Consider the following 57,671-nt stretch of genomic DNA (forward strand, 5'->3'; position numbering starts at 1 on the left):
GGAGACTAGGAACTAAGCTGTTACGCATTAAAAAGTCATATTGTAGGGTGCGTCAGATTTAGATATTTTCCTTTCTATATCAGGCTTTACCGTCTGACGCACCCTACTCGTTAATAAGTGATTTAAATGCGTAACAGCTTATGATTACTGTGTTTTGTCACTTCTAGATAAATATGTTCTAAGGTGATTGGTTGGCGGGAAATTGAGGCTAGGGAAATGTTATCGAAAGTGGCAATGATTTCTTTTAGTTCTAAAGTTTTGGGTAGCCAAAATGCTAGTTTATTACCATAGCGTCGATGAGTAAAACCTAACTCTGTGGCGCGAGCGATCGCTTTTTCCTCTTCTTCGGTTTCTATCGTAACTATCTCCTTTGCCGGAATCAAATTTTGCAATTCTGACAAAGTTCCTTCTGCCAAAATTCGCCCATTTTTTAGAATGCCGATTTTTTGACAAAGGCGTTCAGCTTCGTCGAGTAAATGGGTAGTTAATAAAATAGTAATTCCCTGATTTTTCAAATTGTGAATTAATTCCCAAATATGATAACGCGCCTCAATATCTAATCCTGTTGTCGGTTCATCTAATATTAGTAACTTTGGCTGATGTACTAACGCTACTGCAATATTTAAGCGTCGTTTCATCCCGCCGCTGAGAGTTTCTACCGGGCTGTTTGCGCGATCGCTCAAATTGACATCTGCTAAACATTTTTCAACCTGTAACTGGCGAAGTTTTCCCCCTAACCCATAAATTTGAGCAAAAAAATTCAAATTTTCTTTACAACTTAGCCCTTGATAAAGTAAATTTTCTTGAGGTGCTACACCAATGATTGCTTTACTTTTTTCCGAAACAGGTTGATTGTTGATTTGAATTGTCCCGCTATCTGCTTTCAGCAAATTACATATAATATTGATTGTCGTTGTTTTACCTGCTCCATTTGGCCCCAGTAAACCATAAATTTCTCCAAAATTAATTTGTAAGTTTAAATTTTGCAGAACTTGACGCTTTCCGTAAGACTTATTGATCTTTTCAATTAACAACATTACTTTCCCTGATAAAGTTAGCTTTTTCCAGATTACCGACTTCTTGAAGAAGTCGGAGATCTACAGATTTATAACCTACGTTCTACACGCAACATCCGCCCATAAGATAACCAACCTGCACCAATCATCAAAATAGCAAACGCCAACAAAAACCAAAAATGCGAGGCAATTTCTGTTAATCCATTGCCATTAGCAGACACACCGAGTAGTGCTTCAGTCATGTGATAAATGGGATTAAATTTAGCCAAGTCTAGCAGAAATTTCGGAAAGACAAAACTGGGAATAAATGCCCCTCCTAAAATTAATAAAGGTACACCAAAAGTTGCTACTAAAGCATTAATATCATCAGCACGACGAGCTAATTGTGTACCGAGAATAAATCCCACACCAACATAGGAGATAATACTGAGTAAAATAATCATTGCTCCCAAAAGGAGAGAGCCGTGAAATTTAGCTTCCCAGAAAGAGGCGATCGCATACACCAACAAACTCTGACCAACACCTATGCAACAATGAGCAACGAAAATGCCGAGAAAATAAGCAGTTCCACTCAAAGGAGAAATAAACAACCGCTTGAGCGTTTGCTGCTCTCGTTCCGCTACCACCGTAGTCACAGTACCACCCAAGCAGCTAAAAAACAGCGCCGCCCCTACCAAAGTAGTTGGTGCAGCATTTTCAAAAGCCAAAGTAGTCGGTTTAGCATTTTCCAAACCAAAAACCATTGACTGTTGAGCGCGTTCTGCAAAAATAAATCCGTTGAGCAAAAGCAGCGCAATGGGAAAAACACTCCAAAAAATCAGGCTACGTCGCCGTCGGAATAACTCAATTAAAATTCGCTGAGCCACAGCCAGCGTTTCCCGCCCATATTTCATCATCATGTGAGGAGTTAGTAAAGTAGTTCATGAATCAATTATCAAGATACGCCCAATTACCGACAATTTCACGACGTACTTTTATAAAAATGTTCGGTGTCGGTGCAGTTGGTGGTGTAGTGGGGTATTCCCGTTTTTCTAAACCACAACCAACAATTTTTCAACAGGATACCCTCAATTTACCCCGTTGGACAAATAAACCAATTAGTGTCACCGTAGTTGGTGGAGGTTTAGCTGGATTAGCTTGTGCTTATGAATTAAGCCAACGAGGTTTTCAAGTTACGCTATTAGAAAAATCGCCGCAATTAGGAGGAAAAATTGCCAGTTGGCCTATACAAGTAGGCGAAGAAACTTTTATGATGGAACATGGGTTTCACGGCTTTTTCCCTCAGTATTATAACTTAAAAAGTTTAGTCAAAGAACTGGAAATTACTGATAATTTTCTGGATTTGAAATTTTACTCAGTTGTCTATCGAGATGCTAAATATCAACCCGAAGTATTTCGCCCCAGTCATTCTGCTTTCCCCTGGAATATTGTAGATTTAGCCTTTTCTTCTCATAACCGTTTACGCTGGGGAATTAACTTGACAAAATGGGAACATTGGCAAGTTTTCCGGGCTATTACCGGATTTCAAACTGAGAAAACTTTTCAACGGCTTGATAATATTTCAGTTGCGGAATGGGTAGAAAAAGAATTTCCGCGAGGATTATATGATTTATACTTCCTTCCCTTTGCTAAATCGAGTTTAAATGCTCCTGACGAAATGAGTGTTGGCGAGTTAATGCAATTCTTCCATTTCTACTTTTTTGGCAACCCGGAAGGTTTAGCTTTTAATGGTACTAAACAGGACATGGGAACTAGTTTAGTGCAACCGATCGCGCAAGCAATTCAAAGTAAAGGTGGAACAATTGTTACTGAGGCAACCGTTAAAGAAATTAATGCCTCTCAAGGCAAAATTGATACTTTAACTTATTATCAAGGTAACAATAGTAATGATGTGCCTTTTTGGGTAAGTCGCAATGAATACATCGCTGATAAGCAAGTAGAATATTTTGGTGCTGGGGATGAAGTTTTTGCAGTAAAAGCTAATAGTAATGAAGCGATTTCTTTAACTTGCACTCACCAAGGTTGTACTGTACAAAAACAGGCAAATGGTGAATTTCACTGTCCTTGTCACGGTGCCGCCTTTAATAAAGATGGTAAAGTTATTAAAGGGCCTGCTCAAAGGGATTTGGCGAAGTATAAAGTGATCGATCGCCAATCCGATCGACTCCAACTAATCGCCACCACAAACAACCCCAACTCAACTAAATCAACCAACACCATTCAAACAGATTACTACGTTTTCGCCACTGATGTTCCCGGAGTGCGCCAACTATTTACCCGCATCAATGGCGATGTTAACGAGAAAGTAAAAACCCAAATTGCAAAACTACCAGTAGCAGATCCCTTTGCAGTTTGTCGTTTTTGGTTCGATCGCGATTTTCAGTGGGAACAAAGTTGGTTTACCTCCCTATCCGGCTATCGCCTAACTGATAGTATCACCCTCTATCATCGCATCCAAGATCAATTCATTGAATGGGCAAAGAAAACCGGAGGAAGCGTAGTCGAACTACACGCATATTGCTACAAAGAAAAAGAGTTTCCCACCCAAGAAACACTACTCACAACCTTTGAACAAGAACTATATGAAATAGTCCCCGAACTGCAACAAGCAAACATCCTGCATCGAGAACTAGTCAATCAAAAAAACTTCTCCGGTTATCCGCCGAATAGTTATGCAGAACGCCCCCAAACAACCAGCGAAATACCCAACCTTTTATTCGCTGGAGATTGGGTAAAAATGCCCTTCCCTTGTGGTTTAATGGAAAGAGCAATTAGTAGCGGTTTCCTAGCAGCAAACGAAATTTTGCACCGCCAAGGATTGCAAAGACGCACCTTATTTACAGTCAACCCCGAAGGACTACTAAAAATTTAAACTCATCCCCAAGATGAACGCAATAAACCCAAAACCTATCTGCGTTCATCTGCGTTCATCTGCGGTTAAAAATTTAGCTTTAAATCAGGTTTTCTTGTCATGAATGCTCTCTCTTCAATCAACAACTCTCGCGACATTCGGAAGTTAGGAATTAATCTAAATCATTGGTATGTCGCCGCCCAAATTAGCGAATTAAAAAACCAACCTTTAGGCGTTACCTTATGGAATCAACCAATAGTAATTTACCGAGACAACACAGGTAAAATATACGCCTTAGAAGACAGATGTCCCCATCGCCAAGTTAAACTAAGTCACGGAAAACTTATCAATAATCAACTAGAATGTGCTTATCACGGTTGGCGGTTTAACGCTGCTGGCGAATGCGCCGAAGTCCCCTATTTAGCAGCCAATCAAAAATTACCCAACTGTAAAATTCGCAACTATCCCGTAATTGAAAAAGACGGATTTATCTGGGTATTTCCCGGTGATGAAACCTTATCAAATTTAGTTTCACCTTTGCCATTACCAGAATGGGATCATCTGAATTATATTGTCAGTTATACAGGTTTTGATTGTCCATCTCACTATTCATTTTTAATCGAAAACCTGATGGATATGTATCACGGACATTTGCATCAAGACTTACAAGCTTGGGCAAATCCTATATTACAACATATTGATGAAGATGATAACAAAGTTCATGCTCATTATCAAGCCCAAAGCTATTACCGAATTAACAGAGAATGGGCAGTTTTACAGTTATTTATTCCCGCTTTACGAAAGTTGCATCCTGAACCGTTAGATGTGAGTTATATTTATCCTCATTGGGTAGCAACATTAGGTGAGGATTTTAAAATTTGTTGTTTATTTTGTCCGGTAAGTGAAACAAAAACTCGCGCTTATTTAATTCATTTCACTTCTTTAAATGCCTTTGACAAATTACATATATTACCTGTGTGGTTTCGCCGCTTCGTCAAAAACGCTTCCTTTAATGCAGCCAAAGGTTTACTTAATAACTTAGTGCGTCAAGATTTAGTGATGATTGAAGAAGAACAACAAGCTTATTTGCAACATCCAGAAAGGAAAAATTATGAATTAAACAAAGCCTTAGTAAGCGTACAAAAACTAATAAAAACCCAATTCCAAAAATCAATATAACTGTAGGGTGCGTTACGCTGCGCTAACGCACCATTCCTGATTTATTTTGGACAAGTAGGATCTATGATTATTCTTCTACTCTGTGGTGGGGATAAAAGCACTCAAGTTCAAGACATTAACACAGCTAAAGAATACTGGGCAGAATATAGGAGTTAAGACAATGCTTAAAATCAAAAGTGTTAGTTACCATGAAGATTTGATTCAATTTCTCAAAGATTCTGAACACGCTGCTGGTTATATTGAAGCTATTTTAGAAGAAGAAGATCCTGAACCGGAACTTCTCCGAAATGCGCTGAGGAAAGTTATTGAAGCTTGGGCAAAAAGCGATCATCGCCTTTCCGAATCAACAAAACAATTGCATGAAAAGCTCGATCGAATACTAACCGAAACTAATGCTACTGAAATATACACTTTTATTGAACTAATCAATTCACTAGGATTTCAAGTGACTATTTCAGCGAAAGAAACTGAATGAGTTCCCGATTTTGATATTATGCGATTTATCGTGAAATCAGATAATTCTGGAACTACAATAAAATTATGGAAGTACAACCAAAGCAAATTCGACGTTACATTACTCAAGATGGTAGAGTTCCTTTTGCTGAGTGGTTGGATTCTCTTAGAGATACAAAAGCCAAAAACCGGATTCAGTTAAGACTTGACCGAATTGAAGAGGGAAATTTAGGGGATTGCTGTTCAGTTGGAGAAGGAGTTTTTGAGCTTAGAATTGATTATGGCCCCGGTTATCGAGTTTATTTTGGACAAATAGGATCTATTATTATTATTCTCCTCTGTGGCGGAGATAAAAGCACTCAAAATCGAGATATTCGCAAAGCTAAGGAGTATTGGGCTAATTATGAAAAATCTGAAAACGCCAACGAGTGATAGCTATCATGACTACTTAATTGAGTCTCTGAAAAACCGCGAAGAAGCTGCTGGTTATATTGAGGTAGTTTTGGAAGAAGGCGGCGATCAACCAGTATTATTACGAAAGGCAATTAGAAATGTGGTTGAAGCTTGGGAAAAGAGCGATCGCCTTTCCGAATCAACAAAACAATTGCATGAAAAGCTCGATCGCATACTAACCGAAAGTAATGCTACTGAAATATACACTTTTATTGAACTAATCAATTCACTAGGATTTCAAGTGACTATTTCAGCGAAAGAAACTGAATGAGTTCCCGATTTTGATATGATGCGATTTATGGTGAAATCAGATAATTCTGGAACTACAATAAAATCATGGAAGCCCAACCAAGGGAAATTCAAAACTATTTGACACCCGATGGAAAGAGTCCTTTTGAAGAATGGTATTATTCGCTTCAGGATATGAAAGCTACAGCCAGAATCCAAAAGCGACTTAGGCGAGTTGAACTAGGCAATTTGGGAGATTATCGATCGGTTGGAGAAGGAGTTTGTGAACTTAGAATTAATTATGGTCCGGGCTATCGAGTTTACTTTGGACAAATAGGAATGACAATTGTACTTCTCCTCTGCGGTGGGGATAAAAGTACACAAGAAAAAGATATTCGCCAAGCTATTAAATACTGGAGAGATTATGAAAGACGTGAAAATTCCCACAAGTAGAAGTTACCGTGAGTTTCTAATTGAATCTCTCAAAAACCCGGAAAGATCTGCTGCTTATATTGAAGCTGTTTTAGAATTGTCAGAAGAAAGCCCAGATCCAGAATTACTGCGAGCAGTTCTGAAAGATGTTATTGAGGCGCAGATTAATACTAACAATCTCTCCGAATCAACAAAACAATTGCATGAAAAGCTCGATAAAATGCTAACCGAAAGCAATGCTTCAGAAATTTACACTTTCATCCAATTACTAAATGAACTGGGTTTCCAACTGACAATTACAACCAAAGAAACCCAATCCTCACCAGCAGATAACTGCTAAAAATTATCGTTTAATCAAAAGTGGGCGCATAAACAAATAGCCAGCACCAAAAGCGGTGACTACAATTAAAACGATCGCCAAAGTCAACCACCAACCATTAATCTCAGAATTGCGATCTAATTGACTATTCCGGCGATAACGTCCTTGCACTTGTTCTGTTACCAACTTCTCTTGAAAAATCGGTATCAATGGCTCATTATCTTCAAAAGCTTCTACTCCCAAAGTGGGCGGATTAATCGGAGAATTTTGCCCCGGATGCTTATTTAATTGTCGTAGATAAGATATATCTATTGATTCCGATCGCATTTCTGGATGAATAAAATCACGCTGGCGAATTCCCGGATTGGAAGCATCAGCCACCTGCTTTAGATATATAGCCGAATGAACCACCTTTTCAATTTCCCGGCGCAATTGTTGATTTTGTTCGTACAACTGCTGATTTTGGTTATTTAGTGATTCCAGCATTACCCTTGTCGCTTGCAACTCAGCTGCTAGTTCCCGATAAATCGAAATTGGTACTGAACGAGCATTATTTCCAGCCGATGTGGGGATATTCTGACCACCATTTCCCGCATTTTGGTGGGGTTGCTTGGGATTGAAATTTGGCATCATAAGTTTTGCTCTAACTTAAAGCTAGGTCAGCCAGAGGCAACCTGTTTAACACTTCTCTCAACTAAGCTTAATTGCTTAGATTTCAACTATGCCTAAGATATAGTCCCAATCAGGATAACACAACCGCGATCGATTCCATAAAATTGTCCGTAATTGGTTAGTAATCTGTTTTAGATTGCTCGGTTATTGTGGGCAATTAGGGGAAAGAAATGTCCTACTGGCCCTTGACCTTTACCGATACTGAGGCCGTAGTTTAAAGCAGTGGTAACATAATCTTTAGCTTTTTGCACGGCGGTTAATAAATCTTTTCCTTGGGCTAAATTCGCTGCGATCGCGGCTGCCAAAGTACAACCAGTCCCATGAGTATTAGTTGTTTCCACCACTGATGTAGTTAAGCTTAAAAGCTGCTCGCCATCAAACCACACATCCACGCCCCGTAAATCTCCCGACATTCCGCCACCCTTCACCAAAACCGCTGGTGTTCCCAGTTTGTGAATTCGTTGAGCCGCTGCTTGCATATCTGCTAAACTTTCAATTTGGCAACCGCTGAGGATTTGTGCCTCGTAACGATTGGGAGTGACAATAGTCGCTTGGGGAATTAGTCGATCGCGCAAACAGACGATCGCGCCATCATCAATTAACTGCGCCCCAGTGCGCGATACCATTACTGGATCGACTACCAAATTTGTAATTTTTAACTCTGTTACCTGTTGAGCTACAGCCAGAATAATCTCCTGATTGAGCAACATTCCAGTTTTTGTAGCTTGCACCCCGATATCGGTGACAACTGCCTGTATTTGGGCGACTACAGCCGCCACAGGCAGGGGATCGACCCGGTTTACACCTAAAGTATTTTGCGCTGTCACACAGGTAATGGCGCTAGTACCGTGAACGCAGTGAAAGGCAAAAGTCCTTAAATCTGCTTGTATTCCGGCTCCGCCGCCACTATCTGAACCTGCGATCGTCAAAGCTACTGGTACACTCAATGCAGTTTCCTTTGTTATACCGAAGGAAGTTTTCCGTGGTTGGGGCAGGTCGAGAAACCCAATTCCTTTATGTTTTTCTGTAACTCTTAGGGAAACTTTTCCCCTCAGAAATTACCACCGAAAAGTCAAACAAGGCGGTTTCTCGATACTTTTAATTTTGCCATTACACCCAGAAGCATAGTTAAGTTCTTGATGCTTACCCTACCAGAAAAGGGAATTAACAGGCAAAACCAAACCTTACCAACGCAACAATTAACCGTTTAGATCGATTCTCCGCAATCCGGCTACACTTCCTCTGCATCACCGCTTCAGTAATTTGTCGCCAAAACTGAGAGAGAAAAGAGATTAGTTGTCTCTCTTCGGACGATTTCTTTGGAGAAACTCTGGAATATCTAATCCAGGTGGTTGTAACGGTGGTTGTCTTTCTGGTTCAGTTCTGACATTAACGTTTGTCACAGGTTTAACTGCTGGCTGATTGTGTTGCTTCGCAGCTGGGCGTGATTGCTGCCCTTGTGGTTGAGCTTCCCCACTAAACCCTGTGGCAATTACGGTAATCCTAACTTCGCCTTGCATTTTGTCATCAATCACCGCGCCAAAGATGATGTTGGCGTTGGGATCGACAACATCGTAGATGATTTCTGCGGCTGCATTCACTTCATGCAAGGTGAGGTCGCTACCACCCGTAATGTTGAACACTACGCCTCTAGCGCCTTTCACCGAGGATTCTAGTAAAGGTGAAGAAATAGCAGTAGTAGCTGCTTCCGTAGCCCGTGATTTACCAGATCCTTCACCGATACCCATCAAGGCCGATCCAGCATCTGCCATCACTGCCCGGACATCGGCAAAGTCTACGTTGACTAGTCCGGGGATAGTAATGATATCGGAGATCCCTTGGACACCTTGACGGAGGATGTCATCGGCTTGACGAAAAGCGTCTTGCAGGGGGGTGTTTTCGGGAACTACGGAGAGGATGCGATCGTTCGGGATAATAATCAACGTATCCACCCGACTTTGTAAGGCAGCGATTCCTTCTTCAGCTTTGTTAATCCGTTGTCGTCCTTCAAAAAAGAACGGACGAGTCACCACACCTACTGTTAAGGCACCTGCTTCTTTAGCGACATCAGCTACGACTGCGGCTGCACCCGTACCTGTACCACCACCCATGCCAGCGGTGATAAACACTAAATCTGAGTTACCAACAGCAGCAGTTATTTCATCGCGAGATTCTTCTGCTGCCTTTTGACCTACGGCTGGATTACCACCAGCACCTAAACCACGAGTTAATTTTTGTCCGATTTGCAAGCGTTTTGTGGCAGATGATAAAGCCAAGGCTTGAGCATCGGTGTTAATTGACCAAAATTCTACTCCTGAGAGGTCGCTGGCGATCATGCGGTTGACAGCATTGCTGCCCCCACCACCAACACCAATCACTTTAATTTTGGCTACCCGACTCGGTACGATGTCGCCGCTGTGTGCTTCTTCAGCCATATCTTTGGGTTCGCGAACTTGACCAAACTGAAATCCAGCAATCATATAAGGATTATTGGCATCCATCCCTGGTGCCACACCCTGTTGTCCCTCTGCTTGGGAAAGTTTATTTGCGAGCCCCTGTTTATTATTAAGAGTCATTGGAATCAAAAAATAGTCCCTAAACAACTTTTCAATTCTAGGTAGCTCAAGTCAACTATAGGGTAAGGTGGTTGAAAAACCAATAAATAGTGACAAGCTGATTGATTATATAGCAACTTTTGCTGAGAATAGCTTATCGCTCTCTGTTAGAGTTTGGTGTTCTTTGTGAGCGTATCTTTAGATTTTGAAGATTTTTAGCAGACTCAGACTGAAGTTGATTTGTTGGATATTGTAATTGAACAGCGGGTGAGTTTGGGTCTGTTAAGTCAATGTAAGCAATTGGGTGTCCATTAACTTCCTTTGACAATTGGCGCATTTGGTCTAAAACTGCCAGTTGGTCGGCAAACTGAGATCCATAGATTCCTAAATGTACTGTGCCGATGTCCGTTTTTAAGATTACATTAGCGGGGTTTTGCCAGTCTATTTCCGAGACTTTTATCGGAGAGCGACGCAATATTTGATACATTTGTGACCAATGCGGTAAATATTGTTGCCGATCGCCAATAATTCGCAGTGGGGGCAAAGGAAGCGGTTGTCCGGCAGAATTATAGTTTTCGATTGGTATCCACGTACCTTGGGCATCGATTAATCCTACTGGGACTGTGGGAGGCGGCGGGGGGGCGATTGCTTCGGGTCGATCGGTGGGATTTGCTTGGTTGGTTGGGGGTGTGGTTAATTGGGGTGTGGCAGAGGTGCTGGGATTGACTGAGACGGCTGTAACTACTGGTTCTCGTTCTTCGACTTTGACTGTTAAGCTGGGTGGAAATAGTTGGCGGCTGACTGATGCTTTGGCGATTAATGTTTGCTTTGTTTCTAGCTGTTGAGCGACGGTTTTTGGCTCTATTCGCAGTAGTGACTGGGGATAGGACAAGGATAACAAAGAGCGAACTCCTCGATCGGAAAGAATTTGATTACCTTCGATGTTAATTTGTTCGGGTTGTTTAATTACCCAGACTGGTTGGGTGGCTACCCAGCTTAATCCACCTGCCAAACTGCTAATGGCGACAATGCGCCAAATTCCACAAACTAGTTGTCGTCTTCTTTGACGACGTAGTGTTTTTCGCCTGTGGGACAATTCTGCGGAACTAACCGATAAGATGCTGGTCATACTGATACCTCAAATACCTAAAGTAAAGCGGCTAATTGATTTGTTGTGGGTGAGTTTTGGCTAGTAAATGCTCTGAAGATGCTGGATCTTTTGTGTCTGTGACAGGTCTGTGAAAGGTCTGTGACAGGCATGATGCCTGTCTTACAGGAGCGTTTCGCCAGTGAATTAGGTTTACCGATCGCTTGCTCTCTTGGTTTGGGTGATTTGGAAAAGCGATCGCTTCCTATTAAAGCTTTCCCTAAAAAGTTTACCGAATGATAGAGTTTTGAGTTTTAATTTTTGAGTTTTAAATTAATTAATTTCCTCTGCTCTCCTGCTCCCCTGCTCCCCTGCCCCCGTCTTCAGCTAAAATCACTTTGATTGTGAGTGACTCTCTGGGAGACTAAGACCAAAATGCTCGATTTGTTGCTGATGACTGCTTTGGGTTTCTTGGGAAGTTTTGGTCATTGTATCGGGATGTGTGGCCCTTTGAGTGTGGCTTTTTCCCTTTCCCAGAAGCCAAAGCTGGGTGCGAGTTGGCGACAACAGTTATTTTTTCATAGTTTGCTGAATTTCGGGCGAATTCTCAGTTATGCGTTGGTGGGGGCGATTATTGGCGCTTTTGGTTCGGTATTGATTGCTAGCGGACAGATGGCGGGGATCGATAGTGTGTTGCGGCGATCGATCGCGGTGTTGACGGGGATCATGTTGATTTGGTTTGGTTTGGCGCAGGTGAAGCCGGATTTTTTGCCACCGATCCCGATTTTTCACCCTTTGACTCAGGGGAAGTTGCACGATCGCTTAAGTAAAATGATGCTGAATCTTTCTTTGCAAAATCGTTGGTGGACTCCGGCGATTTTGGGAATAATTTGGGGTTTCATTCCCTGTGGTTTTCTCTATGCGGCTCAAATTAAGGCGGCGGAAACTGGTAATCTTTGGGTTGGTGCGGTGACGATGTTGGCTTTTGGGTTGGGAACTTTACCGATGATGTTGGGGGTGGGAGTTTCGACTTCTTTTGTCAGTGCGAATCGTCGGAGTCAGTTGTTTCGTATGGGTGGCTGGATTACGATCGCGATCGGTGTTTTAACTTTATTACGTACTGGTGATACGATGATAGACTTCACCAGTCATGGAGCTTTACTATTTTTAATGTTGGCGTTAATTGCTCGTCCAATTAGCAAAATTTCACCTAATCTTTTGCGATATCGGAGGGCTTTGGGTGTGGGTGCTTTTGTCTTAGCTTTAGCTCATGTTGCTCATATTTTAGACCATACTTTGAGTTGGAATTTTAACGCGGTTTCGTTTATGTTGCCTTTACATCAATTGGGTATGGTGACGGGAATTGTAGCGTTAATATTAATGATTCCGGCAACGGTGACGAGTTTCGATCGCTTTCAGAAAAGTTTAGGCAATCGTTGGCGACAAATTCATTTGTTAGCTGTGCCAGCTTTTCTGTTATGTGCGATTCATGCTGTAGTGATTGGTTCTCATTATTTAGGTGGGTTGCAATGGACTTGGGAAAATAAGTTAAGGACGGGGATTTTAATAGTAGTTAGTTTTGGGGTTTTTTTGGTGCGATCGCGTCAATTTTGGTCAATCTTATCTTTAGAAAAATTCTATGCTACACCGCTTAAGCCTGAATAAAAGTTTGGCGACATTGCTATTTCTGGGATTAGCAATTACTCCCGTTTCCGCCCATTCTGTAAAAATTGCCGAAGATGTAGGTGGAACTTTACACATTGAACCAAATGATAATCCCAAATCAGGGGAATCTTCGGAAACTTGGGTAGCACTAACTCGCAAAGGTGGAAAACTAATTCCATTAAAAGATTGTAATTGCCAAATGGTAGTTTACACTAAACCTCGTATTAAAGAATCTGCTCCGCTGTTAAAGGCTGCTTTAAAACCGATTTCAACTTCTCAATATCAAGGCATTCCGGGAGCAGATATTGTATTTCCGAAACCGGGAAATTACGAAATAGAAATCAGTGGCACTCCTAAAGCGAATGCTAATTTTAAAGCGTTTAAATTAACCTTTCCGGTTACTGTTGCGGCTGGTAGAACTGTAGCAGCACCAACACCTAACCCAAAAGCGGTGAATTCCCCTAGTCAAAACCTACCAAAAAATACCTCACAAACAAATAAGAATGCTGAATTAAATTCCGAGAAAAACCCAAGAATTAATCCAGCATTGCCTTTGCTTATTACTGGCGCAAGTCTCGCCGGAGTGGGAGTACTTGGGGTAGTTTTACAAAAGAGAAAGTAGTGAGAAAGGAGTTGGAAACTTTTATCACTTCTGCCTTTCCCAACTCCCACCCAGTCCTTCAATTAGCACATTTTATTAACGGCGCTACTGAGGAAGCTGGTTTGGTGTTCAAAGTCCAATTGTTTGGCTTGATTTAAGACTTTTTGAGCTTCTGAGGAGAGTTTGTAGTTGTTGGGCATGGGAACAATTGTTTGATTTTCCATGCCTTGTGCCAGGATGTACCAAACGCCTAATTTGGCGCGAGGATTTAAGGCACTATATTGTTGGGTAATGTCGTTGTGTGTGCCTGTTACAATGTCGCGTTGTGCTTGCAGTTGTTCGTCGCGAGACATTTGCTGAATGCGATCGACAATTGCTTGAGAAATTTCCAATCCTGCTTTAGGATCTGGGGTAATACTGCCTTTCATTTCTTCGTAAACAAACCACAAGATTGCTAGTTGATCGTCTGCATTTAAGCGGCGCAAAGCATCAACAGCTTGTTCTACATTAGCCTGAGTAAATGTCATATATTTCTCCAAAAATCAACAAGTTTGTAGTAACGACTTCAGTCGTACTTTCTGATATAAAAGGACTGAAGTCCTTACAACGAACCAGGTTTTAAAAATTGCTCGTTACTAAATTTGAGAACCGCCCGCTGGTTCTGTTCCCATTGGTAAAACTGCCCCACGCAGGAAATCAATTTGTTCTTGAAAACTTAAGCCTTCAATTTTGGCTAATAAGTCTTTTCCTGCTTGAGGAAGTTGATAGTCAGGAGGCATGGGAATAATGGTATTTTTTTCCATGCCTTGAGCTAAGTAATACCAAAAAGCTAACTTTGTTTCGGGACTAAAAGAACCGTATTCCCGGCTAAGTTGAGTGTTAGCTTTTGTGGCGATGTCGCGCATTACTTGCAATTGATCTTGATGGGAAAGTGCTTTAACTTGGTTGAATAAACCTTGAGCAATTTCCGATCCAGAAGCGCCTGGTGCGGCTGGTGTAATTGATTTTCCTAACTTGGTGTAAACGACCCAAAGTAAGCCGAGTTGGTCGTCTACATTCAAGTTTTTCAGTGCTTGTTTACCTTGGTCGTAAGCACTTAAATTACTAACTGTCATGTGTGTTTCGCTGAATTGTTAACGAACGTTTACATTTTGCAACAAACAGTGAAACTAACACCCCTACAAAAGGACAGAGACTTTGTAGGGGATCAAAGAAAAGCAAACCTTTCTGAAGACAGATGAAGCTATTAAACGGCGATTTTTTGCAGTTCGTTGGTGATTTCTGTAGTTTCTAAATCTCGCCCAATGAGGACTAATTTGGTTTGTCTTGGTTCAGTTTTTTGCCAAGGTCGGTCGTAAAAGTATTCTAAGCGATCGCCAACTCCCTGCAATACTAAACGCATGGGTTTGTTTGGCACGGAAACAAATCCTTTAATCCGGTAAATCTCTAATTTTTGCACTAGGTTTTGTAATTTCTCGACTAGTGTTTGGGGTTGGAAGTTTCCTTCTAAAACAAATTGCACTGAGTTAATTCTATCGTCGTGTTCGTGTTCTTCTTCTGTGTCGTGATGACTGGGGCGAGTTTCTAAATTATCTTCAACTGCGGCATTAAAACCGAGGAGTAATTCTGGATTAATTTCGCCTTTTTGACAAGGAACTAGTTTAACGGAAGAAGGTAATTGTTGTTTTAACCATTTCTCAATTTGAATTTGAGTTTGGCTGTCTATTTGGTCAACTTTACTGAGCAATACTAAGTCAGCACAAGCTAATTGGTCTTCAAATAGTTCTTCGATCGGAGTTTCATGATCTAAGTTAGGATCGGCTTGTCTTTGAGCATTTAAAGCGTCGAGATCGCTAACTAAATTTCCTGAAGCTAAGGCTTCGCAGTCTACTACTGTAATTACACCATCGACGGTAGCGCCTGTGCGAATTTCGGGCCAACGGAATGCTTGAATTAAGGGTTTAGGTAAAGCTAATCCTGATGTTTCAATTAAGATACAATCTAAGTCTTCTCGACGTTTTAATAACTCTTGCATTGTGGGCAAAAATTCTTCTTGAACGGTGCAACAAAGACAACCATTTGTAAGTTCAACAATGTTGTTATTTACTTCTTCTTGTTGTTCTTCTTCACAAACTTGGCAGTCACGGAGTAATTCTCCATCGATTCCTAATTCGCCAAATTCATTGACGAGAACGGCAACTTTTCGACCTTGGTTGTTTTGTAATAAGTGGCGAATTAAAGTGGTTTTGCCACTGCCGAGAAATCCGGTGATAACTGTAACGGGGATTTTGTGCATTTTTTGATTATTGGTGATTAGTGATTGGTTCTTGATGAAGAACCACTCATTGATATTACACCATTAATAAATGATTAGTAATTTAATGATGATTAAAGGTTTTTGAATCATCAATGCACTCAGTTTCACCAGTAACTAGATGCTTCGATCGAGATACACGATCATTTGTTGCACCTTAATTTCTAAAGGTTGCCAATTAGGATTTGAGGAAGAGAAAGTTCTGTCTCCCATCACTGCTTGATATTGGCGAGGATGTTTTTCGGCTGCATCAGGTGTAGGCGCTACTTGCAAGATTAATTTGCCTTGATAATCCGATAATTTAGTGTTTTCTAGTACTATTGTGCCGCTATAATCCCAGGCTAATCCATATAGTTTAAATTCACCTATTTTTTTTGTTAATTCTTCTAGGGAAGTACCGACACCAATACCTTCGGGTGTTTTCCAAGCTGAACCAAAATCGCGAATTGTTGCAGGTTTGATGCGTTTTTCATCCGCCCAAACTATTGTAAAAGAACGTTCTTTTCCCAAGTTAACGCGAGTAGCGGGGAATTGACCTATTCCTTCGGGGCCAAAAATCTTTTTGTCTTGTAAACGTGATGCACCAAAAAGTTTAGTTAATTCTTGGCGAGTGGTGTTTTTTGTAATTGGGCCTACTCTTTCTCCGGGAATTACTAAGGTATCTTTTAGTTGGTTAGTTTGGGCAATTGTTAATCGATCGATCGGGGTTTTAGCTGCTACTAAATAATTGGTCGAGTAACCGACTAGTAAGGTTAAGCTAAAGATCAGGAGGGGTTTCATCGTTGGATTTAATGACAAGAAATAAAGGGATTTTTGTGCATACTGATTCCTCATGATACGTTAATTTAAATCAGAAAGTAAATGTTGTCCGAATTGTTCCTACTAAAATTGGGTCGTTATTAGCATTATGTTCGGGGTGCAAGATTAGAAACATACCGGGAGTGACGAAAATGTTATCTGTAACTCGAATGCGATACATTGCTTCAATATGCCAGCTGGTATCGCGATCGCGAAAAATCCCTGTGTCAGAATTACTTTTGATATCACTACTAATGACTTTGGGAGGATTGCCAATTAATAAGGATGCCAGGTTTCCTTTACCACCCAAATCGGGGAAAGTTAGACTAAATGCCCAATAAATTATCTCAGCATTACTACCAGCAGAAATGCCTGAAGCTAAATTAGCGGTTTGGGCATTAGCAATAGTATAACCGAACCAACCAGAAAGATTTAATTTAGGATTTAATCGGTAGGTTGCTGCAATTCCAAAAAGATCGCCAGATGTGGCAACTCGATTACCAAAAGGTTGATTTGCGAGTACACTTCCTGTTGCACCAGAAAGCATTACTTGACCAGATGGATAATAGGAATGAGTGTAGGTTAATCCAATTCCTAATTTGGGATTGGGTTGGTAGGCGAGTTGGGCGATCGCTGCATAATTTCCATTAAACAATCCTTTTTTATCATCGGGATTTTCTGCATTTCTGGCAACATAGCCTAAACTTAAAATTAAGGGATTTGCTAATCGAATATTTGTGACAATTCCCTTTCCTCCTTCACCTTGTCGATAGATCGGACTGTAACGACCAAAACGGGAAATTGAACCCGTAAAGTTGGGAAGTAAAAATGGATTAAAACTCGGAATATGTTCTGGTTCTTCAATGCCTCCAGCTTCTAAAGTTACGTTCACTGCTTTGCCGATTGGAAAACGATAGTAGAGTCGCTGAATCTGCAAATTGTTGTTATTATTGCCATCAAATCCCAGGCGAGTCATGTTAGTTCCGGTGACGCTAACATTTAATGGCGTTCCGTTGAATGCCCCAAATCGGATTCGCAGTAAATCTTTGCCTGTAAAACTGGTACTAAAGTTGAGACGTACAACGTTAGAAAAGATTGTTTTAGTTTCGTCTCGATCGCCAAAGGTATCGGAAATCGCAAATACGGCATCGCCGGAAAATTTGACAGTCCGGGAAAATTGCTGTTTTTCTAAGCTGCTAATTCTGGTTCCTAATGAATCAATTCTCCCCCTTAATTCGGCTAGTTCATTGGCAAATTCTGTTTGCAATTTTTCTAGGATTACTAAGTCTTCTTTGCTGACTAGATTGGTGGTGTTAGGGTTAATTAATTCTAAAATGCGATCGAGACAAGCATTTAAACCTGATGCAAATTCATAACGAGTTAGGGCGCGATTTCCCCGATAAGTTCTGTCTGGATATCCAGCGATGCAACCATAGCGTTCGACTAAGGATTGTAATGCTTGAAATGCCCAATCCGAAGGATTCACATCGGCAAGTTGAGAAACACTAGTAACTCGATCCATTGAATCATTTTGTTCTAAACTTAGTTCTGTTTCCAAGGTTTCTAAACTTTTAGTAGTTGCTACTGCTTTGGAAAAATCGAAACCAAGAAAAGGCAAAATAGTAGATGTAATGCCCAGCAGAAATTGGGCGAATTTTCGCCTCATAACATCACTCCTTATAGATTTTTTTAGTGCGATCGCTCAAGCTTTATCCAATCTGCCAAATTTTCGCGTCGCCTATATTATCAGCACTTATCAAAGTCCCATTAAAGGCGACTATCTCTACTTTGGTAACATGAATAACAGTTTATTACTCTTTACGATTACCAAAACTTTTCAGGATAATAAAGTCTTTTATCTGTTTATACAATACCCCTCCCTGGCATAGACAACTATATAGAAAACACCTATCATACAGATGCTTGATAGCACAAACTAAGCTAGGTTTGGTTTTTCTATTTGAGTTAGATTACTAAAAAAGAGGTAATCAAAATCATTCTCATTTAGCTATGTTAGAGTCAACAGAAAATAAGGGGTTGGCTTTTCTCAGGGTGAAATTAATTAAAGCTTTTCTGCCAGAAGTTCTCAGTATTTTGTGTATTTTGGGTTTTTGGCAGTTTGGTGCAAACCTTTATCCCAAGGCGATTTTGCCCTCTCCCGGAGAAACGCTGACTGCATTAATGCAAGTTTTGTTTAGCCGTTCTTTGCCAGAGGCGATCGCGTCTACCATGCTGCATAGTTTGGGCGGTTTTAGTATTGCGGCTGTAGCTGGGATTAGTCTTGGTTTAATAGCAGAAATGCAGGGTTTTATCAGGCGAATGTTGATGCCGATCGCTACTGCTTTACAGGGAATTCCACCAATTGCTTGGATTGTCCTTTCAGTTTTGTGGTTTGGCATGGGTGATGCTAATTCAATCTTTACCGTTGCCTTAGCAATATTTCCGTTAATATTTATTGCTACTATTGAAGGATTGCAGACAACAGATCCCAGGTTATTGGAAATGGCAAAAACTTATAAACTGCAAGGATTGATGTTAGTAAGAGAGGTTTATTTACCCCAGTTAATTTCGATTTTGTTTCCGGCGATCGCTTCTAGTTTAGGATTAGCTTGGCGAGTGGGAATTATGTCGGAAGTGTTGTCTGGTACTACGGGAATTGGGGCAGAACTTAACAAAGCAAGAGGTAATTTTGATACTGCCACAGTTATGGCATGGATTGTAATAATAGCAGTGCTGATTCTCACTTGGGATTACTTAATTTTGCGGCGGGTGCGAAATTATTTAATGCCTTGGCGTAACCAAACTTCTCTGCGCGAAAAAGGTGGTTTTAGCTAATGTTAAAATTACATAAGATTTATCAGCAATTTGGTGGAAATTGTATAATCAAAGATATCAGTTTTAATTTGTCTGAGGGAGAGATACTTTGTTTACTTGGCCCTTCAGGTTGTGGCAAAACAACGCTACTACAAATTGCCGCAGGTTTAATAATTCCTACTTCGGGAAAAGTAGAAAACTCCAGCAGACAAACTGCGTATGTTTTTCAAGAACACCGTTTACTTCCCTGGCGTACCACGTTAGAAAATCTAACAATTGGGTTAACAGCTAAAGGAATTTCCCCTAAACAAAAATTGCGAGTAGCACAAAAATTAGCGGCACAATTGGGATTAGAAAATGCCTTGCATCTCTATCCCGATCGGTTAAGCGGTGGGATGCAGCAACGAGTTGCATTAGGAAGGGCTTTGGCGATCGATCCTAATTTATTGCTATTAGATGAACCCTTTAGTGCTTTAGATGTCGGGTTACGCAGACAGTTACAAAGATTAGTTTTGGATTTAATTACAACTAGGAATTTGGCGGCAATTTTAGTGTCTCATGATTTAGGAGAAGCAGTATTAATGAGCGATCGCCTTTTGGTGTTGTCTCCTAGCCCTTCTCGCATTGTTTATGATTGGCAAATTGAGCGATCGAAAAGTCAAAGAGATGAAGCTTATATTTACAAATCTGTTTGTCAGTTACAGCAAATTCCCGAAGTTGCTTTGAGCTTTAATTTGCCAAGTTTGAGTTTAGAGTTTGAGAGTTTTTAAGAGGAATTATGAATCTGCGATCGCGTCGAAAATTTTTGTCTCTCATGGCAGCTAGTACCGGGCTAAGTTTGACAACTTATCTGGCTAGTTGTCGCCAAGAATCGGAAATTTCAACTAACAATACCTCACCCAATTCTAGTCCAAAACTCAATTCATTGGGACTAGGTGGTTCAATGATTATGATAATGTTGCCACTCGCTTACTTACTAGAAAAAAGTCAGTTGCGAGAAGCGGTTACAGAGATTAAATTCTCAACCTTCAAAAATCACGATCAGCTAAAAGGATTGATCGCTTCTCAACAGGTGCAAATATCAGGAACTCCTACCGAACTTTCCGCCAGTCTCTATCAGCGAAACATTCCCGTACAACTTCTAAATGTGATGATTTGGGGCGTTTTTTATGTGCTTTCACCGCAACAAAATATCAACTCATGGCAAGATTTGCGGGGAAAAAAGGTGCTGATTCCGTTTAAAAATAGTATGTTAGAAAATATCTTTCGCTATTTGTCTGTTAAGGCAGGATTATCACCCGATCGAGATGTGATAATTCAATCAACTCAAGACTTCCCACAAACGGTACAATTACTCTTAGCTAAACGTGCCGATGCCGCTTTATTTTCGGAACCGATCGCCACTTCTGCACAACTGAAAGGCGAACAACAAGGAACACCACTTTATCGAGTACTTAATCTCCAAGAAGAATGGGCAAAGGTAACAGGTAAAAAACCGAAAATACCGCAAGCTGGTACAACTGCATTGCAATCATTAGTAAATGATTCGCCACAAATTGTTCAGTTAATCCAAACAGAACTTCGGAAATCTGTTGACTGGATTGGGCAAAATCCAGATGCCGCTTCCGAGTTAGGTGCAAAATATTTGGAATTGCCACCAAAGGTAATTCAACAAGCACTTAAATTTACACCTTTTGAATTCAAAACGGCAGCAGAAGCTAAAGGGGAATTAGAGTTTTGGTATCAATGTTTGGCGGAAGAAAATCCCAAACTTTTTAATGGGAAGTTACCGGACGATCGCTTTTATTCCAGTTAAACTTAAACACGATCGCAATTCTTTGATGCAATCTTTGAGCAACTTCTGCTAAAGTTCTATTCGTAGGGTGCGTTAGTGTTAACTTAACGCACCATTTCACTATTATTTTCTTAATTTTCTTCTCGGTTACGTGACTCTTGTCTACCACGATATAAGCCGATCGCATAACCAATCACACCAGCACCCAACCCCGCTTGTAGCGCAAACAAAAGCGATTCAATTTCACCGCTGGCAGGTTCAAAAATGGGAGTTGCCCAAGGTTTATAGTTGGGATCGATCTCTTGAATGGCGGATTCTGCTTCGCCGTCGGCTCCCCCAAATTCGGCTCCCCGAATTAGGATTAAAGGAGCGATCGCTAAAGCCACCACACCCAACACCAAAAGCCAATTATGCCAACCTTTCCGGGAAACTTGCATTTTTTATGCTCCTTCTTTAATCATATTTAGTGCTTGTAACTCTTGGTGGTTGTAGGTGACAAGCCAGTTCCACACCAGCACTGTGAGCAACCCTTCACTAATAGCCAGCGGGATTTGAGTTATCGCAAAAATCCCCGCAAATTTGCCAAAAGCGACCCAAAAACCACCCACCGCTGCCGGAAAAGCCAGCGCCAGTTGAGCCGAAGTCACTACATAAGTTACCAAATCCGCCAGAGATGCTGCCAGAAAAATTGCCAATGTTTGTTTACCGCTGGTTTTCATCACCAGTTGATAAATGCCGTAAGCGACGAATGGGCCCACTACTGCCATTGAAACGGCGTTTGCTCCCAAGGTGGTTAAGCCGCCATGAGCCAAGAGCAACGCTTGAAATAACAATACCAAAGCGCCGAGAACGGACATCACGGCTGGGCCAAATAAGACTGCGCCTAACCCTGTGCCTGTGGGATGAGAACAACTTCCTGTGACAGAGGGAATTTTCAAAGCCGACAACACGAAGGTAAAAGCCCCAGCTAATGCTAACAGCAATTTAGTTTCTGGATGTTGGCGGGTAATGCGGGTGAGCGATCGCAAACCCCAAATCAAGAAAGGAATAAACACTACCCACCAAAATACAGCCCACTGCACTGGTAAAAATCCTTCCATGATGTGCATTGCCTGAGCAGGATTAGCCGATCCAATTACTAAATAACAACTGAGTCCTGCCATCATTAAAAGGCGCGATCGTTGATATATTTTCATGCTTTTACTAAACGAGAAACTGATTCATTTAATCAAGAAATCACTCTTTTGGTGAAATTTCGCTAACAACTTCATAAAAGTCTGTTAGAGGTGTAGTTGCAAACAAAGGTGTCATTTGTTGCAAAATCTGTTGATAAGCTTCCGATTGATTTTCGCCCATATCTTGTTCGCTTTCCCAGAAAATTATCGCAATCCCTTTATCACTATTGGGAATTTGTAACAAATATGCGCCTTGGAAACCATGATCGTAAGTAGAAATTGCCTTTTCATAAAGTTGTTTAGCTTCTTCAAATTTCCCCGGTTTGAATTCTCCAACAGCTACATAAGCAAACTTATGCCGCAAAAAGTCTAGAAATTCTGACATATCTAATCCTCTTTATCAACCAGTAATGCACAAGATTTTAGTTTACCTTACAACTGTAATTTGGTGAAGTGCTGATGGGAAAACTTTTATCTGACCCTAGAATTTTTCGATTTTCGATCGCCGATTTTAGATTTGTAATTTTATCTGGTTCAGGCTCCGCCCTTGAGGGTGGAATAAATCGAAAATCTGGTACTCTTAACTTTTTGACATAAAATAGTTGACTATTTCCCGTAATACGCTACTTGTAGCATTAGATTGTGTAGTTAGTTTGAGGACATCACCTTTTAATGCACCACTATTTTTCAGACTCATGACTGCATCAGACAAACTATGCCCCATGAAACCAGTAATCAATACTATTAGGTCACAATTGCTTAATTTTGCTTTTAAACAGCCGTGATTTAAATATCTTCTTCTTGACGAGTCAATCTGAACATATTCCTGCAAACCATACCTATTTTTTAATTTCGATAAAACTGCAAATCGAGTGTTTTCATGTCCGCCAACTAAGGCTAACCGAATTCCTGATAAATCTATATTTTCTGATGGTTCGGAAAAATTATGAGTATATTGCAGCAGTTCTTCTTCTAGGTCACGAATATTATTTAAGGCTAATTCATAATCTTGCTTGAGTTGCTCATTTTCAGTTTTTAACTTTAGTTTATCATTTTCTAAATCTTGATTTTCCTGTAAAAGGTACTCTTCAAATTCTTTAGAGTATTTACTAATTTGCTCGGACTCTACTCTAGCGGTTTCCAATGAACTTAAAAGTTCTTTTACTTTGGGATTTCTGGCTAATTTCTTTTCAAGTAACTGAGATTCTCGTTCCGTTTCTTTTAGTTTTTGGTTGAGATTTTCAATCAGTTGCTTTTGTGCCTGAATTTGGTTTTGAAATTCGATTTTCTGCTGCTGGGTAGCTTGCAGATCTTGGCGCATTTCTTCGAGAATTTGGGTTTTATTTTGTTTCTCTATCTCCCAGAGTTCGATTTGCTGCTGTAGTTGGGCGATCGCTTTTTCTCGCTTCTCAATTTCCCCTTGCGCTCCCGTATTTAATGACTGCATTTGTACCAAATCTTTTTGCAGTTGTGCCAAGGTTTTCACCTGTTCTTGCTGCTGTTCTTCCTTTTCAACTAATTCTTTCTCATAGTCAACAATATCCTGTTTTAACTCTTGGATTGACTCCTCTTTCTCTGCTTGTAAACCTCTTATTTCACCAAGAGCTTGCTCTTTTTGAATAATTAATTTCGGAATTAGTTGATTTTTTTCTTGTAACTCTAATTTAAGACGTTCCAGTTCTTCTTGTACCCTTCCCTGCTGCGAACGTTTGTGATATAAAAGTGCTTCAATAAATATCCACGAAGCAACTCCTCCTAATAGATAAAGTCCAGTAGTGAGCAAATAATATCGATGATTGCCAGTTGCACTTAAAGGGTTGAATAACCACTTACTGTAGTCAGCTATAAAGCTTGGTGGAATTCCTCTTACATAGTAAACCCGCCCAATAACTTTGCCTGAGTTAATAATACCAGTAGTAGTTCTTTCTGTAGATCTGGGATTAGAATAATCACTTTCAGACAGCAGGGGCGGTGGATCTCTCAAAACATTATAAGGATGAGCGAGTAAATCGATAACTTTAAGTTGATTTTTCCAAGAAAGCTGAGAATCTGAAGAGTAAATAATTTGTTGCTCTGGGCATTCTTTTACTTCAGTTTTACAATCAGTTACGACTATGCCAAATAATCCATAATTGCTATTAATAGTACGCTGTATTTCTTTCTCATATCCTGCTAATATTAAAGCAGATAATTTTGTCGGCAAAGTATGAGTTAAGATATTGATATCAACTGTCTGCACTTTATAAATGGTGTTATGCCAATAACCTTTATATTGTCCCCAATTTGAAATCATTGCTAAGCTGATGGCAACTGAGCTAATTAAACCGAGCCTACCTAAACTAGCAAATATTATATTCATAATGGCTGTGTTATTTTGTTACAAGCTTTAACTATTACTACGCTATTTATCAATTTCTTTCGTAGTAATATAATTGGGGTATTTCGCTGTTCTTCGTTTCTAGTTAAGCAACTGGCATAATTAGTAGGGTGCGTAAGATTCTAGGATTCGAGAACGTCAGGGTTTGAGTTTCTGACCCACTCTACCACTAATTAAGTTGTAATTTTACGAAAATATCTGTCTTAATAAACATCCTAGACACAGCAAACTGTTTATGTCAAATATTAGTTAATAATTATTTGCATAAATAAACTTTTTTAGATGATTTATTACTATTTTTAATAATTGCTACTTACTTGACCTTCTGCCTTCTGCCTTTTATAAGAAATTCCCAGGTTTTTTTAATTACCTGGGAATCAACTAAATCCTAACTATTATGAGAGAGCAATAGCAGGTTTGTAAGTTTGAACTGCTCGCATATATTGAGCACGTTCAAAGGCTGATTCGTCTGGACAATTGATTTGACTCATACTACCAATCATCTGTTGTACTGACTCATATTCATGCTCAATCATCCAGTGTTTCATTTCATTTTCAATTTCCCGAATATGGGTGATTCCATGACGCATTAACACGGAACAAACTTGAGCAATTTTTGCTCCAGCCATGAGCATTTTAATCACTTCTTGTCCTTTGTGAATCCCGCCTGTTGCTGCCATTTCTGGGAGAATTCTTCCGTACAAAATGGCAATCCAACGCATTGGTAAACGCATGGCTTGGGGTGTACTTAATATGATATTTGGACGAACTTCTAACTCGTCAATATCAATGTCTGGTTGATAGAAACGGTTGAATAAAACGAGTCCATCTGCACCTGATTCTTCTAGGCGTTTTGCCATGTATGCCATGTTGCTGAAGAAAGGACTTAATTTGACAGCAACGGGAATTGTTACGGCTGATTTGACGGCGCGAACAATGTCAATATAATTTTGTTCGACTTGTGCGCCTGTTGTATGGAAATCAGTAGGCACAAAATAGATGTTTAATTCTAGTGCATCTGCGCCTGCTTCTTGGATTTGGCTGGCAAAATCTGTCCATCCGCCGATCGTGCTACCGTTAAGGCTGGCGATAATCGGAATATCAACCATTTGTTTGGCACGGCGAATATGATTTAAATATTCTTCTGTACCGACGTGGAAGATATCTGGTTCGGGAAAATAGGTAAGTGCTTCGGCAAAACTTTCGGCATGATAAGTTAGGTGATGGTGTAATTCTTCCCGTTCTTGGCGAATTTGTTCTTCAAACAAAGAATGCAAAACTACTGCACCTGCACCCGCATCTTCCATTTTTCTAATGTTGTCTACATTCTCGGTCAGGGGTGCTGCGGCTGAAGGTACAATAGGCGATCGCAGCGTTAATCCCAAATAATTAGTAGTTAAATCCATTCTGTTTCTCCTAATAAAATCAGGCTAGCCTTTAAGTTGGGGACTGGGGACTGGGGACTGGGGACTGGGGAAGTTTTGAGTTAGTAAGGGCGGGTTTAGTAGACAGCTTTTGTAACTTACAATCAATCTTTTGACAAAACCCGCCCCTACAGAATTTTTCTGCTTCCTTGACCCCTGTTCCCCTGCCTTTCAATTAACCTTTTAACGCTTCGGGTTTTCCGCCTGTTGTTTCTTCGTCTTTGTTGGAAGTTTCACCATTTTTGCTATGACCAGTATGACCGTTACCGTTAGTAGTATGTAACTGACGGGCGGCTAAATATTGGTACATTTCCCAACGAGAATTTACGTCTTGTTGTGCTTCTTGAAGTAGGCGTTTTGCTTGTTCCGGTTTGCTGGCTGTTAGCATCTTAAACCGAGTTTCAGCGTACATATATTGATCGAGGGGAAGTTTGGGCGATCGACAATCTAATTGCAGCGGATTTTCACCTTTAATTGCTCGTTCTGGATTGTAACGATACAACAGTTTAGCACCAGATTCTACTGCTGCTTTTTGTTGTTGCATTCCAGTGGTCATGTTAATTCCATGAGCAATGCAGTGAGAATAGGCAATAATTAATGATGGGCCGTCGTAAGCTTCTGCTTCTAAGAATGCTCTCAAAGTATGTTCATCTTTTGCGCCCATTGCGACGTTAGCAACGTAAACATTGCCGTAAGTCATCGCAATTAAACCGAGATCTTTCTTAGCAGCAGGTTTTCCAGCAGCGGCGAATTTTGCTACTGCACCACGAGGGGTGGCTTTAGACATTTGTCCGCCAGTATTTGAGTAAACTTCGGTGTCCAAAACTAAGATATTTACGTTACGTCCGCTAGCAATTACATGGTCTAATCCGCCGTAACCAATATCATAAGCCCAACCGTCTCCACCGATGATCCAAACACTCTTCTTGACGAGATAATCTGCGAGGGATTTTAGTTGTTTGGCGTTGGCTTTAACGCTGTTATCCGATGTAGAATTAATTACTTCGTCTAAGCGTTGTTTTAGGGCGGCAACTTTTTCTCGTTGTTCCCAAATGTCGGCTTCGTTCTTTTGTTCGTTGTGAAGGATTTCGATCGCTAAACTTTCCCCAACTTCGCTGGATAATTTCTTCAGTAATTCGGCAGCAAATTCGGTTTGTTTGTCGATCGAGACTCGGAAACCTAAGCCAAATTCGGCGTTGTCTTCAAACAAGGAATTCGACCAAGCTGGGCCTCTTCCATCGGCATTTTGTGTCCAAGGTGTTGTGGGTAAGTTTCCGCCATAAATTGAGGAACAACCTGTGGCGTTGGCAACTACCATGCGATCGCCAAATAACTGACTGACTAATTTCAAGTAAGGAGTTTCGCCACAACCACCGCAAGCGCCTGAGAATTCAAACAAAGGTTCTTGCATTTGTTGTTGACCAATTTTTGTCAACTTCAATTTGCGGCGATCGGGATTTGGCAAGCTTAAGAAATAATCCCAATTTTCCCGTTCTGGTTCTCTTAATGGCAATTGTTCTGCCATATTAATTGCTTTCAGTTTCGGTTGAGATTTATTCTTCGCTGGGCAAACATCCACACAAACACCGCAACCTGTACAATCTTCTGGTGCTACTTGAATGGTGAATTTTAAGCCTTTCCAATCGTGGTCTTTGGCGTTAACACTCTTGAAAGTTTCGGGGGCGTTTTCTAGTTCGCCTTCTTCGTAAACTTTGCTGCGAATTACGCTGTGCGGACATACCATCACGCACTTACCACATTGCACGCAAACATTGGGGTCCCAAACGGGAATTTCTTGGCAAATGTTACGTTTTTCCCATTTCGATGTTCCGGTGGGATAAGTACCGTCAACTGGCAAAGCACTAACGGGAAGTTCATCGCCTTTTTTCGCTAGCATTTGTCCTAATACTTCGCGCACAAATGCGGGTGCTGTGTCGGGTACAGCAGGACGGATGCTAATATTGCTATCGATGCGATCGGGAACTTTTACTTCAAATAAATTGTCCAGACTGTTGTCGATCGCCTTCATGTTTTTCTCGACAATTTCTGGCCCTTTCTTGCCATAAGATTTCTTGACGAACTTCTTAATTTGGGCGATCGCTTCTTCTCTGGGCAATACTCCCGAAAGGGCAAAGAAACAAACCTGCATCACTGTATTAATTCTGCTTCCCATGCCGCTTTCTTTCGCCACTTTATTGGCATCGGAAACAAAGAATTTCAGTTTCTTGTTGACGATCGTTTCTTGAACTGAACGAGGTATTTTACTCCAAACTTCTTCGGGGCCATAAGGACTATTTAACAGGAAAGTTGCTCCCGGTTTGGCGATATGCAACATTTCAAACTGTTCTAAAAATCCCCATTGGTGACAAGCAACAAAATTGGCTTGACTAACTAAATAAATTGAGCGAATTGGATTAGGCCCAAAGCGCAAGTGAGATACTGTTACTGAGCCAGATTTCTTCGAGTCATACACGAAATAACCTTGGGCGTAGTTATCAGTATCTTCGCCAATAATTTTGATTGAGTTTTTGTTCGCACCGACAGTTCCATCAGCACCTAAACCATAGAATACTGCCCGAACTACGCTATCTGGTTCGATGCTAAATTCTGGGTCATATTCTAAGCTGGTGTGGGTCAAATCGTCGTTAATTCCCACTGTAAAATGATTCTTCGGTTCGGCAACAGCGAGATTATCAAATACAGCTTTAATCATCGCTGGGGTGAATTCTTTGGATGATAAACCGTAGCGTCCACCTACTACTTTAATGCCAGTCCGATTTTCTTCGGTTAAAGCAGTAATTACATCCAAATAGAGAGGGTCGCCACCTGCGCCCGGTTCTTTGCAGCGGTCTAAAACGGCGATCGATTTAACTGTTGCTGGTAATGCTGCTACTAAGCGTTTGGCATCAAACGGACGATACAATCTAACTTTTAATACCCCAATTTTTTCGCCGGAATTGTTGAGATAATCGACGGTTTCATGGGCAGCTTCGCAACCGGAACCCATTAAAATAATTACTTTTTCCGCTGCGGGATCGCCGTGATATTCATACAGTTGATATTGCCGTCCAGTTAGTTTGGCAAATTCATCCATTACTTTTTGGGTAATGTCTGGACAAGCTGAATAATAAGGATTAACTGTTTCCCTGGCTTGGAAATAAACGTCGGGGTTTTGAGCAGTTCCTCTTAATACTGGGCGATCGGGTGTTAATGCTCTTTCGCGATGAGCAAATACTAACTCATCGGAAATTAGCGATCGCATATCATCTTCGGTCAACAATTCTACTTTTTGAACTTCGTGCGAAGTGCGGAAACCGTCAAAGAAATGTAGGAAAGGAATTCTTGATTCTAAACTAGCTGCGGTGGAAATTAAGGCGAAATCATGCGCTTCTTGCACTGATGCCGAACACAACATGGCAAAGCCAGTGGAACGGGCTGACATCACATCGCTATGATCGCCAAAAATCGAAAGTGCTTGGGCAGCTAAACTACGGGCAGCAATATGAAATACTGTAGGCGTTAATTCCCCAGCAATTTTATACATATTGGGGATCATTAATAATAATCCCTGAGATGCAGTAAATGTTGTTGTTAATGAGCCTGTTTGTAGCGCCCCATGAACTGCACCAGCAACGCCACCTTCGCTTTGCATTTCTACTACTGATGGCACTGTTCCCCAGATGTTGGGTTTAGTTTCTGATGTCCACGCATCCGCCCATTCTCCCATCGGTGAAGATGGTGTAATCGGATAAATGGCAATTACTTCATTTAGACGGTAGGCAACATAAGCTACTGCCTCGTTACCGTCGATCGTTGCATAAGTTCTTGTAGTCATTATCTCAAACCTTTGTTAGCCACTAGGTTTTGCTGGTTTTTTTACAGAATTCCGTTGTTATTTTTTATCCGCCTAAATTCTGTAAGACTTGTTTATCTTTGGCTAAAATCATCCATATTTTTTGAACTTTACACTATTAGGAACACGGTGATTATTTAGCCTGATTAAAACAACGTTTCCGTTGCTTTTTTGTTGATAAACCAGATCCGAAATCAACCCAATCCTTTACTCATAAGCATTATCGGAGAAATTTTCAGGGAACTTTCCCAATACTCCTTACTTCTATCATCTAACCAAAGATGGATTATAGGGACAAGTTTTTAGTATTTCTTAACCCTGTATCAAGATTTGGTAACATTTTATGAAATTAATAGAAATGGATGTAAGCTTGGCAACCGATCGCTCGCTGACAACCGACAATTAGAGAGACTAATATCCTCTCTAAGTGATAAATACACTCAATTATTTAGTCTGATTTGATACTAATGACAGCTAAATCTGTAAGTCTTTGTTTAGCGGCTTCTCAGTCAATAATACTCAGGACAAAGCATACATGAACTGCTTTTAAATTGCTCTTAATACTGCCATAATCTATATCCAAAAATTGCTGCTATTAAGGCATTATGAAATTTTGCTAAAATTATGGGGATTGGCAATTTTTGATTGATATCATTAATACTCTCTAAGAAATACTAGTGCTAGAAAGCGACGCTCGATGAAACAAGAATCTCCCGCCACAGCGTCGCTTGGCGGTGAGAGTGTCAATACCATTAACTAAACAGCTACCAACCTAAGCCGGGACAAATTAGTTCCCTGTTCAGAAGTTCTCTGTTACCTTCTTTCACTAAAATGTCCGGCTCGATTACTGATAGTTGCTAAACATCATATATCCGAGCTTCTTGAGCATCTGGAAATTCCCTGCAATACTTTTCAAAAGCTGTTTCTTCCAGTTTTCTGGCGCGTTGGTGGGCTGCTTCAGCTTCAAGTTCTTCAACCACATCCCAAGCAACAGCACATTCTCTGGAATTTGCGCCTTTTTCGGCACAAATAGCGCGGGCATTTTCAACTGCTTTTTGAATTTCTTGTTCGAGGAAACTTTGTTTCGGACGTTCTACAAAGTCGCCTTTACAGAGAATATCGGAAATGGAAATTATGCCCAACAATTTATCTTTAATTACTGGTGCAATGCGAATGTTAGTATTAGCAAATAACCGAGCTACATATTCTGCACCCAGGTCAGGATTGACCACAACGCAAGGTTTGGTCATAATTTCATAAACACGCACTTTTTTCGGGTCTAGACCAAAAGCTGCTACTTTGTAAACAATGTCGCTGTCTGTGACTATGCCGTAAGCATCTTGGTCGTGGCGACGCTCTACAATCAGAGTGTGCAACCCTTTTTCCCGCATCAATTTTACTGCTTCCGCCGCTGTCGCTGAACCACGAATCGTGACAACTTCTTTGGTCATAATTTCTGATGCTTTTAACATTTGTCTACCTCTAATTCTGATCGATCGCCATTAGTAATTATTCCTGAAATAGGAGTTATTTGTCAAAGACTAATGGCTCAAAACGTTAGTACTAAATTGATGAACGATGTGTTTTTTATAACAACTATTTAGATCATAATCCGCAGGGCAAACTAAATTACCGACGTTTTCAATAATTAACAATTGGATACCTAGAAGGTAAATTTTTGTAATCGCCTTGGCTACCATATCAGCTGCTAGATGGCAGAGATTTTCGGTAGTGATTTGAAAAACCTGTATGCTAGTTTTCCCTAAGTATTGAGCATCATTGTCAGTTTCCGAATCTCCTACAACTACCGCTGTGAGAATGCAACTTTCCTATTCGGAAATACAACACTATTTTTCCCGATCTGGGAAAAGAAAAAACATTTAAAAACCCAAGATTTTTTTAAAAAATAATTCCGATTTTGTTCCAGTTGATTGGCGATCGGCTTGTTCTATTGCGATCGCCAAAGCATTTTTAACAAACAAACTTCGTATTTACTCCTCTGAAATCTACCTGAAGCAGGGAAGATTTGTAGAAGTTAACTTTCGTGATGGTGAGTTTGTTGACGGAGGATAAAATCGATTTCTTCTAAAGCTTCAGAAACTCCTTGTTCGGCAACTGAAGAAAGGGTTTCTCCCATTTCAAAATTAACTGCTGGGACGTTGATACACCAAGCATGAGGATGATGGTTGTAAAGATTTTGGGAAAGGGCGAGAAGCGATCGAGGATCGATATGATGGGTCATAGTTTTCCCCATTTCTTCTGGTTCTACTGTTAATACTTGCACTTCCTTAACATCAGGTAATTTACAAGCATCGACAAAAATTACACCATAAACATCTTTAATTGTCTCAGCAATTTCTGGAGTTAATTGATGTAAAGCTAAAGATTTTACATTTGGCACACCCCAAGTTTCTACTTCCTTAGCAACGCGAGGACCAATACCATCATCACCGCGTAAATCATTGCCGTAACCAATGACAATGAAAGACCTGTTTAAAGTTTGTAATGTTGCAGAAAGATTACAATTCATAGCTGATGCCAAAAATTACTACTGGGTATTTTAACAGTACTCTAAGGTAACTTCCTTTTGTTTTGCTTGCAACAATTTTACTAATTCTTCTACCAAGTTACGGCGAATCGAAATATTTTTGGGTAACAGGGGATTTTGATAAAAATCGTTAATTTTCTGCCCCACTAAAAACAAAATAGAATCAGCATCTAAGATTTCTCTAGCTAACATTACTGCGCCATTGCTATCTATTGGCAATCTGGAAGAGTCACAGTTGCTATTTCTTAAGAGTTCGATCGCCTTAGAAATAGTTAATATTCCTTCAGTCACTAAATCTATCTCTTTCAATTTACCAATTGGCGGCAGATCCTTTCGCATTGTCGCAATATCCATTTCAATAGTTTCACCGAGAAATTTAGCCACAATATTACCAGTCGTCCCGCCACAAATTACCTTTCGCCCATCAAAATTTAATAATCTATCCACATAAATTTTATCTTTACTTGTTTCCAAAGGTGGGCCAGTAAACACCATCAAAGGATTTCTTTTGCGAAAGTATAACCCAACAAAGGTAGCATCATCCCCCATTTTACCTCGGTAAAGAGAATGAGTTTCGCTAATTACATGATGAACAATATTTCGGGCTGTATTTGCTTGCCTAACAAACAAATCTTCAATATATTTAGAAATACTTTCCCAACCCCAACCAAAATTTAGAGTTTCTCCCAATCCAGCGTAAAGTACCCCATCACTAACAGCGCCCAAAAAATCACCTCTTTCCAAATCACCCTCACAAAAGGTAATTTTCTTATCTAAAATTTGTTCTTTTTTAGATTCTAATTGAACTAACTTTCCTTGCTTTAAATAGAAAATAGCAGGATTGTCGAAATTAATTACTTTAAACCTGTTAGTTTCGTGGTCGATTTGAATTACTGTAAAAGTAGCGTAAGCAATTTTTCTCACCTGACAGATAGGTAAAGTACCGATTACAGTTTTAATCACCTCCTCAAGTGGCAAATCGGCATTCAACATCGTGATCAAGATTTCTGCTGTGAGAGTCGCGAGAATATTTGCTTTTACGCCACTTCCTAAACCGTCAGATAAAACAATTGTCGTCTTAGTTCCAGTCCTGCGAAATTTAACTTTATCGCCGCAAAGTTCCTCCCCCTTTTTATTCAAACTGAGCTCGCAAATATCCAGAAAATTATCCATCTTCCGAAATCTCCCGTTCTAGCATTTTGACAATTTTAAATAGACTAACCTTGGTTTCTGCCGTAGTTTCTCCTAGTAATCCGGCGATTTGTTGGACTACTTTCATTTGATTATCTACCACTTCATTTACTTTAGCTAATGTCTCACTTTTTAGCTTCATCATTTCTTTTTCTCGATGGATTTCATGGGTAATATCCACCATGATACAGGCGATCAAATCTTCATCTGGAATCGGAAAAATCACCTCTTTTACATACATATCAAGTTCCGAGTATTCTACTTCTGGAACTCGAATTACCTGTTTTTTTTCCCAGGCTTTTTTAAAATTTTTCACATCATTGAGAACTACTGTTGCTGGTTGACCAATGATTTCCTCTCGGTCTACTTGAAACATTCGACCAAATGCGGGATTAACCAGCGTAATTTGCATTGATTGATCGATCACAATTAAGCCGTTTGGGTCATATTCCCAGAGAAGTTCCCAAAGAGACTTTTCACTTCTTTTCAACACATTATCTCCTCCCATTTAAGCTATATTTGGCAAAATTTCTTCAAGGAATTTTTGCTCAATGTTATCTGGACTAATCTTGATAAATACCTTTTCTCGGAATTTCATGACAATGCCATCACTACAAGTTTCCAAGCAGAAAGAACCTTTTAACTCTACCTTGTCTTCCAAATGATATTCGGTAATCATACTTTGGAGTTTGGGTAAGACTTCATAAACTCCTAATTGATGACAAGCCGAACCCATACATAAATATAAATTCTCTTTTTCCATTGGTCATTTTTTATGCTTCATTAGTTATTGATTTAGTGGAGAGTGGAAAATTTCCACCCCCCCCACCTAAGTTAAGTCAAATGTCCGATCTATAGCTAATTCAGGTGTCGCTATTCAATAATCAAGTGTGATGATGCGTCCCTGAGTAAAGTTAAAGAAATTGGCTTTATTTGCTATATTTGCACCAGACATCAAATCAGTAGGCGTTTTTCCAGCTGCTTTTAAACAAGTTGGACAAACCTGCAATTTTACTCCTTTATCTGCCAATTTTTTCAGGAGTGTTTTTGAGGAAGGAAAATCACGGAATGTGATGTCTTGAGAATTGTTTACCACTGCTTCGACACCTTTAATATCGAAGTAGATTAAAACGTCTTTATCTTCAGACATCTTATCAGCCATAGTCAGCGCCATCAACAATCGCTGAGGATTATCTGTGCCATGACTGACATGAATAAAAACACCATCTTTGACAGTAGTTGCTTGTGAAATTGTCTCAGTTTGCTGATTTTGAAACACCTTAGCACCTTTAACTTGATAGGTGGCAACGCCTAAAATCAAAGTGGTAATGCCGAGAACTACAAAGCTTTTATGCCAAGGATTTTGTGTGTTCATTTTCCTCTCCTTTTCCTAAACTAATTGGAAAAGTTTGACATCGCCTTAATTTATATTTATTGACGATAAACTTCGTTAACAACAGTGCCATTTGCGGCAATTAATTCGATATGCAATGGCATTTGTCCAACTGCGTGAGTGGAACAACTTAAGCAGGGATCAAAGGCGCGAATTCCGGCTTCGACACGGTTTAACATTCCTTCGGGAATTTCGTTGCCGTGAATGTAATGTTTAGCAATTTGGGCGACGGTTTTGTTCATTGCTAAATTATTTTGTCCGGTAGCAATGATTAGGTTAACTTTTTGAATTAAGCCGTTTTCATCTACCTGATAATGATGGAATAATGTGCCTCTTGGTGCTTCGCTAACACCAACTGCTTCTAAATTATTAACACCTGCATCGGCGCGAACTCGACTGGAAACTACGTCGGGATCTTCTACAAGTTGTTCAATTTTGTCGATCGCAGCCATAATTTCCACTAATCTGGCATAGTGATAGAAGAAGGAAGAATTTGCTGCTTTTCCACCTGCGCGATCGCGAAATTCCTGCAATTCTTTATCTGCTGCTGGCGTACCAATATTATGACAAACATTCAGTCTTGCTAATGGTCCAACCCGATACATTCCATCAGGATAACCTAAAGGTTTGTAATAAGGAAATTTCAGGTAAGACCAAGTTTCCACTGCTTCACCAATGAAGTCTTGGTAATTATCTTCACTCAGTCCGTCAGCAACAATATTGCCTTCACTATCGACAAAACGTAAGTGTCCGTCGTAATGTTCCCACTCACCATTTTTGCCAACTAAACCCATATATAAAGATGGGAAATTCCCGAAAGCTTGAACCTCTGTAGTGAGATTATCTAGCATCCCTTTAAACAGATTTAAAGCCATTTCTATGGTGCTGCGAGATTCGGGTAAGCGATCGCGAATCCACGTTCTTCCTTCTTCGGAAAGAGGCGATCGCACACCACCAGGAACCGCCCAAGCAGCGTGAATTTTCCTCGCCCCCAAAATCTCAATAATTTGTTGTCCAAACTGACGCAAACGAATACCTTTTCTAGCTAATTCTGCATCAGCGGCAATTAAACCAAACACATTTCTAGTTGCGGGATCGCTATCCCATCCTAACAAGAAATCCGGGCTACTAAGATGGAAAAAACTCAAAGCATGAGACTGAGTAATTTGCGCTAAATTCATCATTCGACGCAATTTATCTGCTGCTGGGGGAATTTTTACAGATAAAATTTTGTCGCCAGTTTTTGCCGAAGCTAACAAGTGACTTACCGGACAAATCCCACAAATTCTCGCGGTAATTCCTGCCATTTCAGCCATTGGGCGACCTTCGCAGAACTTCTCAAAACCGCGAAATTCTACCACATGAAATCGGGCATCATCTACTTCGCCAGCATCATCTAAAAAAATCGAAATTTTAGCGTGACCTTCAATGCGTGTAACCGGATCGATAACTACTGTTTTGGACATAAAATCCTCTTGAATCGGTGATCAAATTGCTTAACTACGACAGGGGTGGTTTTCTCTACTTTGTGTCCAAGGTTGTTGGTTATTCCACACTCCTAAACCTGCTTTTCTTGCTGCTGCTTCTGCACTTAATAAATCATTGCGAGAACCAGAACAAATATTGAGATGTTTGCAATAAGCGACAGCTTTACCTTCTCTTACCATTTGAATATTTACAGAATTTCTGCCCTTTAATACTTCAGCAACTATGCGATTTCCTGCCGTTGTATTTGTATCTTTTACGATAATATTTGTTCCGCGAGGCAGTAATTGTCTAAGTCGGTCTTTTGCTTGTTCATAGAATGGATTTTGTCCCCTTTCTGGCGTATCAATGCAGGCAAGTCTAATTCTACATTGTTGAGAATTGTTGTTTATTGGTAATCTGCATTGCTCCATTTTTACATTTAGGGTATCACCATCTACAACACTAATAACTGTAGCCGACTGTGTACTTAGAGAAGCTAAGGAAGTGTTTCCCCAAAATTGGCTAATGATGCCACTGATAAGTAAAAGTAGCAGGAGAGTAATTAGCCCTTGCCAAAACAGGTGATTTTTGTAGTTTTTCCTACTCATAAAAACCTTATTTTTAACTTTTACTATCAGTGAACTTAGTCATGAGTCATTTGTTATCTTTAACTTCCGAACCAATGACCAATGATAATTAACCAAATTTGAGCATTTCTCGCCCTTCCATTACAGGTTTTTCTCCTTTCAAAAGTGGCTCTAATGCAGCTTGAATTCTTGATGCAGAAGGTGGACATCCGGGCAAGAACATATCAACTTGAATTACCTCATGTACCGGACGCACTTTATCAAGTAATTCCGGGACAATACCAGGGAATTTTGGCAATTGAGGAGTGGTATCTCCCAATTCCAAATAACAGCGTCTTAACACTGGATCGGTCCCTTTAATCATATTTCGCATCGCTGGAACATTAGCCGTAACAGCACAATCACCGAAAGAAACTAAAAATTTAGTTCTCTCTCTCACTTTGAGAATTAATTCCAAATTATCCTCATTAGCAATTCCACCTTCCACAAAACAAACATCCACATTTTCGGGATATTCTTTAATATCAGAACCCACAGGACTGTAAACCACATCGACTTTTTCGGCTAAATCAATTAACCATTCATCTAAGTCGAGAAAAGACATGTGGCAACCCGAACAACCAGCCAACCAAACTGTAGCGAATCTTATCTTGTCCATTGTTTTTGCTCCCGTGCGGTAACGATGAAATCTAACTTGCTGCGATCGCGATCCATTTCTGCCACAGTTGCGCCCTTACGGAAGATCGCCCCAGTCGGACAAGCTTCCACACATTTACCGCAACTAGTGCAAGCATCCACCGTGCCCCAAGGTTGATTTAAACCAGTAATCACCTTAGCAGCAGCGCCACGAAAACCCACATCCCAAACGTGAGCACCTTCAATTTCATCGCAAACTCTCACGCATCTAGTACATAACACACAGCGGTTATGATCGATGCCAAACTTATTATGAGAAACATCCACATCGCGTTCCGGGAAACGATAAGGAAAACGGGAATGATCCATCCCCATTTCTATTGCCAAATTTTGCAATTCACAATTCCCATTCGCCACACAAACCGCACAAACATGATTACCTTCAGCAAACAACATTTCGATAATCATTCGGCGATATTCCTTCAGCTTCGGAGTGTCTGTTTGCACATCCATTCCTTCAGCAACTTCGGTTACACAAGCAGGTAAAAGGCGATTAGTTCCTGTCATTTCCACCAAACATAACCGACAAGCACCGATATCAGTAATTCCATCCAAATGGCACAAAGTCGGAATTCTGATCCCTGCTTCCTTCGCTGCTTGTAATAACGTTGCGCCCTCTTCGATCGCTATTTCCTTACCATCAATTTTTAACGTCTTAACAGGCATAAAACCTCCATTCTCTTCTCTGCGTCCTCTGCGTCTTTAGCGGTTCAAATTATTCAAATTCCTAACCATGAACAGCAACCTTGCCATTAAGAACTCCCGGCTTTAACAAAGCCAAATATTCATCACGGAAATAACGCAAAGTGCTCAAAACTGGATTAGGTGCCGACTGACCTAAACCGCACAAACTAGTAAACTTAACCATCTCGCAAAGTTCTTCCAACTTCACCAAATCGATCTCCGTCGCTTCCCCGTGCAAAATCTTATTTAAAGCTTGATACATCTGCACCGTACCAGCACGGCAAGGAATACATTTTCCACAAGTTTCGCCCCGACAAAATTCCATATAAAATCGGGCAACTTCCACCATACTTGTATCTTGATCCATCACCACCATCCCGCCAGAACCCATCATCGATCCGACTTTAGCCAGTGATTCATAATCAACAGAAGTATCCAACAAAGAAGCCGGAATACAACCACCAGAAGGGCCACCTGTTTGTACAGCTTTCACTTTGCCACCTGGAATTCCGCCGCCCATTTCTTCGACAATTTCGCGCAAAGTAATGCCCATTGGCACTTCAATTAAACCGTTATTTTGCACTTTTCCAGTCAGAGCAAAAATCTTGGTGCCTTTGCTTTTTTCCGTGCCAATACCAGCGTACCATTCTGCACCTTCGCGGATAATTACAGCAATATTTGCGAAGGTTTCCACGTTATTAATTAAGGTGGGATTACCCCAAATTCCCGATTGTGCTGGGTAAGGGGGACGAGGACGAGGATTACCTCTACCGCCTTCAATGGAAGCAATTAAAGCTGTTTCTTCCCCGCAAACAAATGCACCTGCACCGATGCGAATGTTCACTTTAAAATCAAAATTTGATTCAAAGATTTGACTGCCTAAAACTCCGTATCTCTTCGCTTGTTTGATGGCAGTTTCTAATCTTTCAATGGCTAAAGGATACTCGGCGCGAACGTAAATGTAACCTTCATTTGCTCCGATCGCATAAGCGGCGATCGCCATTCCTTCCAAAACTCGATGGGGATCGCTTTCTAAGACCGATCGATCCATAAATGCGCCGGGATCGCCTTCATCACCATTGCAAACTACAAACTTTTGACCGGGAGGCATTTTCGCCACAGTTGCCCATTTCAAACCTGTGGGATAACCTGCGCCACCTCGACCCCGCAAACCGCTGTTAGAAATTTCCTCTATTACTTGTTGAGGTGTAAAATCATGAATTACTTTGTAGAGTGATTGATAGCCACCAGCAGCAATATATTCTTCGATTTTTTCGGGATCAATTTTGCCGCTAGTTTCCCGAACAATTCTTACTTGACGGGCAAAAAATGGATGATTTAAATCTCCTTCCGCCGCAGTAGCTACACCACCATTTAAAGCACTAATAATACTCCCAGCATCGTTAGGTGTAACTTGTTCATAAAGTTTTTCTTGGGAGTCAATTTCTACTAATGGGCCATTGCCACAAAAACCCATGCAACCAACGCCGACAACTTGCACGCGATCGCTCATTCCCTGCTCTTTAACTGCCGCTTCCAAATTCTTTTTCACTCCCATAGAATTGGCAGCCCGACAACCTGTAGAAGTGCAGCAATGAACGCGAATTTCTTTCTGGCTAGCACGTTCTTTTTCCGCAATTTCATGCAATTCTGTGATGTCCATAGTCGTTAAATCACTAATTCGTCAATACTATTTGGTAATTGGTAACTTTCCCTGGGATTAATTAGCAATTACCCCTGATTAACTCCCCAGCCTTTGATTTTTTCTAGGGCTTCTTCTGGCGTAACTTTACCCGCTACTGTGCCATCAAAAACTACTGCTGGTGCAATACCGCAAGCACCAATACAACGTGCTGACATTAGCGACATTTGTCCATCTGGAGTAGTTTCCCCTTGATGAATTCCAGTTTTTTGTTCCAGTGCTTCTAAGACTTGTCCACTACCTTTTACATAACAAGCAGTACCTAAGCAAACTACACAACTATGAGCACCACTCGGTTTTAAAGAAAACAGATGATAAAATGTGGCGACACCATAGACACGGCTTAAAGGTAACTTCAATCCTCTGGCAATATAGACTAATACATCTTCTTCTAAATAACCAAATGATTCTTGTGCTTTATGTAGTACTTCTATTAAGGCATCTTGACGATATTGATTACGTTTCATCGTAATATCCAATGCCTTGAAACGCTTATCTCCACTGGGATGTTCTTTCGTGGCTTTTTGTGGGTTCTTTGTTGTTGTAGACTGCATAGTTTATTTCCTTACGGTTTCGCGCTAGTGCAAGAAAGCACAGGTCAGAAGACAGCAGGCAGAAGAAAGAAGGAAACAAGTATTTTATCTAAAGCTGTTTCACTTGTTTTCAACTGTATGCTTATTTCTACCATGCTGCACTAGTATCTTTTGATGCCCAAAGCTTTTTTTAAGCTCTTAACACTTCAACAAGTCAAGTTTGTTTAGCTTAATCTTTTCTTTCCTTTTTGTTAATCAATTCTTGAAGAAAAGACGGGCTTTTAGCTATCTAACTGGTCTTTTATCATTGTGAACTTGAGACTGTATGCTGGCTGTCGCTCCTGTTCTTAATTACATAACTATCTTTATTGCTTCTGACTTTAGTTTTGCATAATTACTTTCATTTGTGCCTATTTAAACAGCATTATTTAATATTTGTAAATTTTCTATCGGTAAATTTCCCAATGATTTTCGATAAAATAATATATATTGAGTTAAGTTGCGATTTAATAAATGACGACTGAGATTAGCAATATTTCTAAATAAACAACATTTATGTAGTTAAAAGGTAGAAAGCAAAGAGTTAGATAAACAAACCCCGCACTTTAATAGTACAGGGAAAGGAGATGAACAATTTTTTATTACCGGACAAGAGCTATAAATTAGCAAGATTTTGGTTTAAATTTCGGCAATTTATCCGTAGATACACTAATGTTTTACTACTCTACTACTACTGTTGTGCCTACTTTCACCAATTCAAATAACGCTACGACATCGCGATTTCGCATTCTGACGCAACCGTGGGAAACGGCTTGACCCATGACTCGTTCATTAGGAGTACCATGAAAACCAATGGTGTTTTTACCATCAGTCCAAAAACCAATCCATCTAACACCTAAAGGATTAGTTGGCCCAGGAGGAAAAATTTTTCCATTCCAAGGATGTTGCCAAGCAGGATCTTTGACCATTTGTATGACTTTGAATTTACCCTTGGGAGTTTCCCAGCCAGGTTTGCCGATCGCAATTTGAAAACTAGTCTTTACCTTATTCCCCCGGTAAACATAAACCCGACGTTCTTTTAACTTAATCTTCAACCAAGTATCTTCAACTGGACTAACAGGCGGTGGTTGCACAGTCCCGGGACTTTGAGTTGGTAATGGAGTAATGGGTACTATGTGACCTAGAGGCATTGGCTGACTTTTAGTAAGTTCTACCTGCTTATTCCTAGAGATAGAGGCTGTAGCCTGCTGTTGAGTCCAGAATGTTAAAAATGCTGCACTAAAGCAGATTAGCAGGAAGCTCTTAGTTAATGCTTCTCCTCTCACCATTCCTTTCATTTGTGATTCCTAGCAAACGATATAACGAGACTTCAGACATATACCAGCTTGTCGGTTAGATCTTATAGTATTTTAATTTCCTATTCATGCTTTTTTAGTCAAAGATCCGCTATGTTAAATCAAGCTCTCTTGACTTCCGGTATACCTGTTCGCGTGGCGTACCGGAAGTATTAAGGTTAGTAACCAGATGAATTGCTCTTGACAAATAAACCGACCATCTGGAAACATTCTGGAGTAATTCATGTTAGGATTCAATTGGTCAAAGAATAGAGTCTGAGCGCGAAAAACCAGGTGCAAAGGACAAGTTCAAAGCCAAAGACGCGAGCAGTACGGTAGGGCATACCGGATTTTAAGCCTGTGAAGAGTGAGTAAGACTCGTTAATTTTGACATTAAAAAGCATCGCTCGATGAATCAGGAATCCCACGCTAATTGCTTGCGATGTAGCAGTGGGAGTGTCAAGAAGTGCTATTTGCTGTAGATGGGCTTTCTGCGGTTCTAAATAGCGCAAAAAAAGCCAGGTATTATTACCTGTCTATCCGCGACCAGTGTCTATATAATAAAGTTCCCAAAAAAGCAACTACCTCTGGCAACTGGTGAATTTTTAGTAGATATGCTCCGGGTAGCTACCAAGAACCAAGCAAAAGAGTTCTGTCTGTAGCAAATTCGTCTCCAAGTGAGGTTGAAATGGATGTGAGGAAAGTGAACGCATTGGTAAGTAGGGGGGCATTGCTATTGCTGACCCTGCTGGCAGTGCATCCAGCGATCGCTGCTGAACCACCAAGTACGAAACAACGAAGTTTTTGTGAATCCCAACAAGGGAAAACCGACAGTCGTCTGAAATTAGAAACAGGCGAAAAGCTGATTGGCAGAATCGTCAGTATTGTCGGCGATATAGCCACAATTAAAGCGGAAGACGGTCAATTTGAAGATGTCAGGCTGGATTTGGTGGATGCCGCCGTCCTGCCATTGCGACCGGGAACGCTGGTGGAAGCTACAAGATTAGATTGCGGTTTCGAGGTGAGATTGTATAGACCACCGATTGCGGTAACACCGCCGCCGCCGCCGCCACCGCCGCCGCCGCCACCGCCGCCGCCACCGCCGCCGCCGCCACCACCACCGCCGCCGCCACCACCGCCGCCGCCACCACCACCGCCACCGCCACCAATTCGCGGTCTCTGGTAATTAGGAGTGGATTTGGTGTACTAAATTCAAGAATTGCTTAAGAAGTGATACCGTCAATTAAAAAGGCGGTGTCACTTCTGATTTTTGCGGGACAATCATTTGTAGCAAATTGCAAAAGAAACGATATAATCCCAACTGAGTTTGTAGGTTTGTAGTAATGACTTCAGTCGTTGGCAAGGATGGGGTAGTGAAAAGTAAATTAGTGGATAGACTGCGACTGAGTGTGGCAGTTTCAGCTGCAAATACAATTACTTATATAATTCGATCGCTAAAACTAGGCGCAGCAAGTGTTTTACCTGGTGAAATTGCAAGTAAGATTCAACCGAAGATTTTATCTTTGTTAAGTCGCCAAGTGAAGTATGGCGTAATTATGATTGCGGGGACGAATGGGAAAACTACAACTTCGCGGTTGCTGCGAAAAATGTTAGAAAATCAAGGTTGGCGAGTTGTACATAATGAAGCTGGCGCGAATTTAGAAAATGGTTTAGCGACGGCGTTAATTGAAAGAACTAATTTGTTCGGTAAGTTAAAGGCAGATTACGCGATTTTAGAAGTTGATGAAAATGTAATTCCCAAGGTTTTACCGAAGATTCAACCGAAGTTTATTTTATGTTTGAATTTGTTTCGAGATCAGTTGGATAGATACGGTGAAGTTGATACAATTAGTCAGCGTTGGTCGAAAGCGATCGCACCTCTCCCCGCAGATACAGTAATTATTGCGAACGCTGACGATCCAACTTTATCTCATTTAGGGCAAAAGTTACAGCAAAAAGTTCTATTTTTTGGCTTAAGCGAACCGCAATATTATTTAGATGAAATTCCGCACGCTGTAGACTCAATTTACTGTCCAAGTTGCGGTGAGTCTTTAAATTATCAAGGGGTTTATCTTTCCCATTTGGGTGATTTTGATTGTCGGAATTGTGGATTTAAAAAGAGCCAAGTTAACATTGATAGTCGCAAATGGCCGCAAATTCTCATCGGTCTTTACAATAAATATAATACTCTAGCGGCTATTTTATTAGCACAACAAATCGGCGTTGCAGAAAGCGTAATTTTAGAGACAATTAAAACCTTTGAAGCGGCTTTTGGACGGGCGGAAGAATTAGAAATTTCGGGTAAGAAAGTGCGGATTTTGTTAGCGAAAAATCCGGTGGGAATGAATGAAACAATTCGCACGGTGAATGAAATTAAAAAAGCTGGGGGTGCAGCTACTACTTTGATGGTTTTAAATGACAGAATTCCCGACGGTACTGATGTTTCTTGGATTTGGGATGTAGACACGGAAAAGTTGGTAGCTTCGGGGGGAAATATTGTGGTTAGTGGCGATCGAGTTTATGATATGGCGTTACGGATTAAGTATAGCCAAACTAACGGGAACAATGGCTGTAAATTGATCGTCAAGGAGGATTTGTCGGAAGCGATCGCAACTGCATTAGAACACACGCCAATAGGGGAAACTTTACACATTTTACCAACCTATTCGGCAATGTTAGAAGTCCGCGGATTGCTCACAGGTAAACAAATCCTTTAACTTTTCCAGAGTAGTTTATGAAAGTCGCATTGTTAGCTAATCTATTATTAGGTGTTGTCGTCGGTTGGCAAAATCCCAACCTATTTTTAATTGCCCAAGCTGCACCTATAGGATTGGAAAAACAGGTATCACCTAATCAAAAAACTTGTCAAATTTACGCTTATGTAATTGACAAAGATCCCCAAGGTTTGAATGTTCGGGCTAAGCCAAGTACTAGTGGGGAAATTTTAACAAAATTGCCCACAAATACAGATGCGGTGTTAGTTGATATTGTTGCTTCCCAAGGAAATTGGGTATTAATTAACAAAGCTGAAAATGCTGAAGGTAAAACCGTTTTTCAGGGGAAAGGATGGGTTTATGCTTCTAAATTAGGTACTAGTACTCGCGGTTATGATAAAAAGAAAGTTTCGGTTTATTCTAGACCGGATAGAGGTAGAAAGGAAGTAGGAACTATTCCTTCTAGTACGCAAGTAACTTTGTTAGGTTGTCAAGGTAAATGGGCGTTTGTTGGTTATCAAAAAGTCCAAGGTTGGTTAGCAGCTGACGATCAATGTGGTACTCCTTTGACTACTTGTTCTTAGTTTTTTTTAACCGCAGAGACGCAGAGAACGTAGGGAGAAAAGAGGATAGAATTATGAGGAAATCAAAGTTATCTTTAGTTTCATCTGTGTTCATCTGTGTTCATCTGTGTTTCATCTGTGGTTTAATTGAAAATCTTTCGGGATCGGCAAAAACTCCTAGATTAAATAATATTAGTTTGAGTCAGGGGAGAGCGATCGCATTTCCTCAACTATTGCGGCTAAAAGCGATCGTTCGCTTGCAAAACATGGAACTATCACCGCCAAAAGTTTCCGGCGAAGCGACTTTACCAATGCGTTTACTAGAAGGCGGATTAGTTTGGACAATTGATTTAGAATTAGAGGGAAAATCAGGGAGATATTTAGTAGATACTGGTGCAGCAACTTCGATGATTGCAAGTCAACTAAGCAGGGAATTAAATTTAAAAGGAACTGCCATTCCCGGAGAAAGATTACAATTTGCAGTTGCGGGAAATGACTGTTTAAATATGGATGCTACTTTGCATCGTTTACCAAGTATAAAAGCCGAAACTGCCCAAATAAATGATTTAATGGTTTTAGAATTGTCAAAAGCCATAATTCCTGATGAATTAACCGGAGTTTTGGGAATGGACTTTTTTAGTCAGTTCGACTTAATAGTAAATCCCCAAAAACAAGAATTAAAACTTTTGTCGCCTTCCCAGTTACCTACAACAGACAAAAAAAACGCTATTCCCCTGCAAGGTAAACTAGGAGTTATGTTAGCAGAAGTAGAAATTAACGGGAAAGGGCCTTTTACTTTTTTAATTGATACAGGTGCAGAAAGTATTTTTATTTCGCAGCAAGTGGCGGATAAATTAGCTGTCGATCCTAGTAAAATGCAAGATATCAGCGTACAGGGTTTTTGCGGTTTAGAACCTGCAAAAGCTTTGACACTTAACCAAGTTAAAATGCAAAATTACCAATTAAATAATTTAGAAGCAGTAGTTTTAAATACTTCCGTGTTAAAAATGCTTGCAGTTGACGGAATTTTAGGGCAGAATTTCTTAAACCAGTTTGTGCAACACTGGCGATTTGAACAACCTGCAAACGGCAAATTTCCCGCCAGAGGTAGTTTAGTTTTAACCCCATTAAATTCGCAATGAACAATCAAGAAATGGAATTAAAAATTGGCTGGCTTTATCCGACATTGATGAGTACTTATGGCGATCGCGGAAACGTCATCTGCATTCAACAACGTGCCCAATGGCAAGGATTCAATGTACAAATAATTCCTCTAGATTTGCAAGCCTCAGTAACAGAAATTCATCAAGTTGATTTGTTAGTTGGTGGCGGCGCACAAGACAGACAACAAGAAATTGTAATGCGCGATTTAAAAGGCGCAAAAGCTACAGCATTAAGGGAAAAAATCGAAGCTGGAACACCGGGAGTTTTTACCTGTGGCGCACCTCAATTATTAGGTCATTATTATGAACCTGCATTAGGTCAAAGAATTGAAGGTTTAGGATTATTTGACTTTGTGAGTAAGCATCCCGGAATCGAAGCAAAACGCTGTATTGGTAACGTAGTTTTTGAAATTACTGCATCGAAATTAGCTGAAGAATTAAAAGCAATGTTAGGTAAAACACCTGTAATTATTGGTTTTGAAAATCATGGCGGAAGAACTTATTTAGGTAAAGTAGAAGCGTTAGGAAAAGTCATCAGCGGTTACGGAAATAATGGTGAAGATGGGATGGAAGGCGCATTTTATCATAATGCGATCGCTACCTATTCTCACGGCCCAGTTTTACCGAAAAATCCCTTTTTAGCTGATTGGTTGATTAGAACAGCTTTACAACAGAAATATCAAACAACTGTTGATCTGAAAAAATTAGATGATGGATTAGCAATGCAGGCGCGAGAAGCAATGTTTAAAAAGTTAGGAGTTAACGAATTAGCTGCTTGAAAGAAATTGAAAAACCCTGTAGAGACATTATATATAACGTCTCTACAAGGTTTTTCAATAACCCGATCGATTTGCAAAATGCTTGATACATAAAAAATCCCAGTCCCTACGCCAATTCAAACTCTCTGATTGCTGGCAAAAAGTTATTATTTTCATGACTGGGACGACTAAGTTTAATTAAAGCAAAACGCTGCAAAGGCGATAAATTTGCCCATTGTTCAACGGTAATATTTACTCGTTCTTCTTGAGCTTTTCCTAATACATCAGCAGGAATAATTTTGTCATCCATCCAAGCTGGATGTTCTTCAGTTGGTAATTCGGAAGCAGGCGATCCAGTTTGCTTAGTTACTAATTCTTGGAGAAATTCGCGATAGGTTTTTATTTCATTTGGGGTGCTACAGGGTAAGTCTACCAGTGCTTCTCTTTCCGCTAAATTAAAATAATTCCAATGGGATAATTTTAACTTGACTCCGCAAGTGTCCAACTTGTACCTAACCACCATAGGAATACAGCGCAAGCTATTAACAAAATCTGACTCAAATTGAAAGAATTTAGTGTCCATTATGAGTCCTCTTGTTCATAAAGCGAACAATTAAGAAACTAATTGATAAAGCTAAAATAGCGATCGCCAACCCAATTAGTTGTAAACCAGTTACTTCCTTTAAATCTAAAATAATAATTTTCCTGGCAACAGCAATTAAAGAAGTGATAATAACTAGTTCAACTTGAACAGCATGATTTTTTAGGTAAGCGGTGATATTTTCTAGTAGCTCTAAAGCAATTAAAATGTTCAGAAAAAAGCCAAATATTTTAATAATAGTTGTCGTAAAAAAACCTACTGGTTGGTGTAAAAATAAGTCTTGACCTAAAGAAATAATTAAGTCTACAACTGAAATTAAAATAACCGCCACCATTGCCAAAGAAAGGATTTTGGAGACTAGGCTTTCTATAACTTTAATAAAACCTAGAAACTCCTCATCACTAGTCATACGTTTTGCTTGTCTGGATAAGTCCCTGAAAAATCCCATTTTTTATGTTTACTTCACACAGAAGGTGATGCAGAGAGCATACTAGATTTTGGGGATATCAGTAAAGTATCAGCAGAAAGATTATCTGCTGTAACTTTTGCCAATTGTACGGCACAAGCTTTGAGTTCCGGTTCTAAGGAAACTGGACAAGCTTCGGGATGGGTTAAAACGTTGGCTTCTGCGTCTTTTGCCCAAAGTGCGCCCCAGTGCATGGGGACGAAAACTGTGCCAGGGGAGATGTTTTTGGTGATTTTTGCAGGGAAACGGGCAAATCCGCGCCGACTGCGTACTTCTACTAGTTCTTCCTCTTGAATGCTTAATTTTGCGGCATCGCGGGGATGAATTTCGATGAAGGGGTGGGGGTGCATCTGGGTAATTTTCTCTATCCTTCCGGTGCGGGTTTGGGTGTGCCAATGTCCGTACAGTCTGCCTACGGTTAAGACGAAGGGATAGTCTGGGTCTGGTGGTTCTGCTAGTCCGCGGGAGTGGTATGCTGCAAAGCGGGCGCGTCCGTCGGGGGTGTGGAAACGGTTGTCAGTGTAGAGTCGGGCGGGTGCGCCTTCTACGAGATTGCCATCAGCGGGACAGGGCCATTGTTGCGGGCCTTGGGTGTTTAATTTTTCGTGACTTAACCCTGTCATGTCGCAGGGTCGATTTTTGGTTAATCGAACAAATTCGGCGTAAACTTCGGCGGAATTTGTAAATTTAAATTGTTCGGTGAAACCTAAAAGTCTGCCAACTTCGGCAAAGATTTCCCAGTCGGCTTTGGTTTCTCCTGGGCGATCGCGAAATGCCGAACAAAGTGTAACTCGCCGTTCGGAATTGGTCATGGTTCCTGTTTTTTCACTCCACTGGGCAGCGGGTAATAAAACATGGGCATAAGCAGCGGTTTCTGTTGGGTAATAGGCATCTTGATAGACGGTGAAGGGCGATCGCAACAAAGCCTTTTTCGTCCTTTCTAAATCCGGCATACTCACCGCTGGATTTGTTGCCGCAACCCACAAAAATCCCACTTTTCCTGTTTCTAAACCTTCGATCATTTCCCAAACAGAAAGACCAGGTTTAGCGGCAATTCTTCCAGTTGGTAAACCCCAAAGTTCCTCGATTTCAGCGCGATGCTGAGGATTTTTCACCATGCGATAACCTGGGAGAATATGACACAAACCGCCAGCTTCTCTACCTCCCATTGCATTAGGTTGACCAGTCAAAGAAAAAGGCCCTGCCCCTGGTTTTCCGATTTGTCCGGTCATCAAATGCAAGTTATTAATCGTTTGAACTTTGGCAGTTCCTTCGGAAGATTGATTAATCCCCATTGACCACATCGACAAAACGCTTTTTGATTGTCCCCAATAACGGGCAGCGGTTTCTAAATCTGCCAATTCAATGCCGCATTTTTTAGCAACATAATCGGGAGGATATTGGCTAATTACTTCTGCATAAGCGGGGAAATTTGCCGTACATTCATCGATAAATTGGTGGTCAATGTAACCCCAACGTAACAATAAATAGGCAATTCCATTCATTAAATCTATATCAGTTCCGGGTTTAATGGCTAAGTGTAAATCTGCCGCTTCTGCTGTAGTTGTGCGACGCGGATCGACGACAATCATTTTCACTTTGCCGCTATTTTTTTTATGATATTTCCGCAATCTGTTAAATACAATTGGGTGACATTCTGCGGTATTTGTGCCAATTAAAAAAGCACAATTGGTTAATTCTAAATCATCATAACAACAGGGTGGGCCATCTGCGCCAAAACTTTGAATATATCCCGATACTGCGGAGGACATACAAAGGCGAGAATTAGCATCAAAGTTGTTAGTACCGAGACAACCTTTGATGAGTTTTTGAGCTACATAATAATCTTCGGTTTGGAATTGTCCAGAACCATACATACAGATAGAATCTGCACCTTGAGTGTAACGAACAGTTTGAATTCTGTTAACGATCGCGTCCAGTGCTTCATCCCAAGTTACCCGACGAAAAGGTTGATCTAAAGTTTCTCGCATCATGGGATAAAGTAGGCGATCTTTGTTTAAAGATTCGGCAATTGTTGCACCTTTTACACATACCATGCCTTGACTTGAAGGGTGGTTGCGATCGCCTTGTACCTTCCAACTTGGATATCCTTGACTGTCTCTATTTACAGGTTTTCCTGGTTGCGCTGGAGGCGAAACTTCTAAACCACAACCTACACCGCAATATGGACAAAGTGTTTTTTTGGAGTCAGTCATAAATTCATCTAAACCTTATCGTTAATATTTTTAGTGACTAAGGAAAAGTTTTGATTTGTAGGGGCGGGTTTAGTAGAAAACTTTTGCAACTCACAGACAATATGAAGGCAAAACCCGCCCCTAGAGATTTTTCTTGTCTCCTTGTATCCTCTGCCATAGATAGTTTTATAGGTGATTTATATCGATTACCAAATGTTTGCTACAAATGCTTGGGAAAGGGCGGGTTTTGATTTTAATCTGATGGCTGGGTATTCCAGGCTTTTGGCTAAACCCGCCCCTACTTTATTTGTATCAATCATTTAGGTAATCGATATTATTCCCTTGGTTCTTGTTCGTAAGCTAATGTGGGAGGAAGACTAGGTTTTTGCATTTCGGTTTCTGCTGCTTCACCTTCATGATGTGCAGAGAAGGAACCTTTGGGTTCTTTGAGAAAAAACCAACACATAAAGGTAACAATTAACGAACCAACACCCAATGTTTGGAAGAAAATTGTGTTTCCTACTTGTCCTTCAGGTAACAAGCTGAAGAGAGTTAAATAAGCAACTGCACCAACGTTTCCATAAGCACCAACGTTTCCGGCAATTTGTCCTGTAACGCGCCGTTTTACTAAGGGAACGATCGCAAATGTAGAACCTTCTCCTGCTTGCACAAAGAATGAACAAAGCATTACTAACAAGATGGCAAATGGCAACCACCAAGTACCATTAACTCCACCGAATAATAGATAACTAATTCCCATGCAGCCTGTGAGTACAGTCATAGTTAATTTGCGGCTACCAAGTTTGTCGGAAATTAAGCCACCACCCGGACGTGCTGCTAAGTTCATGAAAGCATAAGAAGCGGCGATCGCGCCAGCCATTACTTTATCTAAAGTAAAGGTATTTTCAAAGAATGTAGGTAGCATTGAAACTACTGCTAATTCCGAACCGAAGTTAACAAAATAAGTCAGTTCTAACAAGGCAACTTGGGAAAATTCGTAACGATCTTCTGCGGGATAGCGTTTTGTACCTGCAACTAATTCTTTATTAACAACCCAGCATTTGTAGGATTGGAAAGCGTACAAACAAAATAGGAGAAACCAAGTAATGTAGAGTTGAGTTTCGTTGAAGAAACCGACTATGTTTAAGCGCCAAGCGAGAACAGCAAGAATCCCACTGAGAGGAATATTCATTACCATCAAAAACCAGAAATCTTTTTTAGTGGTAACTTCAATACCGCCATGTTTTTTCGGACGCTGATAAACTTTGCCAGTGGGAGTATCTTGAACGTTGAAGTAGTAAATTGCGCCGTAAACAGCAGCGATGATTCCGGTTAGTGCGATCGCAAATCTCCAGTTAATTTGACCTGCCGCCATTACCGAAGTAACTGTAGCAATTGAAGGTAAAGTAAAAGCCGCTGCTGCTGAACCAAAGTTTCCCCAACCGCCATAAATTCCTTCAGCTAAACCGATTTCTTTCGGAGGAAACCATTCCGCTACCATGCGAATTCCAATCACAAAACCTGCACCAACAATACTTAGTAATAAACGGCTAATTACTAAACTATTGAAGTCTTGAGCAAAGGCAAACATTAAACAGGGAATTGCTGCATACATTAGCAACAAAGAGTAAGTAATTCTCGGCCCATATTTATCTAATACCATACCGATAATAATTCGGGCTGGCACTGTCAAAGCTACGTTACAAATCGCTAAAGTTTTGATTTGACCTACACTTAAACCTAAAGATTCTTGAACTGCTGTGGCGAAAGGAGCAAAGTTAAACCACACCACAAAAGAAAGAAAGAAGGCAAACCAAGTCAAGTGCAAGATGCGATATCTTCCCCGAAATGACCACAATTCACTTAACATTTAACATCCCTCAAAATTGAAAAAACATCGACAAAAAACGAACAGAAGGGTTTAGTGATTTTCGATTTTATAGAAAAGCGATCGAAAATCAAAAGTTCCAAATCTAAAATTAATTAAGCATCAATTACTACTCGCCCAACCGGGTGAGAAATGCAGGTTAAGATAAAACCTTGCTCTTTTTCGCTATCACTGAGAGCATTTGGTTCACCTTCATATTCGACTCCACCTAGTAACAATTTTTGTTTGCAAGTTCCGCAATTTCCCGATCGACAACTGCTAGGAATATCCACACCTTCTGCTTCAGCTACCTCTAGGATAAATTGTTCGCTATTAGAACTAACTTCCTTACCTGATTTAGCGAAAGAAATCACCGTTGGTTGCACAGTTTCAGGAGATTTAGTTTCCTCTGGTGCTTTACCATTAGAATCAACTTCTTCTGCAAAGGAAAGTGTAATTTTCGGTTCTTCTCCCGCAACTTGGGCAGCATTATCTTTTGGTTTAGCGGCAAACTGTTCGATCAGAATTTGGCGCAACAAAGGTTTCAAATCTTCACAAGCAATGCCTTTTTTCACACAAGTTCCTAAATGGGCATCTTTCCCTACTTTTCCGCCCATATAAAGGTCAACACCTTCAAGAGTTTTCCCATCTTTTCTAACTTTAGTTCCCATCAAACCAATGTCAGCAACTTGGGGTTGTCCGCAAGAATTTGGGCAACCAGTCCAATGAATTCTTACAGGTTTAGTAAGAGTTAATTCTGAGTCTAATTCCTGAATCATTGCCAAGGCGCGATTTTTAGTTTCAATTAAGGCGAAACCGCAGAATTGTGCCCCTGTACAAGAAACTAACGCCCGATTTAGAGGTGTGGGATTAATGCTAAATTTTTCCAAAATTGGTTCGGCTAAAAATGCCTCTAATTTGGCATCTGAAATATTGGGAACAATCAGATTTTCTTCAACTGTTAGGCGAATTTCTCCATTGCCATAAACATCTGCGATTCTGGCAAGTTCAAACATATCTGGCGCAAATAAACGCCCAATGGGAATATGTAAACCGACAAAATTTAACCCTGGTTGTTTTTGTTTGAAAACGCCAATATGATCGCGTTTTTCCCAAATAATTTCGTCTTTTGCTGCTGCTTTTGCGAGAGGTTTTCCGAGTTGGTTTTCTACTTCTGTGCGAAATTGTTCTAAACCAATTTCATCAATTAACCACATTAACCGGGATTTTTGTCGATTGGCGCGTAAACCTCGATCGCGAAAAACTTCTAAAATTGCTCTGCACAATCCTACCACATCACTAGGAGGAACCCAAGCATTTAAAGGAATCGCAGCATCGCAACGTTTCGCAGAAAAGAAGCCGCCAACTAATACATTAAAGCCAAAAGTTTCGTTTAAAAATGCTGGAATGAATGCAATGTCGTTAATTTCAGCGTGAACGGAATTGTCGCGACATCCAGCGATCGCAATATTAAACTTCCGAGGTAAATTAGTGAATTCCGAGTTACCTTCACCATGATTAGTGATCGTGTCTTGCACTTGTTGGCAAAGTTCTCTGGTGTCGAATAATTCATCACCATCAATCCCTGCAACAGGCGATCCTGTAATGTTCCGAACGTTATCCATTCCTGACTGCACGCTGGTTAAACCAACGGCTTTCATTTTGCGGAAAATATCCGGTACATCTTCAATGCGAATTCCCCGTAATTGCAGGTTTTGTCTAGTAGTAATATCAGCATTTCCATCACTACCGTAACGTTGGACAATTTCCCCTAAAACCCGCATTTGTTCGCTGTTAATAATGCCGTTTGGTAAACGCAAACGCATCATGAATTTGCCGGGAGTTACGGGACGGAAAAAGATTCCCAACCACTTTAAGCGATATTCGCGATCGCCTTCTTCCATCGCTTCCCAACCAATTCGGGCGAATTCTTCTAATTGGGCTTTGACTGCTAAACCGTCTTTTTCAGCTTTTAATTTTTCAAACTTGTTTTTAGTTTCTTTTGTTACTGATGGGAGAGTACTTGTCATCAGTTATTCCTCCAGTTAATCCCGTTTATTTGGCTTGAAATCTGGTGACTTAACGTTATTATTCCGTCAATTAAAACTTTGCTTACTAAACGCTATTTTTCGTTTCATGCTAGTCGGCTAATCAGGCTGAATTTGTAGATTTTGTTACAAGACTCTAGCTTCTGTCTGGTAAATCTATCTTTAGACAGAACGTTTTTTTTGGTGACAGTATGTTTCATGAATGAAGATCAGAAAATTGCTGGGTTAAAGAAAGATTTATTTGATTTTGTAAATCTTTTCCTTCTGTTTAAAACTCGCTACATTTGCTTGAATTCCTAGCCTTATGTACTTAAGTTTAGAGAATAAATTCAAGTAAACGGTATCTTTAGTAACAAAATATTTAATAATATGAATATGTTGCATGAACAAAATGCTATTTTTACATAAAGTTGGGGACTGGGGACTGGGGACTGGGGACTGGGTAAGTTTTGATGGGAATGAGGACAATAAATTAAGAGTTTAAGCAAATGTGTTTCTTAGGAGTAAACCGCCCCCATAACTCAAAACTTACCCAGTCCCCAGTCCCTACTCAACGTGGGCAAAACGGCGGAAGAGGAAGTCTAAGGCGTGGTTTCGCAGTTCATAATATTGCGGATCTTCCATAATTTGAGCGCGATATTCCGCAGGAGTGGCTTCACCAACACTTGGGCGAGAAAAAGGAATATTCATCACTTCGCCAATGTTGGCAGCGGGGCCATTTGTCATCATGACTAGGCGATCGGCAAGGAACAAAGCCTCATCAATATCATGAGTAATCATCAATACTGTAATTTTATGTTCTCGCCAAATTGCTAATAATTCTTCTTGCAATTCTTCCTTAGTAATTGCATCCAAAGCGCCAAAAGGTTCGTCTAAAATTAAGATTTCAGGACGGATCGCTAAAGCACGGGCGATCGCCACTCTTTGCTTCATGCCACCTGATAATTGATGCGGGCGTTTGTGGGCGGCTTCACTTAATCCCACCATTGCCAAATGTTCTTCAACAATTGCGTGTTTTTCCGCCTTGGATTTATTTGGAAAAGCAGTTTTTACTGCCAAATAAACATTTTCGTAAGCAGTTTTCCAAGGCAAAAGGGCGTAATTTTGGAAAACCATCATCCGATCGGGCCCAGGTTTGGTAATTACATTTCCCCGCAACCTAACTTCGCCGTCACTTGGTTGATTAAAACCAGAAACCATATTCAACAAAGTTGATTTACCGCAACCGGAGTGACCGATAACACAGACAAATTCTCCTTCATAAACGGTGAAGCTTACATCTTCTAAAACCGGATATAAACCATTAGGAGTTGGGTAAACTTTGGAAACTCGATCGATCACCAAAAAAGGTTCGCGAGTGATTGGTTCTTTGAGTTGAATTTTACTGCTATTGCTAGTCTGCATGGTTCTCATTGTGTAGTGCGTAGTGAATAGTAAGTAGTGTCAATCGGGGTTCAGAAATGCCTGACGAAAATCAATTAACCCATCTGCGTTCATCTGCGTTCATCGGCGGTTTAAAATTGAACTTTTCGGACTTTTCCCACAAATCCGATCGACAATTAAGCCGCTTCCGATCGAGAATCATCGATAATAATTTCTTGCACCCGAATTTCTCGGTGAATCGTCAAACGTTGTAAATAACCAAGCGGATCGTCAGGATTAAACACCATGCGATCGAATAATTCAAAACATTGGCGATCGGGTTCAATATCAGGAAATCCTAACTGACGCGCCGCTTCACCATATAAATCAACTCGACGCACTCTTTCTAAAATTTCCACCCAATTTTTCGGGAAAGGAGTAATCCCCCAACGTGCTAATTGAGTGAGAATCCATAAACCTTCAACCCTTCCCGGACAGTTGGTATTATCGAAGTGAAACTGATTGAATCTCGGCAAAAGTTGCGGTATTTCATCTGTACCTTTATTGTAAGCAGTTAAGAAACCAGGGCGAGTATATTCTAGTGCAGAACCAACATATTGAGGACGACAAATTAAGCCTAAAATTTCTTCGCGGTGGCGGCGATCGTCACAATAATCGCAAGCTTCTAACAAAGCTTTAACTAAAGCAATGTGAGTATTAGGATTTTGATTTACCCAATCTTCGCGCATTCCCAAAACTTTCTCTGGATGTCCAGCCCAAATATCTAAATCAGTGGCAATTACATAACCCAAATTTTCGTGAACGGCGCGAGAATTCCAAGGTTCACCAACACAATAACCGTCAATATTTCCGGCTTTTAAATTAGCAACCATTTGCGGTGGCGAAATGACAGCTAAAGTCATATCTAAGTCAGGATCGATACCACCAGCAGCTAACCAATAGCGCAGAATTAAGTTGTGCATGGAAGCATTATGCACCATACCCATAACATGACTTTTTTGCGGATTGTCGGAAATTAATGCTTTTAAATCTGCTAAATTTCTGACTCCTTGGCGATAGAAACTTTTGTTTAAAGTAATCGCGTTGCCATTGCGACTTAAAACTAAAGCAGTAACAATTGGTACTCCAGCTTGGCTAATTTCTGATGTGCTAGAAAACGCTGAGGAATTCATGCCTAAAGTCATGGCTAAAGGCATTCCGGCAACCATTTGGGCTGCATCTAAACGGCGAGTTGCCACACCTTCGGCGATCGCTTTCCAACTAGGTTCTCTAACTAATTTAACTTCTTCAATTCCATGTTTTTTGAAGAAACCTTTTTCTTGGGCAACGACTAAGGGCGCACAATCTGTTAAGGGAATAAAGCCAATTTCCAGAGTAGTTTTTTCTAAACCTTTACGAGAAATAAAGGCTTTGCCGGAAGTGGGAACTGCGGTTTTTTCTGGCTGTTTAGCTTTGCGTCTTTTATCCCTTTTTTGTTGATTTAAGAAGTAAATCATTTCATTTCGCATTGAGTAATAATTGGGATGATTTACTACTTCTAAACGATGGCGAGGACGAGGAATTGGTACTTCTAAAATTTGTCCAATGTGAGATTCTGGCCCATTAGTTAACATCACAATGCGATCGGACAACAATAAAGCTTCATCCACATCATGAGTTACCATTACGCAGGTAACATGACTTTCTTCACAAATCTGCATTAACTGTTCTTGCAAGC

General features: G+C 40.5%; 56 protein-coding genes and 1 pseudogene (1 of these 57 running past the window's edge). 19 read left to right on the forward strand and 38 right to left on the reverse strand.

Features of this window, described 5'->3' with window-relative positions:
- Positions 1-122: 122 nt before the first annotated feature.
- A complete protein-coding gene (locus ACE1B6_RS19140) occupies positions 123-1,037 on the reverse strand; it encodes an ABC transporter ATP-binding protein (protein WP_413258855.1) in 915 nt (304 codons plus the stop codon).
- Positions 1,038-1,105: 68 nt separating this feature from the next.
- Positions 1,106-1,909: an ABC transporter permease gene (locus tag ACE1B6_RS19145; protein WP_413258999.1), complete on the reverse strand. Its 804-nt coding sequence runs from the start codon at positions 1,907-1,909 to the stop codon at positions 1,106-1,108.
- A gap of 29 nt (positions 1,910-1,938) precedes the next feature.
- Here ACE1B6_RS19145 and ACE1B6_RS19150 point away from each other — a divergent pair, with 29 nt between their 5' ends.
- From ACE1B6_RS19150 to ACE1B6_RS19185, 8 genes and pseudogenes are all read left to right on the forward strand, one after another.
- Positions 1,939-3,888: an FAD-dependent oxidoreductase gene (locus ACE1B6_RS19150; protein ID WP_413258856.1), complete on the forward strand. Its 1,950-nt coding sequence runs from the start codon at positions 1,939-1,941 to the stop codon at positions 3,886-3,888.
- 99 nt (positions 3,889-3,987) lie between these two features.
- Entirely contained in the window at positions 3,988-5,046 is a 1,059-nt protein-coding gene (locus ACE1B6_RS19155; RefSeq protein ID WP_413258857.1) for an aromatic ring-hydroxylating dioxygenase subunit alpha, read from the forward strand.
- 33 nt (positions 5,047-5,079) lie between these two features.
- Positions 5,080-5,202, forward strand: a pseudogene (locus ACE1B6_RS19160) (type II toxin-antitoxin system RelE/ParE family toxin); the annotation flags it as partial.
- A gap of 4 nt (positions 5,203-5,206) precedes the next feature.
- The gene (locus tag ACE1B6_RS19165; RefSeq protein WP_413258858.1) at positions 5,207-5,521 is read left to right on the forward strand and encodes a helix-turn-helix domain-containing transcriptional regulator; all 315 of its coding nucleotides are present in this window, start codon (positions 5,207-5,209) and stop codon (positions 5,519-5,521) included.
- A gap of 65 nt (positions 5,522-5,586) precedes the next feature.
- Positions 5,587-5,931 (forward strand): type II toxin-antitoxin system RelE/ParE family toxin, encoded by a 345-nt coding sequence (locus tag ACE1B6_RS19170; protein ID WP_413258859.1) that lies wholly within the window; start codon positions 5,587-5,589, stop codon positions 5,929-5,931.
- Entirely contained in the window at positions 5,903-6,223 is a 321-nt protein-coding gene (locus ACE1B6_RS19175; RefSeq protein ID WP_413258860.1) for a transcriptional regulator, read from the forward strand. The genes ACE1B6_RS19170 and ACE1B6_RS19175 overlap by 29 nt, the downstream gene beginning before the upstream one ends.
- A gap of 65 nt (positions 6,224-6,288) precedes the next feature.
- Positions 6,289-6,633: a type II toxin-antitoxin system RelE/ParE family toxin gene (locus tag ACE1B6_RS19180; RefSeq protein WP_413258861.1), complete on the forward strand. Its 345-nt coding sequence runs from the start codon at positions 6,289-6,291 to the stop codon at positions 6,631-6,633.
- On the forward strand, positions 6,605-6,952 hold the full coding sequence (locus ACE1B6_RS19185) for a helix-turn-helix domain-containing transcriptional regulator (RefSeq protein ID WP_413258862.1): 348 nt from the start codon (positions 6,605-6,607) through the stop codon (positions 6,950-6,952). The genes ACE1B6_RS19180 and ACE1B6_RS19185 overlap by 29 nt, the downstream gene beginning before the upstream one ends.
- A 3-nt stretch (positions 6,953-6,955) precedes the next feature.
- Here the strand turns inward: ACE1B6_RS19185 and ACE1B6_RS19190 are convergent, their stop codons facing one another.
- The 4 genes from ACE1B6_RS19190 to ACE1B6_RS19205 all read right to left on the reverse strand — a co-directional run bounded on the left by ACE1B6_RS19190 (position 6,956) and on the right by ACE1B6_RS19205 (position 11,287).
- On the reverse strand, positions 6,956-7,564 hold the full coding sequence (locus ACE1B6_RS19190; RefSeq protein WP_413258863.1) for a hypothetical protein: 609 nt from the start codon (positions 7,562-7,564) through the stop codon (positions 6,956-6,958).
- A 170-nt stretch (positions 7,565-7,734) separates the two neighbouring features.
- Positions 7,735-8,568 carry a bifunctional hydroxymethylpyrimidine kinase/phosphomethylpyrimidine kinase gene (gene thiD / locus ACE1B6_RS19195; RefSeq protein WP_459563066.1) on the reverse strand — a complete coding sequence of 278 codons (834 nt, stop codon included), beginning with the start codon at positions 8,566-8,568 and terminating at the stop codon, positions 7,735-7,737.
- Positions 8,569-8,895: 327 nt separating this feature from the next.
- Entirely contained in the window at positions 8,896-10,179 is a 1,284-nt protein-coding gene (gene ftsZ, locus ACE1B6_RS19200; RefSeq protein WP_459563061.1) for a cell division protein FtsZ, read from the reverse strand.
- A gap of 133 nt (positions 10,180-10,312) precedes the next feature.
- Positions 10,313-11,287 (reverse strand): cell division protein FtsQ/DivIB, encoded by a 975-nt coding sequence (locus tag ACE1B6_RS19205; RefSeq protein WP_413258865.1) that lies wholly within the window; start codon positions 11,285-11,287, stop codon positions 10,313-10,315.
- Between the two features lie 129 nt (positions 11,288-11,416).
- On the opposite strand from ACE1B6_RS19205, the gene ACE1B6_RS19210 reads away from it, so the two are divergent.
- The 3 genes from ACE1B6_RS19210 to ACE1B6_RS19220 all read left to right on the forward strand — a co-directional run bounded on the left by ACE1B6_RS19210 (position 11,417) and on the right by ACE1B6_RS19220 (position 13,532).
- On the forward strand, positions 11,417-11,545 hold the full coding sequence (locus tag ACE1B6_RS19210; RefSeq protein WP_413258866.1) for a hypothetical protein: 129 nt from the start codon (positions 11,417-11,419) through the stop codon (positions 11,543-11,545).
- A 135-nt stretch (positions 11,546-11,680) separates the two neighbouring features.
- On the forward strand, positions 11,681-12,910 hold the full coding sequence (locus ACE1B6_RS19215; protein WP_413258867.1) for an urease accessory protein UreH domain-containing protein: 1,230 nt from the start codon (positions 11,681-11,683) through the stop codon (positions 12,908-12,910).
- Positions 12,885-13,532, forward strand: a complete 648-nt coding sequence (locus ACE1B6_RS19220) for a hypothetical protein (protein ID WP_413258868.1) — start codon at positions 12,885-12,887, stop codon at positions 13,530-13,532. Before ACE1B6_RS19215 ends, ACE1B6_RS19220 begins: the two co-directional genes overlap by 26 nt.
- 62 nt (positions 13,533-13,594) lie before the next feature.
- Here the strand turns inward: ACE1B6_RS19220 and ACE1B6_RS19225 are convergent, their stop codons facing one another.
- The 5 genes from ACE1B6_RS19225 to ACE1B6_RS19245 form a co-directional block, all read right to left on the reverse strand.
- The gene (locus tag ACE1B6_RS19225; protein WP_413258869.1) at positions 13,595-14,038 is read right to left on the reverse strand and encodes an orange carotenoid protein N-terminal domain-containing protein; all 444 of its coding nucleotides are present in this window, start codon (positions 14,036-14,038) and stop codon (positions 13,595-13,597) included.
- Between the two features lie 108 nt (positions 14,039-14,146).
- Positions 14,147-14,626, reverse strand: coding sequence for an orange carotenoid protein N-terminal domain-containing protein (locus ACE1B6_RS19230; protein WP_413258870.1), 480 nt, complete (start codon positions 14,624-14,626; stop codon positions 14,147-14,149).
- Positions 14,627-14,757: 131 nt separating this feature from the next.
- The gene (gene cobW, locus ACE1B6_RS19235) at positions 14,758-15,807 is read right to left on the reverse strand and encodes a cobalamin biosynthesis protein CobW (RefSeq protein WP_413258871.1); all 1,050 of its coding nucleotides are present in this window, start codon (positions 15,805-15,807) and stop codon (positions 14,758-14,760) included.
- Between the two features lie 135 nt (positions 15,808-15,942).
- Positions 15,943-16,605 carry a hypothetical protein gene (locus ACE1B6_RS19240; protein ID WP_413258872.1) on the reverse strand — a complete coding sequence of 221 codons (663 nt, stop codon included), beginning with the start codon at positions 16,603-16,605 and terminating at the stop codon, positions 15,943-15,945.
- 70 nt (positions 16,606-16,675) lie between these two features.
- Positions 16,676-18,289 (reverse strand): iron uptake porin, encoded by a 1,614-nt coding sequence (locus ACE1B6_RS19245; RefSeq protein ID WP_413258873.1) that lies wholly within the window; start codon positions 18,287-18,289, stop codon positions 16,676-16,678.
- A gap of 344 nt (positions 18,290-18,633) precedes the next feature.
- On the opposite strand from ACE1B6_RS19245, the gene ACE1B6_RS19250 reads away from it, so the two are divergent.
- Genes ACE1B6_RS19250 through ACE1B6_RS19260 form a run of 3 tightly spaced genes read left to right on the forward strand, consistent with a single transcriptional unit; the run spans position 18,634 to position 21,253 of the window.
- Positions 18,634-19,458, forward strand: coding sequence for an ABC transporter permease (locus tag ACE1B6_RS19250; protein WP_413258874.1), 825 nt, complete (start codon positions 18,634-18,636; stop codon positions 19,456-19,458).
- Positions 19,458-20,207 carry an ABC transporter ATP-binding protein gene (locus ACE1B6_RS19255; RefSeq protein ID WP_413258875.1) on the forward strand — a complete coding sequence of 250 codons (750 nt, stop codon included), beginning with the start codon at positions 19,458-19,460 and terminating at the stop codon, positions 20,205-20,207. The genes ACE1B6_RS19250 and ACE1B6_RS19255 overlap by 1 nt, the downstream gene beginning before the upstream one ends.
- A gap of 8 nt (positions 20,208-20,215) precedes the next feature.
- Positions 20,216-21,253 (forward strand): ABC transporter substrate-binding protein, encoded by a 1,038-nt coding sequence (locus ACE1B6_RS19260; protein WP_413258876.1) that lies wholly within the window; start codon positions 20,216-20,218, stop codon positions 21,251-21,253.
- Positions 21,254-21,363: 110 nt separating this feature from the next.
- Here the strand turns inward: ACE1B6_RS19260 and ACE1B6_RS19265 are convergent, their stop codons facing one another.
- The 20 genes from ACE1B6_RS19265 to ACE1B6_RS19360 form a co-directional block, all read right to left on the reverse strand.
- Positions 21,364-21,669, reverse strand: coding sequence for an energy-coupling factor ABC transporter substrate-binding protein (locus ACE1B6_RS19265; RefSeq protein ID WP_413258877.1), 306 nt, complete (start codon positions 21,667-21,669; stop codon positions 21,364-21,366).
- Between the two features lie 3 nt (positions 21,670-21,672).
- Positions 21,673-22,395, reverse strand: a complete 723-nt coding sequence (locus ACE1B6_RS19270; protein WP_413259001.1) for an energy-coupling factor ABC transporter permease — start codon at positions 22,393-22,395, stop codon at positions 21,673-21,675.
- Between the two features lie 73 nt (positions 22,396-22,468).
- Positions 22,469-22,792 carry an antibiotic biosynthesis monooxygenase family protein gene (locus tag ACE1B6_RS19275; RefSeq protein ID WP_413258878.1) on the reverse strand — a complete coding sequence of 108 codons (324 nt, stop codon included), beginning with the start codon at positions 22,790-22,792 and terminating at the stop codon, positions 22,469-22,471.
- Between the two features lie 195 nt (positions 22,793-22,987).
- Entirely contained in the window at positions 22,988-24,766 is a 1,779-nt protein-coding gene (locus ACE1B6_RS19280) for a coiled-coil domain-containing protein (RefSeq protein ID WP_413258879.1), read from the reverse strand.
- A gap of 413 nt (positions 24,767-25,179) precedes the next feature.
- On the reverse strand, positions 25,180-26,190 hold the full coding sequence (locus ACE1B6_RS19285) for a dihydroorotate dehydrogenase-like protein (protein WP_413258880.1): 1,011 nt from the start codon (positions 26,188-26,190) through the stop codon (positions 25,180-25,182).
- 193 nt (positions 26,191-26,383) lie between these two features.
- Complete coding sequence (gene nifJ / locus ACE1B6_RS19290; RefSeq protein ID WP_413258881.1) at positions 26,384-30,043, reverse strand: pyruvate:ferredoxin (flavodoxin) oxidoreductase; 3,660 nt, start codon at positions 30,041-30,043, stop codon at positions 26,384-26,386.
- An 875-nt stretch (positions 30,044-30,918) separates the two neighbouring features.
- The gene (locus ACE1B6_RS19295) at positions 30,919-31,533 is read right to left on the reverse strand and encodes a CP12 domain-containing protein (protein ID WP_413258882.1); all 615 of its coding nucleotides are present in this window, start codon (positions 31,531-31,533) and stop codon (positions 30,919-30,921) included.
- Between the two features lie 69 nt (positions 31,534-31,602).
- On the reverse strand, positions 31,603-31,881 hold the full coding sequence (locus ACE1B6_RS19300) for a GTP-binding protein (RefSeq protein WP_413259002.1): 279 nt from the start codon (positions 31,879-31,881) through the stop codon (positions 31,603-31,605).
- Positions 31,882-32,096: 215 nt separating this feature from the next.
- Positions 32,097-32,591 carry a hydrogenase maturation protease gene (locus ACE1B6_RS19305; protein WP_413258883.1) on the reverse strand — a complete coding sequence of 165 codons (495 nt, stop codon included), beginning with the start codon at positions 32,589-32,591 and terminating at the stop codon, positions 32,097-32,099.
- Between the two features lie 30 nt (positions 32,592-32,621).
- Entirely contained in the window at positions 32,622-33,782 is a 1,161-nt protein-coding gene (locus ACE1B6_RS19310; RefSeq protein ID WP_459563062.1) for a SpoIIE family protein phosphatase, read from the reverse strand.
- Positions 33,775-34,293 (reverse strand): PAS domain-containing protein, encoded by a 519-nt coding sequence (locus tag ACE1B6_RS19315; protein WP_413258885.1) that lies wholly within the window; start codon positions 34,291-34,293, stop codon positions 33,775-33,777. Before ACE1B6_RS19315 ends, ACE1B6_RS19310 begins: the two co-directional genes overlap by 8 nt.
- A gap of 15 nt (positions 34,294-34,308) precedes the next feature.
- A complete protein-coding gene (locus ACE1B6_RS19320) occupies positions 34,309-34,563 on the reverse strand; it encodes a (2Fe-2S) ferredoxin domain-containing protein (RefSeq protein WP_413258886.1) in 255 nt (84 codons plus the stop codon).
- A gap of 114 nt (positions 34,564-34,677) precedes the next feature.
- Positions 34,678-35,175: a DsrE family protein gene (locus ACE1B6_RS19325; RefSeq protein WP_413258887.1), complete on the reverse strand. Its 498-nt coding sequence runs from the start codon at positions 35,173-35,175 to the stop codon at positions 34,678-34,680.
- A gap of 56 nt (positions 35,176-35,231) precedes the next feature.
- Positions 35,232-36,659: a Ni/Fe hydrogenase subunit alpha gene (locus ACE1B6_RS19330; protein ID WP_413258888.1), complete on the reverse strand. Its 1,428-nt coding sequence runs from the start codon at positions 36,657-36,659 to the stop codon at positions 35,232-35,234.
- A 30-nt stretch (positions 36,660-36,689) separates the two neighbouring features.
- The gene (locus ACE1B6_RS19335) at positions 36,690-37,268 is read right to left on the reverse strand and encodes a thermonuclease family protein (RefSeq protein WP_413258889.1); all 579 of its coding nucleotides are present in this window, start codon (positions 37,266-37,268) and stop codon (positions 36,690-36,692) included.
- An 88-nt stretch (positions 37,269-37,356) separates the two neighbouring features.
- Positions 37,357-37,905, reverse strand: coding sequence for an NADH-quinone oxidoreductase subunit B family protein (locus ACE1B6_RS19340; protein WP_413258890.1), 549 nt, complete (start codon positions 37,903-37,905; stop codon positions 37,357-37,359).
- Entirely contained in the window at positions 37,893-38,609 is a 717-nt protein-coding gene (gene hoxU, locus ACE1B6_RS19345; RefSeq protein WP_413258891.1) for a bidirectional hydrogenase complex protein HoxU, read from the reverse strand. Before hoxU ends, ACE1B6_RS19340 begins: the two co-directional genes overlap by 13 nt.
- 61 nt (positions 38,610-38,670) lie before the next feature.
- Positions 38,671-40,290, reverse strand: a complete 1,620-nt coding sequence (locus ACE1B6_RS19350; protein WP_413258892.1) for a NuoF family protein — start codon at positions 40,288-40,290, stop codon at positions 38,671-38,673.
- Positions 40,291-40,358: 68 nt separating this feature from the next.
- Positions 40,359-40,883, reverse strand: a complete 525-nt coding sequence (gene hoxE / locus ACE1B6_RS19355; RefSeq protein ID WP_413258893.1) for a bidirectional hydrogenase complex protein HoxE — start codon at positions 40,881-40,883, stop codon at positions 40,359-40,361.
- 698 nt (positions 40,884-41,581) lie between these two features.
- Complete coding sequence (locus ACE1B6_RS19360; protein ID WP_413258894.1) at positions 41,582-42,199, reverse strand: L,D-transpeptidase; 618 nt, start codon at positions 42,197-42,199, stop codon at positions 41,582-41,584.
- 700 nt (positions 42,200-42,899) lie between these two features.
- Between ACE1B6_RS19360 and ACE1B6_RS19365 the strand changes: the two genes are divergently transcribed.
- The 5 genes from ACE1B6_RS19365 (at position 42,900) to ACE1B6_RS19385 (ending at position 47,415) form a co-directional block, all read left to right on the forward strand.
- A complete protein-coding gene (locus ACE1B6_RS19365) occupies positions 42,900-43,382 on the forward strand; it encodes a hypothetical protein (protein ID WP_413258895.1) in 483 nt (160 codons plus the stop codon).
- A 157-nt stretch (positions 43,383-43,539) separates the two neighbouring features.
- Positions 43,540-44,913, forward strand: a complete 1,374-nt coding sequence (locus ACE1B6_RS19370) for a MurT ligase domain-containing protein (protein WP_413258896.1) — start codon at positions 43,540-43,542, stop codon at positions 44,911-44,913.
- Positions 44,914-44,930: 17 nt separating this feature from the next.
- Positions 44,931-45,494 (forward strand): SH3 domain-containing protein, encoded by a 564-nt coding sequence (locus ACE1B6_RS19375; protein ID WP_413258897.1) that lies wholly within the window; start codon positions 44,931-44,933, stop codon positions 45,492-45,494.
- Positions 45,495-45,547: 53 nt separating this feature from the next.
- Positions 45,548-46,615 (forward strand): retroviral-like aspartic protease family protein, encoded by a 1,068-nt coding sequence (locus tag ACE1B6_RS19380; RefSeq protein WP_413258898.1) that lies wholly within the window; start codon positions 45,548-45,550, stop codon positions 46,613-46,615.
- Positions 46,612-47,415 (forward strand): type 1 glutamine amidotransferase, encoded by an 804-nt coding sequence (locus ACE1B6_RS19385; RefSeq protein ID WP_413258899.1) that lies wholly within the window; start codon positions 46,612-46,614, stop codon positions 47,413-47,415. The genes ACE1B6_RS19380 and ACE1B6_RS19385 overlap by 4 nt, the downstream gene beginning before the upstream one ends.
- Before the next feature lie 106 nt (positions 47,416-47,521).
- On the opposite strand, the gene ACE1B6_RS19390 is transcribed toward ACE1B6_RS19385, so the two are convergent.
- From ACE1B6_RS19390 to ACE1B6_RS19420, 7 genes are all read right to left on the reverse strand, one after another.
- Positions 47,522-47,977 carry a nitrate reductase associated protein gene (locus ACE1B6_RS19390; protein WP_413258900.1) on the reverse strand — a complete coding sequence of 152 codons (456 nt, stop codon included), beginning with the start codon at positions 47,975-47,977 and terminating at the stop codon, positions 47,522-47,524.
- Positions 47,967-48,443 (reverse strand): phosphate-starvation-inducible PsiE family protein, encoded by a 477-nt coding sequence (locus ACE1B6_RS19395; RefSeq protein ID WP_413258901.1) that lies wholly within the window; start codon positions 48,441-48,443, stop codon positions 47,967-47,969. Before ACE1B6_RS19395 ends, ACE1B6_RS19390 begins: the two co-directional genes overlap by 11 nt.
- Before the next feature lie 14 nt (positions 48,444-48,457).
- Positions 48,458-50,677 carry a molybdopterin oxidoreductase family protein gene (locus ACE1B6_RS19400; protein ID WP_413258902.1) on the reverse strand — a complete coding sequence of 740 codons (2,220 nt, stop codon included), beginning with the start codon at positions 50,675-50,677 and terminating at the stop codon, positions 48,458-48,460.
- Between the two features lie 313 nt (positions 50,678-50,990).
- Positions 50,991-52,526 (reverse strand): MFS transporter, encoded by a 1,536-nt coding sequence (locus ACE1B6_RS19405; protein WP_413258903.1) that lies wholly within the window; start codon positions 52,524-52,526, stop codon positions 50,991-50,993.
- A 113-nt stretch (positions 52,527-52,639) separates the two neighbouring features.
- Positions 52,640-54,553, reverse strand: a complete 1,914-nt coding sequence (locus ACE1B6_RS19410) for a ferredoxin--nitrite reductase (RefSeq protein WP_413258904.1) — start codon at positions 54,551-54,553, stop codon at positions 52,640-52,642.
- A gap of 564 nt (positions 54,554-55,117) precedes the next feature.
- Positions 55,118-55,975 (reverse strand): ABC transporter ATP-binding protein, encoded by an 858-nt coding sequence (locus ACE1B6_RS19415; protein ID WP_413259003.1) that lies wholly within the window; start codon positions 55,973-55,975, stop codon positions 55,118-55,120.
- 155 nt (positions 55,976-56,130) lie between these two features.
- On the reverse strand, positions 56,131-57,671 hold the 3' portion of the coding sequence (locus ACE1B6_RS19420) for a nitrate ABC transporter ATP-binding protein (protein WP_413258905.1). Its footprint extends 526 nt past the window's final position; the window shows 1,541 of its 2,067 coding nt (coding positions 527-2,067); the start codon falls outside the window, past its right edge — the gene reads right to left on this strand; it ends in the stop codon at positions 56,131-56,133.

Source organism: Floridaenema fluviatile BLCC-F154 (genome assembly GCF_041929135.1).
Lineage (GTDB): Bacteria > Cyanobacteriota > Cyanobacteriia > Cyanobacteriales > Aerosakkonemataceae > Floridanema > Floridanema fluviatile.

Excerpts from the sequence above, each read along its gene's own strand:
- ACE1B6_RS19245 (WP_413258873.1), bottom strand. The coding sequence starts at position 18,289 with ATGAGGCGAAAATTCGCCCAATTTCTGCTGGGCATTACATCTACTATT.
- ACE1B6_RS19210 (WP_413258866.1), top strand. The coding sequence starts at position 11,417 with ATGATGCCTGTCTTACAGGAGCGTTTCGCCAGTGAATTAGGTTTACCG.
- ACE1B6_RS19350 (WP_413258892.1), bottom strand. The coding sequence starts at position 40,290 with ATGGACATCACAGAATTGCATGAAATTGCGGAAAAAGAACGTGCTAGC.
- ACE1B6_RS19215 (WP_413258867.1), top strand. The coding sequence starts at position 11,681 with ATGCTCGATTTGTTGCTGATGACTGCTTTGGGTTTCTTGGGAAGTTTT.
- ACE1B6_RS19205 (WP_413258865.1), bottom strand. The coding sequence starts at position 11,287 with ATGACCAGCATCTTATCGGTTAGTTCCGCAGAATTGTCCCACAGGCGA.
- ACE1B6_RS19165 (WP_413258858.1), top strand. The coding sequence starts at position 5,207 with ATGCTTAAAATCAAAAGTGTTAGTTACCATGAAGATTTGATTCAATTT.
- ACE1B6_RS19415 (WP_413259003.1), bottom strand. The coding sequence starts at position 55,975 with ATGCAGACTAGCAATAGCAGTAAAATTCAACTCAAAGAACCAATCACT.
- ACE1B6_RS19335 (WP_413258889.1), bottom strand. The coding sequence starts at position 37,268 with ATGAGTAGGAAAAACTACAAAAATCACCTGTTTTGGCAAGGGCTAATT.
- ACE1B6_RS19175 (WP_413258860.1), top strand. The coding sequence starts at position 5,903 with ATGAAAAATCTGAAAACGCCAACGAGTGATAGCTATCATGACTACTTA.
- hoxE (WP_413258893.1), bottom strand. The coding sequence starts at position 40,883 with ATGCAGTCTACAACAACAAAGAACCCACAAAAAGCCACGAAAGAACAT.
- ACE1B6_RS19270 (WP_413259001.1), bottom strand. The coding sequence starts at position 22,395 with ATGGCAGGACTCAGTTGTTATTTAGTAATTGGATCGGCTAATCCTGCT.
- ACE1B6_RS19305 (WP_413258883.1), bottom strand. The coding sequence starts at position 32,591 with ATGAATTGTAATCTTTCTGCAACATTACAAACTTTAAACAGGTCTTTC.
- ACE1B6_RS19340 (WP_413258890.1), bottom strand. The coding sequence starts at position 37,905 with ATGGACAAGATAAGATTCGCTACAGTTTGGTTGGCTGGTTGTTCGGGT.
- ACE1B6_RS19375 (WP_413258897.1), top strand. The coding sequence starts at position 44,931 with ATGAAAGTCGCATTGTTAGCTAATCTATTATTAGGTGTTGTCGTCGGT.
- hoxU (WP_413258891.1), bottom strand. The coding sequence starts at position 38,609 with ATGCCTGTTAAGACGTTAAAAATTGATGGTAAGGAAATAGCGATCGAA.
- ACE1B6_RS19400 (WP_413258902.1), bottom strand. The coding sequence starts at position 50,677 with ATGACTGACTCCAAAAAAACACTTTGTCCATATTGCGGTGTAGGTTGT.
- ACE1B6_RS19405 (WP_413258903.1), bottom strand. The coding sequence starts at position 52,526 with ATGTTAAGTGAATTGTGGTCATTTCGGGGAAGATATCGCATCTTGCAC.
- ftsZ (WP_459563061.1), bottom strand. The coding sequence starts at position 10,179 with ATGACTCTTAATAATAAACAGGGGCTCGCAAATAAACTTTCCCAAGCA.
- cobW (WP_413258871.1), bottom strand. The coding sequence starts at position 15,807 with ATGCACAAAATCCCCGTTACAGTTATCACCGGATTTCTCGGCAGTGGC.
- ACE1B6_RS19275 (WP_413258878.1), bottom strand. The coding sequence starts at position 22,792 with ATGTCAGAATTTCTAGACTTTTTGCGGCATAAGTTTGCTTATGTAGCT.
- ACE1B6_RS19240 (WP_413258872.1), bottom strand. The coding sequence starts at position 16,605 with ATGAAACCCCTCCTGATCTTTAGCTTAACCTTACTAGTCGGTTACTCG.
- ACE1B6_RS19180 (WP_413258861.1), top strand. The coding sequence starts at position 6,289 with ATGGAAGCCCAACCAAGGGAAATTCAAAACTATTTGACACCCGATGGA.
- ACE1B6_RS19230 (WP_413258870.1), bottom strand. The coding sequence starts at position 14,626 with ATGACAGTTAGTAATTTAAGTGCTTACGACCAAGGTAAACAAGCACTG.
- ACE1B6_RS19190 (WP_413258863.1), bottom strand. The coding sequence starts at position 7,564 with ATGATGCCAAATTTCAATCCCAAGCAACCCCACCAAAATGCGGGAAAT.
- ACE1B6_RS19390 (WP_413258900.1), bottom strand. The coding sequence starts at position 47,977 with ATGGACACTAAATTCTTTCAATTTGAGTCAGATTTTGTTAATAGCTTG.
- ACE1B6_RS19155 (WP_413258857.1), top strand. The coding sequence starts at position 3,988 with ATGAATGCTCTCTCTTCAATCAACAACTCTCGCGACATTCGGAAGTTA.
- ACE1B6_RS19325 (WP_413258887.1), bottom strand. The coding sequence starts at position 35,175 with ATGAACACACAAAATCCTTGGCATAAAAGCTTTGTAGTTCTCGGCATT.
- ACE1B6_RS19385 (WP_413258899.1), top strand. The coding sequence starts at position 46,612 with ATGAACAATCAAGAAATGGAATTAAAAATTGGCTGGCTTTATCCGACA.
- ACE1B6_RS19330 (WP_413258888.1), bottom strand. The coding sequence starts at position 36,659 with ATGTCCAAAACAGTAGTTATCGATCCGGTTACACGCATTGAAGGTCAC.
- ACE1B6_RS19185 (WP_413258862.1), top strand. The coding sequence starts at position 6,605 with ATGAAAGACGTGAAAATTCCCACAAGTAGAAGTTACCGTGAGTTTCTA.
- ACE1B6_RS19280 (WP_413258879.1), bottom strand. The coding sequence starts at position 24,766 with ATGAATATAATATTTGCTAGTTTAGGTAGGCTCGGTTTAATTAGCTCA.
- ACE1B6_RS19255 (WP_413258875.1), top strand. The coding sequence starts at position 19,458 with ATGTTAAAATTACATAAGATTTATCAGCAATTTGGTGGAAATTGTATA.
- ACE1B6_RS19380 (WP_413258898.1), top strand. The coding sequence starts at position 45,548 with ATGAGGAAATCAAAGTTATCTTTAGTTTCATCTGTGTTCATCTGTGTT.
- ACE1B6_RS19310 (WP_459563062.1), bottom strand. The coding sequence starts at position 33,782 with ATGGATAATTTTCTGGATATTTGCGAGCTCAGTTTGAATAAAAAGGGG.
- ACE1B6_RS19260 (WP_413258876.1), top strand. The coding sequence starts at position 20,216 with ATGAATCTGCGATCGCGTCGAAAATTTTTGTCTCTCATGGCAGCTAGT.
- nifJ (WP_413258881.1), bottom strand. The coding sequence starts at position 30,043 with ATGACTACAAGAACTTATGCAACGATCGACGGTAACGAGGCAGTAGCT.
- ACE1B6_RS19285 (WP_413258880.1), bottom strand. The coding sequence starts at position 26,190 with ATGGATTTAACTACTAATTATTTGGGATTAACGCTGCGATCGCCTATT.
- ACE1B6_RS19140 (WP_413258855.1), bottom strand. The coding sequence starts at position 1,037 with ATGTTGTTAATTGAAAAGATCAATAAGTCTTACGGAAAGCGTCAAGTT.
- ACE1B6_RS19265 (WP_413258877.1), bottom strand. The coding sequence starts at position 21,669 with ATGCAAGTTTCCCGGAAAGGTTGGCATAATTGGCTTTTGGTGTTGGGT.
- ACE1B6_RS19360 (WP_413258894.1), bottom strand. The coding sequence starts at position 42,199 with ATGAAAGGAATGGTGAGAGGAGAAGCATTAACTAAGAGCTTCCTGCTA.
- ACE1B6_RS19225 (WP_413258869.1), bottom strand. The coding sequence starts at position 14,038 with ATGACATTTACTCAGGCTAATGTAGAACAAGCTGTTGATGCTTTGCGC.
- ACE1B6_RS19145 (WP_413258999.1), bottom strand. The coding sequence starts at position 1,909 with ATGAAATATGGGCGGGAAACGCTGGCTGTGGCTCAGCGAATTTTAATT.
- ACE1B6_RS19170 (WP_413258859.1), top strand. The coding sequence starts at position 5,587 with ATGGAAGTACAACCAAAGCAAATTCGACGTTACATTACTCAAGATGGT.
- ACE1B6_RS19395 (WP_413258901.1), bottom strand. The coding sequence starts at position 48,443 with ATGGGATTTTTCAGGGACTTATCCAGACAAGCAAAACGTATGACTAGT.
- ACE1B6_RS19295 (WP_413258882.1), bottom strand. The coding sequence starts at position 31,533 with ATGTTAAAAGCATCAGAAATTATGACCAAAGAAGTTGTCACGATTCGT.
- ACE1B6_RS19410 (WP_413258904.1), bottom strand. The coding sequence starts at position 54,553 with ATGACAAGTACTCTCCCATCAGTAACAAAAGAAACTAAAAACAAGTTT.
- ACE1B6_RS19150 (WP_413258856.1), top strand. The coding sequence starts at position 1,939 with ATGAATCAATTATCAAGATACGCCCAATTACCGACAATTTCACGACGT.
- ACE1B6_RS19320 (WP_413258886.1), bottom strand. The coding sequence starts at position 34,563 with ATGGAAAAAGAGAATTTATATTTATGTATGGGTTCGGCTTGTCATCAA.
- ACE1B6_RS19220 (WP_413258868.1), top strand. The coding sequence starts at position 12,885 with ATGCTACACCGCTTAAGCCTGAATAAAAGTTTGGCGACATTGCTATTT.
- ACE1B6_RS19250 (WP_413258874.1), top strand. The coding sequence starts at position 18,634 with ATGTTAGAGTCAACAGAAAATAAGGGGTTGGCTTTTCTCAGGGTGAAA.
- ACE1B6_RS19370 (WP_413258896.1), top strand. The coding sequence starts at position 43,540 with ATGACTTCAGTCGTTGGCAAGGATGGGGTAGTGAAAAGTAAATTAGTG.